The sequence below is a fragment of the Xanthomonas sp. NCPPB 1128 genome, from assembly GCF_001043115.1.
In the GTDB taxonomy this organism is placed as follows: domain Bacteria; phylum Pseudomonadota; class Gammaproteobacteria; order Xanthomonadales; family Xanthomonadaceae; genus Xanthomonas_A.
Window position 1 is genome coordinate 1 of the sequence record NZ_LFME01000029.1, and the last position, 56467, is coordinate 56467.

Consider the following 56467-nt stretch of genomic DNA (forward strand, 5'->3'; position numbering starts at 1 on the left):
GCGCTTCCCCCTCCTCGACCTCTGCTCCCTCCCCCCTGCCGGTGGCGGCGACCGCCGCACGCCAGGCCAAGGGACCGCTGTGGGCGCGCCTGCTCGGCCGTCTGGCCGACCCCTGGCTGGGCCTGAAGATCGAGCCGGCCGAGCCCGGCCAGTACAACGACGGCCGCCCGGTGGTGTACGTGCTGGAGGACTACGGCCTGTCCAACGCGCTGATCCTGGACAAGGCCTGCCGCGAATCCGGCCTGCCCTCGCCGCTGGTGCCGCTGCCCGGCGACCCGCTCGGGCGCAAGCGCGCCTACCTGGCGCTGTCCCGGCGCAGCAGCAACCACGCCCTGCTGCCGGAGCAGCGCGGCGCCAAGACCCACTCCGATTCGCTGGCCAAGCTGCTGCAGGCGCACCGCGAGCGCCCGGACCTGGACATCCACCTGGTGCCGGTGTCGATCTTCGTCGGCCGCGCCCCGGACAAGCAGAGCGGCTGGTTCGCCGTGCTGTTCTCGGAAAACTGGGCGCTGGTGGGCAGCTTCCGGCGCCTGCTCGGCGTGCTGCTCAACGGCCGCAGCACCATCGTGCGCTTCGCCCCGCCGGTGTCGATGCGGCAGACGGTGGAGGAAGGGCTGCCGCCCGAGCGCACCGTGCGCAAGCTGCAGCGCGTGCTGCGCACCCATTTCCGGCGCATCCGCGAGGCGGTGATCGGCCCGGACCTGTCGACCCGGCGCCTGCTGGTGGACCAGGTGCTGGCCGCCGAGCCGGTGCGCGAGGCGATCGCCGCGCAGGCCAAGCGCGACAACAGCAAGCCGGTGGACGCCTGGCGCAAGGCGCATGCCTATGCCTGGGAGATCGCCGCCGACTACTCCAGCCCGGTGGTGCGCTCGGCCAGCTTCCTGCTGACCCACGTCTGGAACCGCATCTACGCCGGCGTGCTGGTCCACCACCTGGACAAGCTCAAGGACGCCGCGCCCGGGCACGAAGTGATCTACGTGCCCAGCCACCGCAGCCACATGGACTATCTGCTGCTGTCCTACCTGCTGTACGAGCGCGGCATCGTGCCGCCGCACATCGTGGCCGGCATCAACCTCAATCTGCCGGTGGTCGGCACCCTGCTGCGCAAGGGCGGCGCGTTCTTCATCCGCCGCTCGATCAAGGGCAACGCGCTGTACTCGGCGGTGCTCAGCGAGTACGTGGCGCAGCTGGTGGCCGGCGGCTACTCGATCGAATACTTCATCGAAGGCGGCCGCTCGCGCACCGGCCGGCTGCTGCAGCCCAAGGGCGGTATGATCGCGATGACGTTGCGCGCGTTCCTGCGCCAGCCGCGCAAGCCGGTGCTGTTCCAGCCGATCTACGTCGGCTACGAAAAGCTGATGGAGGGCAACAGCTACCTCGACGAACTCAGCGGCCGGCCCAAGGAGAAGGAATCGATCTGGGCGCTGCTGTGGGGCATCCCCAAGGTGCTCAAGCAGAACTACGGCCAGGTGGTGGTGAACTTCGGCGAACCGATCCCGCTGAGCCAGGTGCTGGCGCAGCGCGCGCCGGAATGGGACGGCCGGCCGCTGGGCGAGGACGAGAAGCCGGCCTGGTTGAACGGCACCGTCGATGCGCTGGCGCAGCAGATCCAGGTGCACATCAACGCCGCCGCCGACGTCAATCCGGTCAACCTGCTGGCACTGGCGCTGCTGTCCACGCCCAAGCACGCCATGGGCGAGGCCGACCTGATCGCGCAGATCGAACTGTGCAAGAAGCTGCTGGCAGAACTGCCGTACTCGGACCGGGTCACGGTGACCCCGCACTCGCCCGAGCGCATCATCGCCCACGCCGAAGAGATCAATGTGCTCACCCGCACGCCGCACCCGCTGGGCGACGTGCTCAGCGTCAACGGCGACAACGCGGTGCTGCTGAGCTACTTCCGCAACAACGTGCTGCACCTGTTCACCGCCTCCTCGTGGGTGGCCTGCTGCTTCCAGAACAACCGCCGCATGAGCCGCGCCGGCCTGCTGCGGCTGGGCCGCACCGTGTACCCGTTCCTGCAGTCGGAACTGTTCCTGCCGTGGAGCGAGGACCAGTTCGCCGAGCGCATCGAACGCACCATCGAGGTGTTCGTGCGCGAAGGCCTGCTGCTGCAGCTCAACGAGGACGACGGCAGCGTGCTGGCGCGCAACACCGGCCAGACCGACGAAGTGTTCCGCCTGCGCGCCATCGGCCACTCGCTGCAACAGGCGTTCGAGCGCTATTACATCGCCATCTCGGTGCTGGTGAAGAACGGCCCGGGCAAGCTCGGCGCCGGCGAACTGGAGAGCCTGTGCCAGCAGGCCGCGCAACGCCTGAGCCTGCTGTACGCACCGGCCGCGCCGGAATTCTTCGACAAGACCCTGTTCCGGGGCTTCATCCAGAAACTGCGCGAACTGAAGTTGGTGTGGCCGGACGAGAACAGCAAACTGGTGTTCGACGAGCGGCTGGATGCGTGGGCGAAGGACGCCAAGTTCATTCTTGGCCGTGAGCTGCGCCACACCATCGAGCGGGTCAGCCCGGAAGCGGCGAAGGTGGAGGAGCCGCCGGTACCGCAGGATTGAGGCGGAGGTGCTGCACCTGCAGTCGTGACGCGGTGAGATCCTGGCGCGTGGCGACGCGCTGAACACGAGGGCGCCCTTCTATCACGACGGCGCGGCGCGTGGCGACGCGCCAAACATGAAGGCGCCCGCTGTCACTGCGGCGCGGCACAGTGACTTCCGACACGCGACCGCGGGCCGGCGCCGCCGCGAGCATGCCCGGAATTCCCCGATATGGGTTCCGGCGATGCGCACAGCTCCTTTCTTCGCTCTGTTGCTGCTCGCCGCCTCCAGCGGAACCGCGTTGGCCGACCAGGGCGATGACAGCGACGGCAGCAAGCGCGATCATCGGCCGCAGGTGTCCTCGCGCCAGTGCGGCCTGAGCACGCCGTTCAACGTGCTCGCCGACAGCGGCGGCATCTGGCTGACCCGCAGCGATGGCGAGGGGCCGCGCGAGATCTTCTTCCATGCCGGCGAACTGAGCGTGGATCATCGGGTGCAGCAGATCGGCGATGCCGATGCGCAGCGGCTGCTGGAGATGGAACGCGAGACGCGCGCGCTGATGCCGCAGGTGACCGACCTCTCGCACGAGGTGGTCGATCTCAGCTACGACGTGCTCGGCTCGGTCGTGGAGATGCTGACCGGCAGCGCCGGCAATGCGCGCAAGATCGAACGCCTGCGCACGCGCGCCAACACCTATGTCGACGGCACGCTCGGCCAGGGGCGCTGGGACCAGGAGGCGTTCGACGACCGGTTCGAGGACTATGTCGAGACGCAGGTGGAGGGCTTCGTGAGCAGCATCACCCGTCACGTGCTCTGGCAGGTCGTGACCGGCCGCGCGGAGGCCATCGGCGAACGCGCCGACCGCATGGATGCCGCCCTGGAGGCACGACTGGATGCGCGCAGCAAGGGCATCGAGCGCAAGGCCGAGGCGCTGTGCGCGCGCGTGACGCGGCTGGACCAGCTGCAGCAGGCGCTGGAGTACCGCTACCGCGGCCAGCCCCTGCGCCTGCTCGCCGCCACCCAGGACGGAGCGAACGGGCAGAAGACCACTACGCTCGTCAGCACCGACGATACGCCGCGCAGCAACGCGGTCGCGGTGCCGTCGGTCCCGCAGGATTGAGCCTGACGCCGCCGTGCGTGTTGCGCTCCGCGGGGAATCGAAGAACGCGCAGGACACCCTGACGCCCTGCGACCACGGCGACGCGGCTCAGGCGTCGAACAGATCCCCGGTGCGCGGGCCGGCATCGGCGGCCTCGGGCGGATAGATCAACTGCCCCTGCGCATCGCTGCGTGCGGCCGGATTCAACGTGGCCGGCTCCCTACGGGCGACATCGATCAGATGCACCACCGGATGGCCATGGTGCAGCAGGTGGTCGCAGATGATCTGGCGGTGGCACTGGCGCCAGTAGGCCTCGGCGCACATGACCGCGCAGGCGCCGTTGTCGCCGAAGGCCTGCAACTCGGTCAGCGCGTCGGCGAATTCGGCGCCAAGTGCGTAGTCGGCGTAGTTGTGGAAGCTGACGCTGCGCCAGTGGCCATTGCGCTGCGGATCGACGCCCGGCTGCTTGCCGCGGCGCCCGCCCAGGGCGCGAAAATGCCGGTAGGCGATGCCCGCGGCGGCCAGCGCCGGCGCCAGCGCGCTGCCGTCGAACTGTGGGAACCGCCGCGAATACGGAAACGCGCGTACGTCGGCCAGGTGGGTGACGCCCGCGTCCTGCAGGATCTGCAGGAAGGTCTCCAGGCTGCGCGTGGAATGGCCGACGCTGAAGAAGGTCGCCGCGCTCACGCCGGTTCGTCGGGAATCAGCAGATGCTCCAGGCGCAGGATGCAGTCCTTCAGTTGCAGCTTGCGCTTCTTCAGCCGCTTGGCTTCCAGCTCGTCGTCCAGATTGGCCGGGATGCGCTGCAGCTGTTCGTCGAGCGCGCGGTGCTCGCGACGCAGGGCGTCGATGCGCAGGGAGATCTCGGCGGGCGTCAGGGTGTCCACGAGGTTCGAGCATACACAGGCCACCGGTCCGCCGTCACCGTGCAGCGCGCCGCTATGCCCGGCGCAGGCCAGGCGGCACAATGCGCGCGGGGGCCGCGGCGGAGGCGGCCTCCTCCCACCCTCGTGCCACCCGCGGCAGGATCGCCGCGCCGAAAGGAGTCAGCATGCGTTCGTTCCGTTCCCCGTTCGTTCTCGCCCTCGCCCTGGCGGTGGCCCTGCCGCACCTGGCCGCGGCGGCCGATCCCAAGTTCTCCGGCTTCCTGTGCTGCAACATGCGCAGCGACGGCAGCTGGATCAGCGACAGCAACTACGCCGAAGACGGCAAGCGGGTGATCCCGGCCGGCACGCCGGTGCAGGTGACCGGCTACGGCCGCTATCGGGTCAATGTGCTGATCGACGGCAAGAAGCAGTCGATCGGCAACGACTACAGCCGCGACTTGGGCAACGAGGCGTTCGCCCAGCGCTACGTGGTCGCGCAGGATCCCACGCTGAAGCTGGCGGCCTACCCGCCGAAGATCCGCGAGGCGATCGCCGCCAACCGCGTGACCAAGGGCATGACCCGCGAACAGGTGCTGATGGCGCTGGGCTATCCGATCAGCAGCGAGAACCCGAGCCTCGACGCACCGCTGTGGCGCTACTGGCTCGACAGCTTCAACGAGTTCCAGGTGTCCTTCGACGGTACCGGCAAGGTCGAGAAGGTCACCGCCGATCCGAAGACCCAGAACCTGGTCTGGCAGCCGTAATCCCGGCGCGACGCCACGCGCCATAGCGCCGCGCTTCCGCCTCGGCGGAGGTCGCGCGAAGCGCATGCCATGGCCGCGGCCTGCCGGGACCATGGCACAACGCAACGGCAGCGGGCGCTGGGCGCGTCCCGCCGGCCACTGTGCTCAGCGGCTCAGCACCTGCGGCGGATCGCTCCGCGTCGGGCCCTGTTGCGAGGCCTGCAGCGCCTGTTCCTGCTCCTGCGCCTGGCGCTGCGCCAGGCCCTGCTGCGCTCCCAGTTGCTGCAGCTGCTGGTAGGTTTCCTGGGCCGGCCGCGCGATCGCCTCGCTGGTCGGCATGTGCGCGCGGTTGGCGTAGGGATCGGGCGAGACATCGCCGCCGTTGCGGTACACGAACGCCAGTTCGCCGCCCTGGTGAGCGGCGGTGGGCCGGTTGAAGCCCACCGACAGTTGGTCGCGCTCGCTGAAGCCGTTCTGCCTGGCCAACAGGGTCAGGCTGGCGGTCATGCGCTCGCTGTTGTCGTCCCAGCCCTTGCCGATTGCCTGTTCCGCTTGCGACACGCCATCGCGCACCCGGTCGTGCAGGGCACGGTCGGCGGCACCCGGCGCGGCGGCTGGCTCGCCGGCACGCGGCGCAGGCGGCTGCGCCTGCGGCTCGGGCTTCGGTGCCGGCGCGGGCGCCGGTGCGGGACCGTCGCGGAATCCTGCCGGCAGCAGGTCGCGCGGCACCTGCGCGGCATCGATGCCGACCGCCTTCAGGTCGGCATGCACCGCCGGCGGCGTGCGCTCGGGGTGCTGCGCCTGCGCACGGTCCTCGGCGTTGGCGATCTGCGCCAGCGCGCGCTCGCCGTAGTTCTGCGGATAGCCGCGCGCGTCGTAGAACAGCTTGCCCATCGCCTCCACGTTGCGGGGGTTGTCGGCGTCGATCTTCAGATCCTTGCCGAAGCTCAGCCCGTCCCTGGCGGTGTAGGTGGCCTTGCTGCCCACGCCCTGCTTGTCGATGTAGCTCGCCATCTCGCTGCTGGCGTTGTACAGGTCCTTCAGCGTGGCCTTGGGGTTGTTGCGGGTGACGTAGTCGGCCAGCGTGTTGACCCCGGCGATCTCGTCCTTGGCCTCGCGGGTGCGCTGCTCCTGCCCGTAGGCCTGGAGCGTGGCGGTGTAGTCGTGCGGCGAGGGCGACGCGGCGATGCCGTCGACCTTGGCGGCGAACGCGGCGTTGCTGCGGTCGATGGCCGCCTTGTTGATCGCATGGCCGATTTCGTGGCCCAGCACGATGCGGGCGGTGTTGGCCGAGTCGTCGCGCGGCGCGTTCATCTTGGCCGTACCGAGCACGTCCATGGGCAACTCGATCTGCCCGGTGCGCGGGCTGTACGAGCCGGTGCCCGCTTCGGGGCTGGGCGCGAAGCCGGACACCTGGCCCTGCGCGACCGCCTGTTCCACGCGTGAGCGCAATTCCGGCGTGTTGTCCAGCATCTGCCGCAGCGCCTGGCCTTCCTTGGGATGCGCCTGCGCGAAGGTGTCGACCATGCCCTTCAGGCGTTCGTCGTCGTGTGCCATCTCCGCGCTCCTTATGCGTCGACCAGAATCTGCAGCATCTCCACACACGCCTGTGCGTCGTGTTCGCCGGCGTCCTTGCCGACGAAGGCGTACACGGTCACCGCGCCGCGCTCGAAATGCCAGCGGCCCGCACTGCCCTGACGCGGCGGCGCGATCCAGCGCGGCACGAAGCCGGCCGCGACCAGCGCCTGCCGATACCCGGCCAGCGACTGCGTGCATTGCGTGGGCGCCGCGCCCGGGGCGGGCGTGAAGCGCAGGTCCAGCCGCGACGGCGGTACAGCGTCGGCATCGGCGACCGATTCCAGCGTATAGCCGCCACCGCCGGCCAGCGTACCGGAGGCGCTGAACGCATGCCCGCCCTCGTCCTCGACCTGCACGCCGGTCTGCGCGGCGACCTGCGCGCCGGCCAGATCCTGCTTGCCGCCGATCGCCAGGATCAGCCGTACTACGCCTTGTGTCAGTTGCTCTGGCGTCATCTCCGCCATGGCCCGCTCCTTGTCTGCAGGGGTGATCGAGGGGGAAGAGGAATGCGCGCCGGCACAGGCGGCCAGCAACGCGGTGGCCAGCAGCAGGGCCGCACGCGGCGCCAGGCGCGGACCGGTCCAGCGCCGCGCCGCGCGGCGACTGCGGGGAAACATCTGCTCCATCAAGCGCATCTCCATCGAATGCCTGCCGCACACCGCGGTGCGGCGGGCAGGACCCGGATTGTAGCCAGCGGACCCGCGACGCGCAGCCCGCCGCAGCGCCTCGCGTCAGCGAGCATCAATCCCAGTCGAAACGGCGTTGCCAAACGAAGGCCGGCAGATCGAGACGCTTGCGCGGCGTGCCGTCCCAGTCCACGGTGAAGCCGGCCTCACGCAACGCCGCCGCGACCTGCTGGCCGACCGCCAGATCCGCCTCCTCGCGTCCGTCGAGATCGCCGAACGCCAGCATCAGCCCGGCGCCATCGATGGCGCGCTCCATGTCCTGACCGTGATAGAAGCAGTAACCGTGATAGCGCCGGTCCGGCGCGTCGGTCACCGCCTGGTTCACTTCCACATGACCGTCGGACATGGTGTAGCCGGCATTGGCCAGCGCGCAGATGCCTGACTCGTGCAGTTGCTCGAATAGCGCATCGAGCCGGTCGCAATCGGTCTGCGCCGGCCAGGTCTGTTCCGCCTGCTGCTTGGCCTGCCACTGGCTGGCGACCGAGGCCCGCAGCATCGCCTCGTCGCAGTCGTCTTCCAGGATGTCCTCGATCATCTCCTGGATCTCGTCCTGGGAGTAGAACCCGGACCAGACCCATTTGCGGATCTCGTCGTACACGTAGGCATCGGATTCGTTCACGGTCGCTCCTGCGGTCTTCGGCGCATGCCGCGCGCACTGTAGCAGGGCCGTCGATCTGCTCTACGCGTTCATCGTGACGCTGCTGTCGCTGCCGACCCTGGGATTAGACTGATGCGGGATCTTTCCAGGGATCAACGCCTGATGAGGACCGTCTTCGGCTGGCTGTTGCTCGTGTCCGGCGGTTGGGTACTGGGCGCCGTTCTGAACGAACTCGCATCGCGTCACGGCCTGATCGCGCTGGCCCACGATCGCCGTGGCGAATGGTCCGCCGTGACGACACCCATCATCGCGAGTGTTGGCGTGTTGTTGAGTTACTGCGGTGAGCGTTGGCTGATCCTGAAGCACACCTGCAGGCCATGGCACGTCGCCGGCGCTGCCGTTCTGGTGGTGATCTCTCATTCTGTTGGCTGACGTGGCGCTTCCACCACGCCGTCTGATGATAGACGTTCAACCGCCCACAGCGTGGCGCCGGCGGAGCCGTCGCGGACCACGATTCCACGCTGCGAACGTACGCCGTGCCCCCTTCTCCCCGGGGAACCCGGGGAGAAGCGTGGCGAGCGCGCTGCGGTCAGCAGCGCGCGCCGTCTCTGCGTCCTTAGCAGGCGTGTTCGACCAGTAACGGCGCCACTTGACGCGGACCACGCCGGGAGGTCGAGGGACCGGCCGTGCCCAAGGACTTGGCCTGGCGCCGCGCCGCCAGGTCCCCGCTGCCGCCGGACAGGACGAATACCTTCACCGCTTCGCTGAGCTGGATCGCCTGCTCCTCCATCGCCTGCGCCGCCGCCGAGGCTTCTTCCACCAGGGCGGCGTTCTGCTGGGTGGCCTGGTCCATGTGGGTGATGGTCTGGGTGACCTGTTCGATGCCGCTCGACTGCTCCTGCGAAGCGGCCGAGATCTCGGCCATGAAATCGGTCACGCGCTGCACGCTGACGACGATCTCGTGCATGGTGCTGCCGGCGCTGTTGACCAGCAGCGAGCCGGCGTCCACCTTGCTCACCGAGTCGTCGATCAGCTGCTTGATCTCCTTGGCGGCCTCGGCCGAGCGCTGCGCCAGCACCCGCACTTCGCTGGCGACCACGGCAAACCCGCGGCCCTGCTCGCCGGCGCGCGCCGCCTCCACCGCGGCGTTGAGCGCGAGGATGTTGGTCTGGAAGGCGATGCCGTCGATCACGCCGATGATGTCGGCGATCCGCCTGGACGAGGTCTGGATGCCGTTCATCGTGTCGATGACCTGGGCCACCACCGCGCCGCCCTGCGACGCCACCGCGGTCGCGCCGATGGCCAGCTGATTGGCCTGGCTGGCGCGTTCGGCGTTCTGGCGCACGGTGGAGGTGAGCTCCTCCATCGAGGCGGCGGTTTCCTCCAGGCTGGCGGCCTGCTGCTCGGTGCGGCGCGACAGATCGGCGTTGCCGGCGGCGATCTCGCCGGCGGCGCCGGTGATCTGCCCGGACGCATGCTGGATGCGGCCGACGATCCCGGTCAGCTGGGCCACGGTGGCATCGGCATCCTCGCGCATCTGCGCGAACACGCCCTGGAACTGCCCCTCCATGCGCGTGGTCAGGTCGCCGCTCGCGATGTCCTGCAGCAGCCTGGACAGCGCCTGCAGATTGCCGTCGGTGGTCGCCATCAACCGGTTCAACCCCTCGACCATGTCGCGGAAGTCGTACTGGAAGCGCGCGGTGTCGCCGCGCACGGCGAAGTCGCCGGCGGCCGCGGCATCGACCAGTTGCCCGATCTCGGCATTCATCGCCGACAGGTTGCGCTTGACCTGGTCCATGGTCTCGGTGAGCGCGGCCTGCTCGCCGGGCAGGCGATCCATGTCCTGCGACAGGTCGCCGATCGCATAGCGTCCCATGATCTCCAGCAGGCGCTGCTGGAGGCTCACGTGCATGTCCAGCAACGCATTGCTCTCCCGCACCATGCGCGCGTACTCGCCGGGAAACGCGTGCTCGTCCATGCGCTGGCTGACGTCGCCGCGCTCGTGGTGCCTGGCCACCTGCGATTGCGCCGCCATCACCGCCTGCAGCTGCGCCTGCATGCGGTCCATGCTGGTCAACAGGCGGCCGGTCTCGTCCTTGGGCTGCGGCGGGATCCGATGGTCCAGCCGGCCCTGGGCGATGGATTCGGCGATTTCGGTCGCGCGCCCGAGCGGCCCGGCCAGGCTGCGCGTGATCAGCACGCTCAAGGTCGCGCCGCGCACCGCCGCCAGCAGGCCGAACCCGATCAAGGCACGATTGCTGAACACCAGGGCCGCCTGGATCTGCTCGGAACTGAGCGCGTTCTGCCGGATCTGCAGATCGACCGCGTTCTGGATCACCTCCACGCGCCGCGCCAGCAACGGCGCGGCATCGCCGTACAGCAGTTGCCTGGCCGCCTCGATCTCGCCGGAACTGGCCAACGCCAATACCCGGCTGTTGACCGAGCGTGCGGCCGCCTGCGCGGCATGGATCTCCTTGCGCATGGCCAGACCTTCCGGCGTGCCCGGCAGCGCGTCCAGAGCCTTGCGGCGGCGGTCGTTGTCGGCGCGGATCTCCTGGATCTTGGCGGCGATGGCCGGACGCTTGTCGGCCGGCGAAAGCATCATGTCGCGCAGGTACCGCTCCGCGCTCATATTGTTGCGCAGCATGGTGTACAGCAGGCCGGTCTTCTGATTGTTTTCGTGGACGATCTTGTCGACCGCCTGGCGCACAGTGTGGAACTGGTAGAGCGCCAAGGTAGAGGACGCGCCAAGCAGCACGATCAGCAGGCCGAACGACAGCGCAAGGCGCTGACTCACCTTGAAGGAGTGGAAGAAGTGCATCGGGGGACTCGCGAGGGGGGGTACCTCTATCGGTATCGGCGTCGCGAACTTGACCCCAAGCGAGCGACCCAGGTCCCAAATCTGGAAAGTCGCATGCACAGACGTGGCCGGCGCCGCGCCATCGCGCGGCACCGCCGATGCCCACGAAAGAAGATACGCCACCGTATTGCCCGCGGCGCGCGCGGCAGGCTCGAACGACGTTGTTGGCGCACGCTGCAACGCGCGTCCTGCCTGCAACGATGAGGACTGTGCGGCGTCGGCCGCCGCCTGACGGACGTCGGCAGGCGCAGCGGACAGGGTGCGGCGCATGCCGAGCACACGATCGCTCGGCGTGGGGCCGCATGCGGCACGGACTGGTCTGCGACCCACACCAGCGCGGTGCGGCACCACGGCACCATCGCGCCGCCCGGTGCCGCATTGCCGGATCTAAGCATCGCCGCGGGAAGCGGCGGCGCCGCACGCTCTCCTTATCCCGGCGACGGACGCGCGGTCGCACCGGCCAGGCCGGCGCGACCACGCATTGGCGTGCAGCTAACGACGGCCAGCCGAATTACTTGACCTCCACCGCGCCGAGATCGCACACGCTGGTAGTGCGGGGATTGCCGCGCTGATCGATGGCCGTGCAGTTGCTGCCGGCGTTCAGCGCGGGGCTATTGGCCGCAGGCAGTTGGGTGAGGGTCGGTCCGCCGTTGTTCGCGGGGGCCGACAGCAGCGGATCGGCCGCTTTCACGTTGCCCGCGGCCAGACAAGCGTTCGGCCAGACCGCGCCCTTGGCCGAGTACTCGATCAGGTTGTTGCCGGTGTTGTTCTGGTTGTTGCAGAACACACGCTCGGTCTTGGAATACAGAATGCTGTTGCGGAGGTCGAACCTGTCGCCGAACAGCGTCACCCACGGCGTGTTCTCGGCGAAGGTGACGTTGTTGAAGCGCACGCTGGGGCTGCCCTGGTCGCCGTTGGCCGGCTGCCAGCCGACATGCTGGATGGCCGCGCCCACGCCTTTCGCAGAGTTGCCATAGAAGGTGCTGTTGCTGACATCGCAGGCGCCGTAGCAATCCAGGTACAGCGCGCCGGCGTTGCCCTGTTGCGCCTTGTTGGACAGGAAGCTGGTCTCGGCGACGGTGATGGTGCCCGGCGTGGTGATGGCGGTGCCGGCATGCGAGGTGTCGGTGAAGCCCATGCTAATGCGCGCGCCGCCGCCCGGGCCGCCGGTGGCGACGTTGTTGGCGAAGGTCGAGTACTTCACGTCGATGGTGTCCGGCGCGTACGCCCACAGCGTGGCGCCGCCGGAGCCGTTGGCGGCGACATTGTTGCGGACCACGGTGCCGCACATCGCCAGCGTGCCGCCACTGCCGACGCCGCCCTTGAGATAGCCGGCCAGCGACGCGCCATCGGTGTCGATCGCGCCGCCACCACCAAAGTTGCCGGCATCGGGGAAGCCTTGCGGGGCGTTGATCGCCTGGTTGTTGGCGAATTCCGAGCCGACGATGGTCAGCCGGCTGAGCTGGGTATACAGCGCGCCGCCGAGCCAGGAGCTGTTCTTGTAGAAGCCGCTGCGGACGATGGTCACCTCGGCGTCGCTGCCGGCGAAGATGGCGCCGCCGCCAATGCTGCTGCGGTTGGCCAGGAACTGGCTGTTGATGACTTCCAGCTTGCCGCGGTAGCCGACCTTGATCGCGCCGCCGCCCCAGGTGCCCGGATCGTAGGACTGGTTCGATGCCGGCTGCACCGAGCTGCCGTTCTGCAGTTTCAGGTTGCGTACCGACAGTGCGCTGCCGGCGTTGACCAGCAGGATCCGGGCGGACTGACGCCCATCCAGGGTGATCTTGCCCTGGCCGTCGATCACGGTGGGTGTCGCCGCCGCGATGGTGATCGAACGGGCGACCGCGATGCTCGTCGGCTTGGCGCCGCAATTGAAGGTGATGTAGCCGCCTTGCGCGGCGGCGCTGGCCAGCGCGCCGGCGTTGCAACTGGCCTGCGTGCCGTTGCCGACCACGGTGGCCGCGGTCGGAAGCGCCCAGGCCTGCGGCACGCTGCATTGTGGCGCCGCGGGGACGGCGGCGATCGCCATGGCGGCGGTCATCAGGGCGATAACACCAGCAGCATGCGCGCTGGCTTTCAGGGAACGCGTCGTGGTCATGATCATGCTCGATAGGGTTGCGGGGGAAACAACACGACGCGCGACCGTCATGCGACTGTCATCCACGTCGTTGACACCTCGAGTGCAACCGGCAGCCTGCGCCGACCGGCGGCATAGGGTGCTTGAGCGCGCGTCGATCGACCAGAACGCAGGTAACAGATCGCGCGATTGCGTATCCATCGCATGCGACAACGGACCGATGCGCGGCGCGCGGCACGGTTGGGGTGCGTCGCAGGGCACGTTCCTGCATCGCATCTGACCGCTGTAGATGCGCCTGAGGCACCGCGACCGCGTTAGAGCGTGTCCAGGCGTCCGCGCAGGTCTTGCGCATGCGCGCGCAAGGCTTGCAACTGCGCCGCCGGCAGCTTGCCGAGTTGGCGGTAGACCATGTCCAGGCGGCGATTGCGGCCCAGCGTGTCCTGGTGCCGCGCGAAGAAGTCCCAGTACAGCGCGTTGTACGGACAGGCACGCGCGCCGGTCTTCTGCTTGCGGTCGTAGCGGCAGCCCTGGCAATAGTCGCTCATGCGGTCGATGTAGGCCGCGCTGCTGACGTAGGGCTTGGTCGCGAGCAGGCCGCCATCGGCGAACTGGCTCATGCCCACCGTGTTGGGCAGTTCGACCCATTCGAACGCGTCGATGTAGACGCCCAGGTACCAGCGGTGCACCGCCGCCGGGTCCAGGCCGGCGAGCAGGGCGAAGTTGCCGATCACCATGAGCCGCTGGATATGGTGCGCGTACGCATCCTGCAGGGACTGGCCGATGGCGTGCTGCAGGCAGCGCATGTGCGTGTCGCCGGTCCAGAACCAGGCCGGCAGCGGCGTGTCGTGGCCGAGCGCATTGCGCGCGGCGTAGCCGGGCATGTGCGCCCAGTAGATGCCGCGCACGTACTCGCGCCAGCCCAGGATCTGCCGCACGAAGCCCTCCACCGCCGCCAGGGGCGCGGCACCCGCGCCGTAGGCCGCCAGCGCGCGCTGCACCACTTCCTGCGGCCGCAGCATCTTGGTGTTGAGGGCGAAGGAGAGCTGCGAATGGAACAGGCGCGGACTGCGCGTGCTCATCGCGTCTTCGTAACGGCCGAAGTGCGGCAGGGCGTCGGCGATGAAACGATCGAGGCAAGCCAACGCCTCGGCGCGGTTCAGCGGCCAGCGCAGCGCCTCTGCCTGCGGTTGACCGAAGCTGGCGACGCCGGCGGCCTGGATGCTGGCCCATAGCGCGCGGTGATCGTGGGTCGGGCGCGCATCCGGCGGCGGCGGCGGATCGCCGGGCCAGGGCTGGCGATTGTCGTGGTCGTAGTTCCACTGCCCGCCCTCGGGCGTGCCGTCATTCGCCAGCAGGATCCGGTGGCGCTTGCGCATGTGCCGGTAGAAGTGCTCCATCAACCACTGTCCACGCCCGCGGAAGAAATCCGCCAGCTCGCCGCGACGGGTGTAGAAGTGCGCGCTGTCCACCGCCTCGGTGGCGAAGGCCTGTGTTGTGCCCCACTGCCGCAGCTGCTGGTCCAGGCGCCATTCGTCGGGGTCCTGGTACTGCAGGCACTGCGCACCGTAGAGCGCCATCAGCGCAGCGAGATTGGCGGGGATGGACTGGCGGTTGCTGGCGTCGTCGATCGCCACGTAGCGTACGCGGTGGCCCGCCGTCCGCAGCTGGCGGGCGAAATCGCGCATGGCGGCGAAGACGGCGAGGATCTTCTGCGCATGGTGCAGGACGTAGTCGGTCTCCTGCCGCACTTCCATCAGCACGTAGACCACACCGGGATCGCGCACGTCGAACCAGGCATGGTCGGGATCGAGCTGGTCGCCGAGCACCAGGCGCAGGGCGTGGGCAGTGGGCTGCATCGAGCTCATGCAGCGCGGCAGGCGTGCAGCCACGCGAGGTGACGCAACGCGCTTCGGCTCATGGCGGCCCCGGCGCGCGCACGCGCTTGCGTTCGCCACGGCAGCGGTCGGAACAATACTTCACCTCGTCCCAGACCTTCTCCCACTTCTTGCGCCAACGGAACGGCCGGCCGCAGTGCAGGCAGGGCTTTTCCGGCAACTCGTGTTTCTTGCGCATGCCCATCCGCGGCTCGCTCAGGCGCGCCGTCGCTTACGGCTGCGCCGGCCACTCGCGGAACACCACGCAGACCGTAGTGGGGTCCAGCATCGCGAACTCGCGTGCGCCCCACGGCTTGAGCGCCACGGTGCGGGCATTGGGATGCAGCCACTGCGGCGCACGTGCGGACAACTCCGCGTAGATGGCGTCGACGCTGTCGGTTTCGATGCCCAGTTCCGGCCGGTCCTTGGCCGCCCATTCGGCATTTTCCACCAGATAGGCCTTGGCGCCGTCGCGCGCGATCACCGCCATCGTGGCGTCCTGGTACAGCACCTGGAAGCCGAGACCATCGACGAAGAAGGCCAGCCCGTCCTCCATGCGCGCGTAGAAGATCTTGGGAATGAGGTTCTTGAACATGGGGCGACCGCTGCGTCCGTGACCAGCGGCCAGTGTAGCTGCACGCTCCCGGCGCGGCATGACCGCGAAAGACGGCGGCGCCGGATGCGCGCGGAGGCCGGCAGCACCCGCGCGGCAGCTACACTGGTCCGCCTCTTTCCCACCTCTGCCCCCATGCCATTCCGCTTCACCTGCAGTGCCTGCGATCAGGTCCACGAAGGCATGCCCGGCTTCAGCGTGGCAGCGCCGCTGAGTTATGCGCTGATCCCCGAGGAACAGCGCGCCACCCGCTGCGACCTGGGCTCGGACGATTGCGTGATCGACGAGACGCATTTCTTCGTCCGCGGCTGCATCGAGATTCCCGTGCACGGGCACACCGAGCCGTTCTCCTGGGGCGTGTGGGTCTCGCTCAGCGAAGCCAGCTATCTGCAGTGGGTGCAGTGTTTCGATCAGCCGCAGCGCGCGCACGTCGGACCGTTCTTCGGCTGGCTGAACTCGCGCCTGTCGCCGTATCCGGACACCGCCGGCCTCAAGACCCGGGTACATCTGCGCGACGACGGCATCCGCCCGTGGATCGAACTGGAGGCGACCGCGCATCCGCTCGCGGTCGAACAGCGCGACGGCATCTCCGAACAGCGGGTGGCCGAACTGTATGCGCTGATGATGCACACACCCATCTCCGTTGCGGCGGACCCGGACACGACGCCATGACGCTGTCGACGGTGTGGGTATTCTGCGGCCCGCGTGCAGCGTTTCCGTCCGGGGTGTTCCGGACCAAGGCGGACGCGGAGGCGTGGATCCGCGCGCAGCGCCTCAGCGGTACGCTGACTGAGTACCCGGTCGGCGTCGGCGCTTACGAGTGGGCGGTGTCCGAAGGCGCGTTCCGACCGAGCACGCCGAACAGCGTGCGCCAGCCTTCATCCAGTCCTTTTCCAGCGCTGCGCAGCCGCATCAGCACTACGAAAATGGCGTGTAGTCTCCTAGCGCGAGGCTGTGCGGGCGCACCGCATGCGCGAAGCGGTGATGCGGCATACCGCATAGGCACTGCCCCCAGGAATCGGAGCAGCACATGGGCTATGAGTATCGTCTGACGTTTGCCGGCGCCGATCCGGCAAAGGTCCGGCATGCCATCGGCCAGCTGCCGGGCCTGGAAGATGCCGAGTCACGCGATGCCGGCGCCACCACCGCGCCGGCACGACCGATGCCGGACGCGATGATGTGGTGCATCGCCGATGGCCTGCTCTTCTGCGCGAACACCAGCGAGGGGCTGCGCTGCCTAGGTACCGTCATCGCCCGCCTGACCGGCACGTTCGGGACGGTCGAGGTGGCGGAGTTGGAGTGACCTGCAACGCCGCCTGCGCGGTGCCGCGCCAGCCGCGCCGACTACACTACCGCCGATGATCTCTCCCTCGCCCCTGCCGCAACCGCTCGCCGAGCCCGCACTGCCTGCCTCCAGCAACCCCGCAGCGCTAGGCAAGCGCCTGTGCCGGCAGGTCGGCCAGGCGATCGCCGATTTCGGCATGATCGGCGCCGGCGACAAGGTGATGGTGTGCCTGTCCGGCGGCAAGGACAGCTACACCCTGCTGGACATCCTGCTGCAGCTGCAGCGCAAGGCGCCGGTGCCGTTCGAGCTGGTGGCGGTGAACCTGGACCAGAAGCAGCCCGGCTTCCCGGCCGACGTGCTGCCAACCTACCTGCGCCAGCGCGGCGTGCCCTGGCATGTGATCGAGCAGGACACCTATTCGGTGGTCACCCGCGTGGTGCCCGAGGGCAAGACCCTGTGTTCGCTGTGCTCGCGGCTGCGCCGAGGCGCGCTGTACCGTTACGCTGCCGAGCACGGCATCACCAAGATCGCGCTGGGGCACCATCGGGACGACATCGTCGCCACTTTCTTCATGAACCTGTTCTTCCACGCCAAGCTGGCGGCGATGGCGCCGGTACTGCGCAGCGACGATGGCCGCCACGTGGTGATCCGGCCGCTGGCCTATGTGCGCGAGGACGACATCGCCGCCTACGCGCAGGCACAGGCCTTCCCGCTGATCCCGTGCACGCTCTGCGGCAGCCAGGAGACCCTGCAGCGCCGCCAGGTCGGGCAACTGCTGCAGCAGTGGGATCGGGAGCACCCGGGACGGGTGGAGCAGATCGCCCGGGCGCTGGGCAACGTGCATCCGGCGCAGCTGGCCGACCGCACGCTGTTCGATTTCGCCGCACTCGGCGGCGCGGCCACGGCCGCGGCCAGTGCCTGGGCGGACGACGCGCCGGGCTGATCCACCTCGCTGAACCGCCCGATGCGGTACCCGGGCGGGCACGATGCGACAATGGCCGCCGCTCCCCGGCGCACGCCGCCGGACCGTTCCGTTTCCTTCAGCTGGATGCTCGATGTTCTTTCGCAATCTGACCCTGTTCCGCTTCCCCACCACGCTCGATTTCTCCGAGGTCGAAAAGCTCCTGCCGGAGGCCCAGCTCAAATCGGTCGGCCCGCTGGAAATGAGCTCGCGCGGCTTCATCTCCCCGTTCGGTCGCGACGAGCAGGAAGCGCTCTCGCACCGCATCGCCGAGTTCCTGTGGCTGACCGTCGGCGGCGAGGACAAGATCCTGCCCGGCTCGGTGGTCAACGACCTGCTCGCGCGCAAGGTCGCCGAGATCGAGGAGAAGGAAGGCCGGCGCCCCGGCGGCCGCGCGCGCAAGCGGCTGAAGGACGACCTGATCCACGAGCTGCTGCCGCGCGCCTTCGTCAAGTCCTCGCGCACCGATGCCATGCTCGACCTGCAGCACGGCTACGTCGCGGTGGACACTTCCAGCCGCAAGACCGGCGAGAACGTGATGTCGGAGATCCGCGGCCTGCTCGGCAGCTTCCCGGCGCTGCCGCTGAACGCGGAAGTGGCACCGCGCTCGATCCTCACCGGCTGGATCGCCGGCGAACCTTTGCCCGAAGGCCTGAGCCTGGGCGAAGAGTGCGAGATGAAGGATCCGATCGAAGGCGGCGCGGTGGTCAAGTGCCAGCACCAGGAACTGCGCTGCGACGAGATCGACAAGCACCTGGAGGCCGGCAAGCAGGTCACCAAGCTGGCGCTGGTGCTCGACGACCACGTGTCCTTCGTGCTCGGCGACGACCTGGTGATCCGCAAGCTGAAGTTCCTCGACGGCGCGCTGGACCAGCTCGAGCACGCCGACCAGGACGGCGTGCGCGCCGAACTGGACGCGCGCTTCGCGCTGATGAGCGCCGAAGTGCGGCGGCTGTTCCTGTTGCTGGAAGAGGCGCTGAAGCTGAGCAAGGCCGACTGATGCCGCAGCGGAAGCGGCCGCACACGGCTGTCACCGTGTACACGCGCCCGGGCGGTATGCTGTGCGCATGCCCGATCTGCTCCGTCGCCTGATCGCGCCGCCCCCGGCGGCCGTCGAACGCGACCTCGTCCGCTTCCGGCTGGACGAGCGCGAGGTCGAGGTGCTGCGCGTGCGCGACCCGCGCGCGCGGCGCATCAAGCTCAGCGTGGACGAACGCGGCGCACGCCTGACCTTGCCGTTGCGCGCCAGCCTGATCGCCGGCGAGCGCTTCCTGCTGGAAAACCGGCAATGGCTGGCGCAGCAGCTCTCGCGCTATGTCGCCGCCGAGACGCTGACGCCGCTGCGGCCGGGCGAAGCCGGCGAACTGCCGCTGCGTGGGCAGTCGCTGCCGGTGGCCTGGCACGACGCCCGCTACGCGCGCATCGAGGTCGCCGATGGCGTGGCCCATCTGCACCTGCCGCCGCGCGGCGGCGATGCGGCGCTACGCCGCGCGCTGCGCGATTTCTACGAGGCCCAGGCGCGCGCCGACGTCGGCCGCTGGCTGCCGCACTACCTGCCGTCGCTGCCGCGTGCCCCGCGCGCGGTGCGCTACAAGGTGATGTCCTCGCAGTGGGGCTCGCTGGCACCCGACGGCAGCATGGCGCTGCATCTGGCCTTGGTGCTGGGGCGGCCCTCGGCGTTCGAGTACGTGCTGGTGCACGAGCTCTGCCACCTGATCCAGGCCAACCACTCGCCGGCGTTCTGGCACGAAGTGGAAGCGCGCTTCCCCGACTGGCGCGCCGAGCGCACCTGGTTCCACCAGCACGGCCGCCAGCTCAAGGCGCATCTGCGCTGGCTGCTGCGTCCGGATCGCGACTGAAGCGCGCATCCACGAACGGTGGGAAACGCACCGTAGGAGCGGCTTCAGCCGCGACGGGCGTTCTCGGTAAAGCCCGTCGCGGCTGAAGCCGCTCCTACCGGACAAGCTGCACACGCCAGGCTTGGGCGAAGCACGTTCTTCGAAGTGCCCTGAAGACCCTGCGGCCGTTGTAAGCCCGGACCGCGGCTGAACACCGAACATCGCGGTGCGATCGGCGCCGGCGGCAAGGGTGCGGTTGGGTAGCGAATCGGGCAAGCATGCTGCGCTGCGGCACGAGATGGCGCGAGCGGGGAGCGAACAAGGGGGATAAAGACTGCGAGTGGGCAGCGCCGCTGCGGACGCATCGCAATGTGTTGGCCCAGCGCTGCGGAAGCAGAACTCCATGCAGCGCCCGGTAGGCCCCCTCTCCTCCCGCCTACCGCAAATCAGGCGCGTCCTCCGGCGCCAGCGAGGCGGTACGGTCCGAGCGGCGCTACGCCGGCATGTCAGGACGCCGGGATCGAGCCGCGAACACAGGACGTATCGCGTCTACGCCTGTTGACGGCAGGCGTGGGCGCAACTTAAGCGAAAATTTTTCTACACACAAGCTTCACGTTGGGTGTGTAGGGAACACACCTACATGGCTGTCCGCAGGTCCCTGACGCCTGCACCTCTGGCTTGGCGACGGAAGACCTGCGCGGCGCTGCACGCGCGGCGCATGGGGCATCCCATCCTTCCAGAACGCTTCTGCGTCAGGCACTGCGTGCGTAGTCGAAACCGGCCGGCGCAGGCTGGATCGCCAGCACCGGCAATTGGTTCTCCGCGGGCAGGACCGACGATGCCGCGCCGGCTAGGCGGAACACCGCCACCGCCTCGCTCAGGCTGCCGGCCTGCTGCTCCAACGCACGCGACGCGGCGGTGGCCTGCTCCACCAGCGCCAGGTTCTGCTGGGTGCTGCGGTCCATCTGCGCCATCGCCTGGCCGACTTCGTCGATGCCGGCGGCCTGCTCCTGCGAGGCCGCCGCGATCCCCGCCATCAACGCATTGACCTCGCTCACCGAAGTCATTACGCGGCCCATGGTGCGGCCGGCGTCGTGCACCTGCGCCGAGGCCACGGCCACTTGGTCCACCGACGCCTCGATCAGGCGCTTGATTTCCTTGGCCGCGTCGGCCAAGCGCTGCGCCAACGCCCGCACCTCGCTGGCGACCACGGCGAAGCCGCGGCCCTGTTCGCCCGCACGCGCGGCCTCCACCGCGGCATTGAGCGCCAGGATGTTGGTCTGGAAGGCGATGCCGTCGATCACCCCGATGATCTCGCCGATCTTGCGCGACGCCGCTTCCACGCCCTGCATCGCACCGACCGCCGCATCGATCGAGACGCCGCCGTGGCCGGCCACCGTCGCCGCGGCATCGGCCAGCTGGTTGGCATGGTGCGCATGCGTGGCGTTCTGGCGCACGGTCTCGGTCAGGCGCGCCGCCGCCCGGGCGGTGCGCTCCAGCGTGCCGGCCTGTTCGGCGCTGCGTTGCGACAGGTCCTGGTGGCCGCCGGCGATGGCGCCGGCCTCGGCATCGATCGCCGCAGCCGCGTGCTGGATGCCGGCCACGATCGCCGCCAGTTGGTCGGCGCTGGTGTTGGCGTCGTCGCGCATGTCGGCGAACACGCCACGGAAATCGCCATGCATGCGCACGCCGAGGTCGCCGCTGGCGATGGCGCGCAGCAACCCGGACAACTCGCCCAGGTTGCCGTCCACCGTCGCCATCAGCTGGTTGAGGCTCTCGAGCATGATGCGGAAATCGTGCTGGTGCGCGCCCAGGTCGGCGCGTGCGCTGAAGTCGCCGGCCGCGGCGGCCTCGGCGAGATGCCAGATGTCGCGGCTGAGCGTGCCGAGGTTGGCCTTGATCGCATCCATCGCCTCGGAGATCGCGGCCTGCTCGCCGGGCAGGCGCGGCATGTCCTCGCGGAGGTCGCCGATGGCATAGCGCCGCATCAGCGCCACCATCGACTGCGCCGTGCCCACATGCAGGTCGACCAGCGCATTGGCGTCGCGCAGCAGCTGGCCGTAGTCGCCCGGGAACGCCACCGCATCGCCGCGACAGGCGATGGCGCCGTCGGCATGCTGTTGCGCCATTTTCCGCTGCTCGGCCAGCACCGCGCGCAGTTGGCTCTGCATGGTCTGCATGCTGCGCAGCAGGTCGGCGGCCTCGTCGTTGCCCTGTGCAGGCACCACGGCGTCCAGCTGGCCGGCGGCGATCGCCGCAGCAACGCGGGTGCCCTCGCGTAGCGGCCGTACCAGGCTCTGAGTGATGCACCAGCCCAACCAGGCGCTGACCGCCAGCAACAGGCCGCCGCCGAGCAGCAGCAGCCAGCGCGCGCGGGCCATGGTGGTCACCGCCTGCGCGTAGGAGCCGTCGCTGAGCGTGCGCAGGTGCGCGGCATTGCGCTGGATCGCCTGTTGCCACTGCACCAGCAGCGGCTGCAGGGTGTACAGATGCAGGGTCTGCGCATCCAGGTTCTGGTTGTCTGCGGCCAGGGCCAGCACCTGCGACTGGAACGGCTGCACCTGCGTGTAGGCCGTGTCGATCGCCGCGCGCAACTGTGCGCCGGTACGGTCGGCCGGGTCCAGACGCAGCGCGAACAGTTTGCCCCGCGCCTGCGCGTAGTCGCGCTGGGCGTCGCCGATGGCGCGCACCACCGCCTGCTTCTCGTCGGGATTGGTCAGGATGACGTCGTTGAGCAGGCCGATCTCCAGCCGCGCCTGCGCCGCGACCATGGCGTTGGACAGGCGGATCTTCTCCATCTTGTCCAGGGCGATGTCGTCGAGCTGATGCCGCGCCAGCGCCATCGACGCCAGGCTGGCCACGATCAGGGCACCGCAGATCAACAGCAGGGCAGCGAAGGCGAAGGTCAGGCGCGGGCCGACCCGGTAGCGGCGAAGGAGGCGGATCATGGAAGCGCGGCGTCAGGGCGAAAGGTGCGCGCTACGCTGTGCGTCGAAGTTTTCCGAAACGCGACGGCACGGCGACAACATGTCGAACTGTGACGCCGCGAAAGGAACAACCGCGGCCGGCCGCGCAGCGCCGACGGTCACTGCGTCGCAGTATGCGGACGCGATGCCCGGATGAGGTGGCCGCGCCGCCGCAGGCGCACGGCAACGCGGTCACCGCCGCATCTGCGTCAGAGGAAGCCGTGCAGCAATGCGGCCACCGCCGCCGGTTGTTCCATGTGCAGATGGTGGGTGCCGGGCAGCGTGTGCACCCGGCCGTCGCGCAGGCACGCGGCGCGCTGCAGGCGCAACGGTTCGGGCAGCATGTCCTGGGCCGGATCGGCGAACACCACCGCGGTCGGGCATTCGATACCGCGCAGCAACGCCTGCATCTGCGACTCGGTCGCGCGGATCGCCGTCGGCAGGGTCAGCCGGCGGTCGCTGCGCCACACGTAGCCACCGTCCACCGCGCGCACGCCGCGCTCCACCAGCAGTCGCGCCGCCGGCTCGCTGAGCTGGTTGGCCAGCATCCGCGCCCGTACCGGCCCGGCCAGGTCGGGGAACACGCGCAACGGCGTGGCGGTGGCGCGGCGCGTGCTGGCGACGCTGTTGCGCAACCGTTCCACCGCGCCCGCCTCGCTTTCGGCCAGGCCGCCCAGCATCTCGATCGCCACGAACTTGTCGATGCGCTGCGGCGCTGCGGCCGCGAGCAGGCTGGCGATGGCCGCGCCCATCGAGTGACCGATCAGCACGAAGCGCTCCCACCCCAACGCATCGGCCGCGTCCAGCACCGGGTGCAGGGCGCTGGCCAGCAGATACTCGGCGCCATCGGGCAGGTCACTGCTGTGGCCATGGCCAGGCAGGTCCAGCATCACCAGATCCAACTGCGGCAGGTGCCGGCTCAGCGGCACGAAGCTGGCGGCGTTGTCCAGCCAGCCGTGCAAGGCCAGCGCCTTCGGCCCGGCCGGATCGCCGCTGCGCAATCCGGCCAGCGCGCCTACCCGCGACGGGCAGGCGAAGGGACGCACGCTCATGCGGCGCGGGCCGCCAGCTGCGCCAGCGCGCGCGCGTGCGCCGGGGCGTCGTTGAGGCAGGGGATGTAGCGCACCTGCATGCCGCGCTCGGCGCAGGTCTCGACGAAGCCCATCGCCACTTCTTCCAGGGTTTCCAGGCAATCGGTGGCGAAGCCGGGACAGATCACGTCCACCTGCTTGACCCCCTGCGCCGCCAGTTCCCACAGTCGCGGCTCGGCATACGGGCGCAGCCAGCGCTCGGCGCCGAAGCGCGACTGGTAGCCGAGCTCCCATTGCCCGGGCTCCAGGCCCAGCGCGGTGGCGATCGCCTGCGCGCTGGCTTCGCAGCGCTGCGGGTAGGGATCGCCGTTGTTGGCCACGCGCTGCGGCAGACCATGGAAGGAGAAGAACAGCCGCTCGCCGCGGCCGTGCTGCGCCCAGTGCGCGCGCACGCTGTCGGCCACCGCGGCGACCCAGGCCTGATCGGTCGGGTAGTCCTCGATCAGGTGCACCGGCAGCTGCGGATGGCGCGCCTGCCAGGCCTGCACCACGTCCTCGATCGAGGCGGTGGTGGTGGTCGAATACTGCGGGTACAGCGGCAGCACCACGATCCGGCGCACGCCGGCCTCGCGCAGCGCGTCCAGGGCCGGCGCCAGCGCCGGCGTGCCGTAGCGCATCGCCCAGGCCACGCGGTGCCCGGGCAGTTCGCGCTGCATGCCCTCGGCCAGCCGCCGGGTGTACACCGCCAGCGGCGAGCCGTCCGCCAGCCACACCTGCGCGTATTTTTCCGCCGACTTCGGCGAGCGCCGCGGCAGGATCACCCAGTGCAGCAGCGGCCACCAGACCAGCCGCGGGATCGCCACCACGCGCTTGTCGCCGAGGAACTCGGCCAGATAACGGGCGACCGCAGGCGCGGTGGGCGCCTCGGGCGTGCCTAGATTCACCACCAGGATGGCGGTCTCGGGTGCGTCGGACATGCGCGCATTGTGGCAGAGCGCACGTGCCCCGGCGTGTCGATCCGCTCGATCGCGGCGATCGACGGCGCCTGTGCGCCGCGCCGGCACCACTCATTGCCGATTCATTGCCCTGTGACTAAGTTCAAGGACTTGCAGTATCTTGCTGCGGACCTACTTCGGAGCCCGCCATGCCCCTCCTGCCGCGCCTCGCCCTGTTGTTGAGCACCGTGTTGTTCGCTGGCCACGCCGTGGCCGGTCCGGAAGAGGACGAGCGCGCGCGCAACGCGCTGCGCGTGCTGACCGACATCCAGAAGATCCCCGAACAGTCCATCCCCGACAAGCTGCTCGACGAGGGCCGCGCCATCGTGGTGATCCCCGATACGCTCAAGGCCGGCCTGGTGATCGGCGGGCGCCGCGGCCACGGCCTGATGTCGGTCAAGCGCCCCGACGGCACCTGGTCCAACCCGGTGTTCGTCAAGCTCACCGGCGGCAGCATCGGCTTCCAGGTCGGCGTGCAGTCCTCCGACGTGGTGCTGGTGTTCCGCAACGACCGCAGCCTGGACAACATCGTCAACGGCAAGTTTACCCTGGGCGCCGATGCCGGCGTCGCCGCCGGCCCGGTCGGGCGCAACGCCGCCGCCGCCACCGACGGCCAGCTCAAGGCCGAGATCTGGTCGTGGTCGCGCGCCCGCGGCCTGTTCGCTGGCGTCGCCCTGGATGGCGCGGCGCTGCAGATCGACGATGCCGCCGACCTCAATGCCTACGGCAGCAACACCACGCCGCGGATGATCTTCGAGGGCCGCACCACCAACCGGCCGTCCAACGACATCGTCGCCTTCCGCGACAAGCTCGAGGAAGCCACCTACGCCGCGCGGCAGAGCCGCGGCACCGACAGCAGCGGCAATCCGACGGCCGCCCCGGCACCGGCCATGCCGGCACCGCAGGCCGCGCCGGAACCGACCGCCGCACCTGACGCCGCCGCCAGCACCGCGCCCCTGCAGGGCCAGACGCAGCCGGCGCAGCAGGGCTTCCAGCCGGTGTCCGACGGCGAGATCCGCACCGAGAAGCTCGACGGCGATCGCTGAGCGCGGTTCCCAACGCCACCTGTCCATCTCACCGTGCAGGCGTGCCTGCACGGTTCGGAGAGGTAACGCGGCGCGGCGCGGTGCGTTATCCTGCAGGTTCCTTACGACTTTTCTGCGAGCGGATCATGGGCAGTCTTAGCATCTGGCACTGGCTGGTGGTGCTGGTGATCGTGCTGCTGGTGTTCGGCACCAAGCGGCTGACGAGCGGCGCCAAGGATCTGGGCAACGCGGTCAAGGAATTCAAGAAAGGCATGCGCGACGAGGACAAGCCCGCCGGTCAGCTCGGCGACGAGACGCGCAGCAGCAGCGAGCCGTCCCGCCAGACCCAGGCCGAGCGCGACCGCGACGCGCACTGACGGGACACCGCCGGCGTGTTCGATATCGGATTCAGCGAACTGCTGGTGATCGCGGTGGTGGCCCTGGTGGTGCTCGGCCCCGAGCGCCTGCCCAAGGCCGCGCGCTTCGCCGGGTTGTGGGTGCGCCGCGCGCGCGCGCAGTGGGACTCGGTGAAGCAGGAACTGGAACGCGAACTGGAAGCCGAGGAACTCAAGCGCAGCCTGCACGACGTGCACAGTTCGCTGCGCCAGGCCGAGACCCAGTTTCGCGACGGCAGCGAGGAACTGCAGCGGCAGACCGAGGCACTGCGCCGCGAGATCGACCCGAATCCGCCGGTGCCGCCGGCCGACAGCGCTTCGGCGATCGTGCCGCCAGCGGCCGGTGCTGCCACAGACGTCTCGACCGCACACGCTCCCGACACGGCCACGCCGCTGCCGCCGTCGACGGCGGCCGCCGCTTCCGTGCTGCCGGCCGCGGCGCGCGGTGCGGCCGCGCCACATCCGGCGCCCGCTGCTGCGACCGCGCCCACTGGCCAACCGCCCTCCATTGATCCGGAGGCGCCACGATGAACGTCGAAGCCGAGAGCAGCCTGATCGAACACCTGATCGAACTGCGCGCGCGGCTGATGCGCGCGCTGATCGGTTTGGGCGTGGTGGTGGTGGCGCTGCTGCCCTTCTCCAAGCGCCTGTACTCCTGGCTGGCCGAACCGATGCTGGCGCAGTTGCCGGTGGGCCAAAGCGTGATCGCCACGCACCCGGCCGGCGCCGTCATCGCCCCGCTCAAGCTGGCGTTCTTCCTGGCCCTGTTCGTGTCCGCGCCGTGGCTGCTGTACCAGGCCTGGGCCTTCGTCGCGCCCGGCCTGTACCAGCGCGAGAAGCGCCTGGCGCTGCCGCTGCTGGCCTCGGCGGTGCTGCTGTTCTACCTCGGCTGCGGCTTCGCCTACTTCCTGGTGTTGCCGGCGGTGTTCCACTTCCTGACCACGTTCAAGCCGGACGTGATCCAGCTCACCCCCGATGCCGGCGCCTACCTGGACTTCGTCCTGGCGATCTTCTTCGCCTTCGGCGCCAGCTTCGAACTGCCGGTGGCGCTGGTGATCCTGGCCCTGCTCGGCTGGGTGACCCCGCAGCAACTGCGCGAGGGCCGCGGCTACGCGGTGGTCGGCATCTTCGTCCTGGCGGCGATCCTGACCCCGCCCGACGTGGTCTCGCAGCTGATGCTGGCGATCCCGATGTGCCTGCTGTACGAGCTGGGCATCATCGCCGCGGCCGCGGTGACGAAGAAGCCGGGAGTGGAGAGTCGGGAGTAGGGAGTCGCAAGAGCGGTTCGCTGCCTCTTACGCATCCTCGAACCAGATCGCCACCGCACGGCGCTCACCTGCACACAGCAAAACGGCCCCGAGGGGCCGTTTTGCTGTTGCTGTCGCTCTCGCGATTCCCGAATCCCGACTCCCCAATCCCGGCCCTACGCCACAAAGACGTTGGACGGCGGCGGCGGCACCGCCGGCGCGGCATCGCCGGCGTGCACGAACATCTGCTTCCAGGCCGCGTACACGATCCCGGCCAGGACCGGCATCAGCAGCGCCATCAGCAGCAACTGCGCGACCAGCGCCGCCACGGCGGTGCCGACCAGGAACTGCAGCACCAGCATCACCACGGTCAGCGCGAAATAGAACGCGAACATGGCCAGGAAGGCGAGGACGAAGAACACCAGCATCGCCGGCAGGTTGTGCAGGCAGGCGCGCAGGCCGTGCCCGATGGCGGCGATGCCGTTGCGGCCGTCGAACATCACCTGCGGCGCGAACAGGAACAGGGTCAGCGCCACCGCCACGAACCCGACCGCCACCAGCATCAGCCACAGCAGGATGCGCAGCGCCGGCAGGGTCGCGACCAGTTGCTCCACCTGCAGCGGATCCGGCTGCGCGCCGGACTGGCCCAGCTCGTTGAGCTTGTTCATCACCGTGGTCAGCTGCATCCACCCGTCCGGGCCGATCACCACCACCGCCAGCAGGGCCAACGCCAGCCCGACCACTACCTGCGGCAGCAGCGCCACCAGCAGGTTCGGCGTGCGGCCGCCCTGCAGGCCCTGCAGCAGGTGCGCCGGCTCGGCGCTGCGACCCTGATCGACCTCGCGCACGGCCCACACCAGCCCACCGAACAGCAGCGGTCCGGCCAGCCCCATCAGCAGCTGCGCCAGCATGCCCAGGGTCGGGTTGAGCACGCCCAGGAACAGGGCGATCAGCGCCGCCAGGCCCCAGATCAACCCGAGCCGGCCCAACGCCCAGGGCGCGCGCCGCAGCAGGGACATGCCGGCCAACAGCCATTCCGCGCCGGCCGAGGCCGGCAGCTTGCGAATCTCGATCATTGCCAATCCGAAGTGGGGGACGCCGTACAGCGCAGCGACTGCACAGATTATCGCGGTTTTGCCTGGCCGCTGCTGTGCTGCCCGCGTGCGTGCTGAACGAAGCGCCGCAACAGTTTGCGTGCCAGCGGCGCGGCGCTGACCTCGCGGGCGATGGTACGGGCGCAGCGTCCGGCGCTGCGTAGACAGTCGGCACGCGCCTGCACGTAGCCGCGCATGTGGTGGGTGGCGAACTCCGGATGGAACTGCAGGCCCCAGGCCGCCTCGCCCCAGCGGAACGCGTGGCACTGGTCCTGCGCCGAGCGCGCCAGCACCGTGGCACCGGCCGGGGCGCGCAGCACCGTCTGCAGATGCGTGGCATGCGCGGGGAAGCGCTCAGGCAGGCCGGCGAACAGCGGATCCTCGGCCGCGGGCGGGTGCAGTTCGATGTGCACCGTGCCCGATTCGCGCCCGGCCGGGTTGTAGGCCACCTCTCCGCCCAGCGCATGCGCCAGCAGCTGGTGGCCGTAGCAGATGCCCAGCAATGGCGTGCCGTCCTCGGCGGCCTCGCGCAGCCACTCGGCCGAGCGCTCGCTCCAGTCGGCCCGATCGGTGACGAACGCCGCCGAGCCGGTGACGATCACACCGGCGAAGTCGCCCCGCGTCGGCAAGGCCTCGCCGGCGGCGACATTGGCCACCACCGTGTCGCGCTCGGCCAGACCGGCGGCGACGCGGATCCAGTGCGGGAAGCGTCCGTAGCGCCGCATCGTCGCCACCGGTTCGCCGGTTTCGAGGATCAGGAAGGGCGCAGCACGGCGACGGACGGGAGAAGCGAACGGCATGCTGGGATTCTAGACGCCGTCGCCGTGGATTGTTCAAGGCCGCGCGGCGGTGGCGGCATAGTCATATAACTGGCGATCATGAGTACGACCGGACGCCGGTGGCGCACGTCTCGCAGTGCCATGACCTGGCGGGCTACCCCCGCGGGGGAACCAGGGTTTGTCACTGCAGCGTCAGCGGTTGCGCCAGCGACAGCACCAGGTCGATGTCCAGCAGGCGGCCGTCCGCGCCATGCAGAAGCAAGTGCCCCGGTTGCTCGCGCACGCCCAGGGTCAGGCCGGCGGGGGCTTCCAGCGTGGCGATGCACGCGGCATCGGCCAGGCGCACGACGAAGTAGCGGCTGCAGTCGGTCTGGTGGACGCCGACCAGCATGCCCTGCTCGAGCGGGACGAACTGTTCGCCCAGGATCGACGGCGCCTGCACCCGCGGCAGCACGCAGGCGCGCTCGCCGCTGCCATCGCGGTAGACCAGGGCGACCTCCTCGTTCGGACGCGGTTCCAACTGCGGCACCTGCATCGCGCCGCAGCGGTGCGGCATGACCGGCACGCCGTCCTGCAGGACGCTGTCGTCGCGCCCGCGCAGGCGCCGGTGCGGCAGGGTGTAGGTCCAGTCCTGCACCGTGGTGCCGGTGCGTACCAGAAACATCTCGCAATCGGCGAAGAAGCCGGCAGACACGATCGGACCCGGCAGGTCGCCGACATGCCACAGCACCTCGCTCAGCCCCTTGCCGACGTCGAGCACCAGGATGCGATCGTCCACCACCACGGTCCAACCGGTCCCGTTGAGCGTGGAAGCAGCGAACTGCAAGGCCATGACGCCGAGGTCGACGCTGCTGCGGGTCGTCAGGTCCAGCCGCGCGATCCGTGCAACCCGCTCGCGCGGCGCCACCGCCAGCGCCATCTGCCCGCTCGCCGCCAGCACCAGGCGGTAGGCCGGCACCGCGTGGCGCTGGACCACCCGCCCGCGCGCATCCAGTACGGCCGCGCCTGCTTCGCCGAAAGCGACCAGGTAGTGCCGGTCGGGCAGGACCGCCGCATCATGGATCGTCTGCAGGCCGGCAGCGGGCAACGGCAGGTCTAGGGCCGCGTCCCGACGCCAGAACGGCGTCGGATGCGCGGCCTGCGCGACGCGCCAGGGCGGCATGTCGCTCTTGAGGCAAGGATCGGCTGCCACCTTCAGGAGCCGGTCCAGATCGCTGCGTCCCATGCCGTTGCGGCCGGCGCTGCAGTCGGCGGCAAGCGCGGGCAGCACGCAGGCCGCCAGCCGCCGCAGTGCGGCGCTGTCGCCGCCAATGGCAAGCAAGGCGCTCGCCAGCGCCGCCCGTGGAGACGGGTCGGCCGCCGGGTCGGCCAATACCGCGATCCGTTCCGTGTACTGCTGCAACGTGTCCGGCAGCAGATTGGCCCGCTGCACCAGCGCGCGTGCCGACAGTCCCGCGCCGCCGCGTTCGGCGGCAAGCAGCCACTGCAGCGCGAGATCGCGCGATGCATGCAGCGGCCAGACCACGTCGACCGCTTCCAGCCAGTGCCCACCTTCGACCAGGGCGTGCCCCCATTCCAGGCGCAACTGCGCCGCCAACGCGGGATGGGCGGCCTGCAGCTGCGCCACCGCCTCGGCGAAGGCATGGTCGCGCCGCGCTACCTGGATTGCACGGCGCACGTCGCCGGCCAGCATCAGCAGCCGGATGATCAGGCCCGGCGGCATGTCCCAGCCCATGGCCAGTTCGGCGGCCTGTGCGTGGCGCCCATGGTCGACCAAGTAATCCAGGGCTTCCTGCCGCGCGTTGAGCAGTTCGGCCAGGACGAACACGGCTTCGTCGATGCGGCCCTTGCGGTCGAGCGCGGCGAACGCCTGGCGGTACATGCGCCGCAGGTGGGCGGTCAGGTCCTCGCCCAACTGCAGGTTGGCGCCCTGCCCCAGGTGCTGGGACAGCTGCAGGTGCGCGCGCCGGCCCGGCGTACCGAATGCCTGCCCGAGCGACTGCCCGGCCGCATCCAGCGGCAGCGCGTTGCGCAGGGCTTCGTCCAGGTCGCCGCGTTCGAACATCGCCATCATGCGCCGCAGATAGGCGCCATGCCGGTAGCCGATCAGCTTGCCCAGGCGACTGATCGCCGCCAGCCGCGCGAGGCGGTCGCGCCAGGCGCTGGGGCGAACGGGTGCGCGGCCGCGTGCGGAGATGCCGCCAGCCTCCGACGGTGCGGCCTGGTTCGTCGCCGATCGCGGCAGCAGGCGTGCCAGCAGCGCCGCCAGCCCACCCAGCATGCGCTCGCGCACCGCTGCAATGCCGTCGCGCTTAGCCGCTGCCGACCGCGCCTGGGTCATGGCCTGCAGGAACGCCTCGCCCTCCGCGCTGCGCGGGGGGATCGCCTCCCCAAGCACGTCGCGCACGTCCTTGCCCTGCAATTGCGCGACGTCCAGTTGCGGCGGCGCCGCACTGCAATCGTAGGGTTGCAGCACCCGGTACGCGTCCAGGACGATCGCTTCGGACAGATCGAGCAGCGTGCCCTGATCGAAGCGCAGCCCCAGCACGGCGCCGCCTGCGACCACGCCGAGGTCGATGGTCGGCAACACCGCCCGCTCCGCTTCGGTCAATGGCGCCGAGGACAGGATCCCCTGCAGGCGCCGCAGCGGCACCGCGCCCAGCGTGTCGCACTGCAACGGCTGTGGGTGGGCGAAGCACAGGACGTCGCCTTCGGCGAACCGATAGGCGCGGCAGCCCGGGTGCCATGCGGCCAGCATGCGCGCGCAGCGCACCGGCGCCGGCAGCAAGTCGTGCGGCCACCACAGGCCGTCGAGCGGCTGCCAGCCGCGCCAGACCGGATCGCGTATCGCAGCGGCGCTGGACGTGGCGCTCGTCGGTTCAGCCATCGCGGTCATCCCCACGCTGTCCCTGCGCACGCAGCACCACGCGGCGTCCGCCATCGCCCAGCACCCGCAGTTGCCCGGTTAGATCTAGCACCGCGACCTTGCTGCCGTCCGGCGACACCGAGACGGCACTGATGTCGGCAGTGGCCTGGTGCAAGATCTCCTGGCCATGTTCGCCGAGCGCGAGCAAGGTGCGCCGGTTCGGTCGCAGCAGCAACAGCCCGCTGCGTTCCGGGTGGTGCGGATCCTCCACCAATCCCACCACCTTGCCGCCGCCGGGAAGCCGCAGTTCCAGTTCGGAAAACCCGTCCCCGGGTCCTCCCTGGTACAACCGATAGACCCCGCCCTCGTCGCGCTGGTCGCGCAATTCCAGGCAAATGCCGCCGTGCCAATCGCCATCGCGCAGGCGCCCGCGCAGCATCAGCCGGGCCGGTCGCGCCGGCATCGCCAGTTTGGCCAGCAGCCCGATCTTGCCTTCGCGGTAGAGGTAGTTCAGGCGCAATTGGCCGGCCTCATGGCGCACATACAGCAGCCGTTGCGCGTCGAGTGGCTGCATCGCCAGCACCTGCTCGTCCAGCGTCACGTGCGCAGGCATGTCGCGCCCCGGGCGGGTGCTGGCGTTGGTCCACGACAGCAGGCGCCCGGCACTGTCCAGGATCACAATCCGCTGCGTCTGCGGCCTGCGTGCGCCGTCCCGGAGCCAGGCGCACTGCAGCCAGCGCGCGGTGCCGGGCGCGGCAGCGAATGCCCCGGCCGGCGGCCGCGCAACCGGCCAGAAATCCGGCATCTTCCAGAAGGACAATAGCCCGTCCTGGGTGGCCACCACGCCGACGAATTCCTTGTTGGCGATCGTCCCGCACAGCAGCTCGCCATTGGCCTGCCATGCGCTGTAGCGCGGCTTCAGCATCTTGTGACCGCCCTCGTCGGCGATCTTCAGCAGCACCGCCTCGTGCGTGCCGGCCAGCGGCAGCGCCAGATGCCTGCCGTCGATGCTGAACACCGGCGGTTGCCGCAGCGACAGCCGTCCTTTCAGGGTCTGCACGGCAGGCATGTCCATGGGTGCCGGCGCGGCGATGAACTCGCCGCGCAACAGCCGCGCCGCGGCCCGCGCATCGGGCAGGGCCAGCACCAGCGCGCGGCGCGCCTGTGGCGTCCTGATCGACACCGACAAGCACTCGTCGAAGCGCTGGCGGATCTGGACCTGGCGATCGCCGGGGCCGGCGACGACGTCATCGGCGCTCATCCACCAGCATTCGCTGCTGGCATGACCAGCACCGGCCAGATGCGCCCGCCAGGCCGTGCGGTCGGCCTCGCTGGTCAGGTCGTGGGTGCGGGCGTGCAGCAGCGCGCGCACCGCGTCCGGCGTGTCCGCGGTGCGCATCTCGCCTGGCCGCTGCAGCACGCCCCAGGCGAAGCGTGCGCCTGCCGCCTGCGCACGGCGCGCCAGCAGGATCCACATCGCCACGTGCAGCAGGCGCATGGCGCCACGCTGCGCCGGGCCGGCATCGAACAGCGCCAGGACCAGTGCATCGCTGCGTGGCCGGGTGAGCTTCGGCGCCAGGAACAGGTGTTCGTGGTGTGCGGCACGGCGCAGGAATTCGTCGGCCAGCAGCTCGGCCACGGCCCACTCGCTCAAGAGCAGGCGGTCGTAGGCGCCGCGGCGGCGCAGATCGTCGATCCCGTCCATAACGGCGGCGCCATGCTGCAGGCGCGCGGTGCCTCGACCCAGCAGCGGATCCAGCCGCAGCAGCCAGTCGCCGACCATCGTCGCGATCTCCGCATCGAACCATGCCAGCCATGCATGCCATGGCTGCAGCGCCGGCGGCAGCGGCAGCACCGCGCTCATGCCGCCCAGCGCCGACGGACCTGCTCCAGCACCGTCGCACTGGCCGGCAGCAGCCGTTGCAACGGCACCACCACCGCCGGCGTGCGCAACAACAGCCAGGGCGAGCCGGGATGCAGGCGCGCCACGGCCTTGGCCAGCAGATCCAAGGCGATCTGTGGGCGCTGATTGGTCGGCAGCCAGAGCGACGGCGCCTCTGCGCGCGGCGCGATGTACAGCGCTCCGTCCACCCATGGCAGACACGCCTCAGGGCCAGTCAGCACCACCAGGTCGGTGCTGGCCGCGACCATCAGCGCATCGGGCTGTGTGCTGCGCGCGATGCACGCCAGCAGACGCTGCGCGCATTCGCGGCCCGCAGCGACCACGCCCTGCGGCGGTGGCGGCGCCGGATCGTCCTGCCACGCCCAGGTCATGCGCTGGCGCCGATCCGCTCGATCAGGCCCGCACGCGCGACGGCAAGCGTCTCCGGCAAGGAGGCAGGGGTGAAGTTGGCATCGATCTCGCGCAGTACCGCCTCGGCGCTGGGCACAGCGCCCGCGTCGGACCCGGCCAGGCACTGCTGGGCGCTCTCGAGCAGCCGAGCCACCCGCGACAGCGGCTGAAGTGCCGCCTGTTCCGCCGCGGCGCGCAGCATCGGATTGGCGGCCAGCGCCAAGGTGTCGCGCAGCGCGTCCTGTGCGGCGGCCTGCGCCTCGCGCGTGGGCATGACATAGAACAGCGGCCACAGATCCGCCTCGGTCGCGACGTTGCGGCCGGCCAGCACGGCGGCCGCCGCGACCAGCCGCTGGGTCTTGACGATGCGCCGATCCGACAGCGCCAGACCAGCCGCGCGCAAGGTCCGGATCGCCTGCGCCAGCAGCAGGCGGGCATCGTCCATCCGCACCTGCCGCACCTGCGCGGCCAGGCTGTCCAGGTCGGCCAGGTCAGCGGCGGGCGTCACCGCGCTACGCTCGGCCTGCCAGCCGCCGGCCAGCAGGGCTTCCAGTTGATGATCGGGCACCGCATCGACGAACACATGCAGCAGGAAGCGGTCGGCGAACGCCGCCAGCGCCTCGTCCTCGGGCAGTGCATTGGCCGCGCCCACGCAGATGCGCAGCGGGCAGGCCAGATCGGGGTGGCCGCGGCGGAAGCGGCGTTCGTTCAACACGCCCAGCAAGGTATTGAGGATGGCCGTGGAGCCCAGAAACACCTCGTCGAGAAACGCGACGTCGGCCTCCGGCAACATGCCGGCGACATCGGTTTCGACCACGCCCTCGCGCAACTTGCGCAGATCCACCGGACCGAACAGTTCCGACGGCTCGGTGAAGCGGCCCAGCAGATACTCGAAGTAGCGACCGCCGAGCGCGGTGGCGACGCGCCGGACCACCGCGCTCTTGGCGGTGCCGGGCGGACCGACGATCAACAGGTGCTCTTGGGCGATCGCCGCCAGCACCATCAATTCGGCCAGTTGCTCGCGTTCGATCAGACCGGCGGTGGCGGAACGGACAGCCTCGCGGACGCGGGCGGCGGCAGATGCGGTGGTGGTGGACATGCAGGCGATCGGCAGGGTGCGCCATGCGTGGCGGTACACGCCACGGCACACAGGACGGAGGGTTCGAATGCACTCTAGAACAATCCGATGACGGCGAACACCGCGACCGCCGCACTGCGTGCGATGGCGACGCGCGGTCCTGTTCCTGGTACGACGACGACGGGCGGCAATCGCGCGACCGAGGCGGTGCCGCTGATTGCCGTGCGTGGATCGCGCTGACGATCTGGCCGGCACGCGGCCAGGTTCCGGTGCACCGGCAGCTGCTTCCCGTCCGCTTCAGCGCCGATCGCGCAGGCTATCGCGCTTTCCTCCGGGCAGGTCCGTCATGCGCCGTTCCCTGATTCCCTTGATCCTGGCCGCGCTGCTGCTCGCCTCCACGTCCGCATCGGCTGCGACGGCGCCGGGTGCGGACCGTCCCGCCCCGCCCACGACGCTGACGGTCCTCAGCTCCGGCGGCATCATGGGCGCGATCCGCGCCGTCGCGCCCGATTACGAACGCGCCACGGGCGTCACGCTGCACATCGAGGCGGCACCGTCGATGGGCGACACGCCGCAGGCCATTCCCAACCGCCTCGCCCGGCACGAGCCGGCGGACGTGCTGCTGATGGTCGGCGCGGCGCTCGACACGCTCGTTGCCGGCGGCCAGGCGCGCCCGGCCAGCCGCGTGGACCTGGGCGAGTCCTACATCGCCATGGCGGTCAAACAGGGCGCGCCCACACCGGACATCTCGACGATGGAGGCCTTCCGCAAGACCCTGCTGGACAGCAAGTCGGTGGCCTATTCCGATAGCGCCAGCGGCGTCTACCTGTCGCGCACGCTGTTCCCGAAGATGCGGCTCGGCGATGGCTTCGCCGCGAAGGCGCGGATGATTCCCGCCGAGCCGGTGGGTGCGGTGGTCGCGCGTGGCGAGGCGCAACTGGGCTTCCAGCAACTGAGCGAACTCAAGCCGGTGCCGGGCATCGCCATCGTCGGCCTGATCCCCAGGCAGGCGCAGCAGATGACGCTGTACTCCGGCGCCGTCGCCACCGCCAGCACGCAGCCGCAGGCGGCGCAGGCGCTGCTGGATTACCTGGCGTCTCCTGCCGCGGCCAAGGCCATCGCGGCGAGCAGCCTCACGCCGCTGGCCGGGACGAAATAACCGCGGCATGGATCGCGGCGTTGCGTCCGCCATCCTCGTCCGACGCGAGGCGGCGCTCATCGCTCGCTGTTGCCGCGGCTTGGCGAGACACGCCATTGCCTTGTAGGAGCGGCTTCAGCCGCGACGAGGCGTTACCGGGAATGCCCTGTCGCGGCTGAAGCCGCTCCTACGAGAGTACCGGCCTATCCTGATGGGGCGCTCCGACAAGTGCACGGGCGCGGCAGGCCATCGACCAGGAGCCGCATGCCGACGCGCCGCCCCGCCCGCTCACTCCCGCGGCGGCAGCACCGACAGCACTTCCTCGATGGTGGTCAGCCCGGCGGCCACCTTTTCCAGGCCGGCGCGGCGCAGCGTGCGCACGCCCTCGTCCTGGGCGGCGCGGCTGAAGCCGGCCAGGTCCATGTCGGCGCGGATCAGGGTGCGCAGGCGCGGGGTCACCGGCAGCAGTTCGTACAGGCCGACCCGACCCAGATAGCCGGTGCGGCGGCACTCCAGGCAGCCGACCGGCGCATAGGGCTGCAGCGGCTCGGGCAGGGCCTCGCCCGGCTCGCGCAACGCGTCCCACTCGTGTGCGTCGAGGGTGTGCGGGCGCTTGCAGTGGCCGCACAGGGTGCGCACCAGGCGCTGCGCCAACACGCCGTTGAGGGTGGAGGCGACCAGGTAGTGCGGCACGCCCAGGTCGAGTAGGCGGGTGATCGCCGAGGGCGCGTCGTTGGTGTGCAGGGTCGACAGCACCAGGTGGCCGGTCAGCGAGGCCTGCACCGCCATCTGCGCGGTTTCCAGGTCGCGGATTTCGCCGATCATGATGATGTCCGGGTCCTGCCGCAGCAGGGTGCGCACGCCGCTGGCGAAGTCCAGGTCGATGTTGGTCTGCACCTGCATCTGGTTGAACTCGGTGGCGATCATCTCGATCGGGTCCTCCACACTGCACACGTTCACGTCCGGCGTGGCCAGGCGCTTGAGCGTGGAGTACAGCGTGGTGGTCTTGCCCGAGCCGGTGGGGCCGGTGACCAGCACGATGCCGTGCGGGCGTTCCACCAGCGCGTTCCAGCCCGCCGCTTCCTGCGCGCTGAAGCCGAGCTGGTCCACGCTCTTGAACGCCGCGTCCGGGTCGAAGATGCGCATCACGCACTTTTCGCCGAAGGCGGTGGGCATCGTCGACAGGCGCATCTCGGTCTCGCGCCCGCCCGGCGAGCGGGTCTTGATGCGGCCGTCCTGCGGCCGCCGCCGCTCGGCCAGGTCCATGCGCCCGAGCACCTTGATGCGGCTGACGATGGCGGTCATCACCGCCGGCGGCACTTCCAGCACCTTGTGCAGCACCCCGTCGATGCGGAAGCGCATGCGCCCGGCCTCGCGCCGCGGCTCCAGGTGGATGTCGCTGGCCCGCTGCTCGTAGGCGTACTGCAGCAGCCAGTCGACGATGTGCACAATGTGGTGATCGTCGGCGTTGACGTCGCCGCCGCGGCCCAGTTCCACCAGTTGCTCGAAACTGGGCAGGCCGCTGCTCTGTTCGGTGCGCCCGTCCTTGGCGCCACGCACCGAGCGGGTCACGCCGAAGAACTCCATCGTGTAGCGATGCAGGTCCAGCGGGTTGACCACCACCACCTCGATGCGGCGCCGCGCCAGGTGTTGCACGTCGCCCAGCCAGTCCAGCGCCAGCGGTTCGCTGGTGGCCACGAGCAGGCGTTCGGGCTGCAGGGCAAGCGGCAGGATGCGGTGGCGCCGCGCGTAGGCGTGCGAGACCACGCCGGTGACCGCGGCCACGTCGACCCGGGTCGGATCGATGCGCAGGTAGCGCAGGCCGCAGCGCTGCGCCAGCCATTCGGTCAGCCGTTCCAGGCTCAGCTCGCTGCCCGGCGGACGGGTCGCGGCCAGTTTCAGGTTGGACAGCAGCACCAGCGGATGCACGTCGCTGGCAGTACGCGCGGTCTGCGCCGAGAACTGCACGCGGCCGCGTTCGGCCGGCGCAACCAGGCCGTCGGCGAGCAGCGCCGCGGCCACCCGCTCAAAGCTCAGGCGGCCCGGCGGCAACGACGCGGGCGGCGCGGCAGGGCGCGAATCCATGGTCCAGGTCCGGTGCGCGGAAGTCCCCGCGAGTCGGTCGCTATACTAGCGCACCCCTTAACCGGCCCCTGCGAGATGTCCGTTTCCCGGTCCGTACCGATCACGTTCCAGGGTCTGATCCAGACCCTCAACCAGTTCTGGGCGCAGCACGGCTGCGTGCTGATCCAATCGCTGGACCTGGAAGTGGGCGCCGGCACCTTCCATCCGTCCACGTTCCTGCGCGCGCTCGGGCCGGAGCCGTGGAACGCGGCCTACGTGCAGCCGAGTCGGCGCCCCACCGACGGCCGCTACGGCGAGAACCCGAACCGCCTGCAGCGCTACTACCAGTACCAGGTGGCGATGAAGCCGAACCCGGACAACATCCAGCAGCTGTACCTGGATTCGCTCAAGGCGCTGGGCATCGATCCGCTGGTGCACGATCTTCGCTTCGTCGAGGACAACTGGGAATCGCCGACGCTCGGCGCCTGGGGCCTGGGCTGGGAGGTGTGGCTCAACGGCATGGAGGTCACCCAGTTCACCTACTTCCAGCAGGCCGGCGGCCTGGAGTGCAAGCCGGTGCTGGGCGAGATCACCTACGGGCTCGAGCGCCTGTGCATGTACCTGCAGAACTGCGACAACGTCTACGACCTGGTGTGGACCTACGGTCCCGATGGCACGCCGGTCACCTACGGCGACGTCTACCACCAGAACGAGGTGGAGCAGAGCGCGTACAACTTCGAACACGCCAACGTGGCCGAGCTGTTCCACCGCTTCGACGCGTGCGAGCAGGAAGCGCAGGCGCTGGTCGAGGTCGGGCTGCCGCTGCCGGCCTACGAACAGGTGACCAAGGCCAGCCATGCCTTCAACCTGCTCGACGCACGCCGCGCGATCTCGGTGACCGAGCGCCAGCGCTACATCCTGCGCGTGCGCGCGCTGGCGCAGGCGGTGGCCAAGGCCTACTACGCGCAGCGCGAGAAGCTGGGCTTCCCCGGCGTCAAGAAGTGATGCAAGCCCCTCTCCCCCCGGGAGAGGGGTTGGGGTGAGGGTGCGCCGGCACGCACGGCCGGATGCTCCCGACTCCCCAGGCGCCCGCCCCCTCATCCGCCCCTTCGGGGCACCTTCTCCCGCAGGGAGAAGGGAAAAACCGCTAGCAAGGTCCGACACATGAGCCAACACCTTCCCCTGCTGATCGAACTGGGCACCGAGGAACTGCCGGTCAAGGCATTGCCGGGCCTGGCCCAGGCGCTGTTCGACGGCGTGATCGCCGGGCTGGAGAAGCGCGGCATCGCGGTCGAGCGCGGCGACGCCAAGCCGCTGTCCTCGCCGCGCCGGCTGGCGGTGCTGCTGCCGGGCGTGGCAGTCGAGCAACCGGAGCAGCGCGCGGAAGTGCTCGGCCCTTACCTCAACATCGCGCTGGACGCCGACGGCCAGCCGACCAAGGCGCTGCAGGGTTTCGCCGCCAAGGCCGGGATCGACTGGACCGCGCTGGAGCGCACCAGCGACGCCAAGGGCGAGCGCTTCGTGCATCGCGCGGTGAACCCGGGCGCGCGCACCGCCACGCTGCTGCCGGAGATCCTGCGCGAGGCGATCGCGGCGATGCCGATCCCCAAGCCGATGCGCTGGGGCGATCACGACTACGGCTTCGCGCGACCGGTGCAGTGGCTGGTGTTGCTGTTCGGCGGCGAGGTGGTGCCGATGCCGCTGTTCGGCGTGGAGGCCGGCCGCGACAGCCGCGGCCACCGCTTCCTGCACGATGCGCCGGTGCCGCTGGCGCAGCCGGGCGACTACGTGGCCGCACTGCAGGCCGCGCAGGTGCTGGTGGACCCGGACGTGCGCCGCGCGCGCATCGTCGCCGAGGTCGAACAGGCCGCGCGTGAGGCCGGCGGCAGCGCGCGCATCGCCGCCGACAACCTGGAGCAGGTGGTGAACCTGGTCGAGTGGCCGTCGGCGGTGCTGTGCAAGTTCGAGCCGGCGTTCCTGGCGGTGCCGCAGGAAGCGCTGATCGAGACCATGGAGAGCAACCAGAAGTTCTTCCCGGTGCTGGACGACGGCGGCAAGCTCACCGAGCACTTCATCGGCATCGCCAACATCGTCTCGCGCGATGTCGCCGAAGTGGCCAAGGGCTACGAGCGGGTGATCCGCCCGCGCTTCGCCGACGCCAAGTTCTTCTTCGACGAAGACCTCAAGCAGGGCCTGGAGGCGATGGGCGCCGGCCTGGCCAGCGTCACCTACCAGGCCAAGCTCGGCAGCATCGCCGACAAGGTGCAGCGCGTGGCCGCGCTGGCCGAGGCGATCGCCGCGCACGTCGGCGTGGACCCCGCGCAGGCGCGTCGCGCCGCCGAGCTGAGCAAGAACGACCTGCAGTCGCGCATGGTCAACGAGTTCCCGGAACTGCAGGGCATCGCCGGCCGCCACTACGCGGTCGCGGCCGGTGAGCCGAGCGAGATCGCCCTGGCCATCGACGAGGCCTACCAGCCGCGCTTCGCAGGCGACGACATCGCCCTGTCGCCGCTGGGCAAGGTGCTGGCAATTGCCGAACGTTTGGACACGCTGGCTGGTGGGTTCGCGGCCGGGCTGAAGCCCACCGGCAACAAGGATCCGTTCGCGCTGCGGCGCAATGCGCTGGGGTTGGCGCGGACGGTGATTGAGAGTGGGTTTGATGTGGATCTGGAAGAAATGCTCGGCTCTGCCCTGATCCAAGTTCAACACGCACTTGCTGACGTTAGCGCGCGCGAGAAAATTCAAGCGCTTATTACCGCGAAGAAAGCAGGAATAAAGACGTCGTCCGGCGTGACTGTATCTGCGTCGCTGAAGGGTTCTCTTGCAGAAGAAATTTACGACTTCATCCTCGACCGTCTACGCGGCTACTACGCCGACAAGGGTGTGCCGACAACGCAGTTCAATGCGGTGGCGGAACTGCAGCCAGCTTCGCTCTACGACTTCGACCGCCGCATCGACGCGATCGGCACCTTCGCCGCCTTGCCGGAGGCCGAGGCGCTGGCCGCGGCCAACAAGCGTATCCGCAACATCCTGCGCAAGGCCGAGGGCGAGATTCCGGCGCAGGTCGACGTCGGCCTGCTGCGCGAGCCGGCCGAGCGCGCGCTGGCCGAGGCGGTGGAAGCGGCGATCGCCGAAACCGACGGCGCGTTGCGCCAGCACGATTACGTCACCGTGCTGAACTTCCTGGCGCGGCTGCGCCCGCAGGTGGACGCCTTCTTCGACGGGGTGATGGTCAACGCCGACGACCCGGCGCTGCGCCGCAACCGCCTGGCCCTGCTCAAGCGCCTGGGCGACCGCCTCGGCAGCGTCGCTGCGATCGAGCACTTGTCGGCGTAAGCAGCAGAAGCGTCAAACCGGAGACGGGCCGCCTTGCGCGGCCCGTTCTCGTTTTGCGGGTGGAATTCATACGGCAATGCAGGCGCCACCGGCTTCGGCACACTGCACTGCGTCGGGACTGAAGTCCCTCCCACAGTGCAATCTCACTGCTGTCCGCAAGCCCCTGCAGGCACGTTTGCTTGCGTTCTCAACACGCGTGAACGCGTCCGCATCAAGCCCCTCTCCCTCCGGGAGAGGGGTTGGGGTGAGGGTACGGCGCGAAGCGACTCGCGGAGTGTGGGTACACGAGGCTTCGCCCGTACCCTCATCCGCCCCTTCGGGGCACCTTCTCCCGAGGGGAGAAGGGAGCAGCGCGACGCACCCGCCGTTACCAATCCCCAATCCCGATTCCCCAATCCCCGCTTCTAATCAAACAACGCCTGGATCGCCGCCAACCCCGCATTCGCACGCTCCTTCTTGCGCGCCGCGTCGGCCACCGGGTCGGCGCCGTCGCGCTGCATTTCCTCGGCCGGGATCTCGTCGAAGAAGCGACTGGGCTTGAGCCGGATGTGCTCGCCGAACTTGCGGGTGAGCTTGCTGTAGCTCATCCACAGCTGCTCCTTGGCGCGGGTGATGCCCACATAGAGCAGGCGCCGCTCTTCCTGCAGGTTGCCCTCTTCCAGGCTGACCTCGTGCGGCAGCACGCCGTCCTCGCAGCCGACGATGAACACGTAGCGGAACTCCAGGCCCTTGGACGCGTGCATGGTCATCATCCGCACCTGGTTGCCGCCGTCGTCCTTGTCGTTGCGCGACAGCAGCGCCAATTGCGCGGCCAGGTCGCCGACGGTGGCGCCGCGCGGGCCGCCTTCGAACCACTTGGCCAGTTCCTCCAGGTTGCCGCGGCGGCGCTGGAAGCTCGCTTCGTCCTTGCACTGGCTGCGCAGCTCGCGGACCAACCCCGACTGTTCGGCGAGCTGGCGCACCACGTCGGCCGAGGACAACGTGGTCGAGGCCGTGCGCAGTTCGTGCAGGATGTCGACGAAGTCGCTCAGGCCGTTGGCCGCGCGCGGCGGCAACTGCTGCAGCGCGCCCACCGACTCGGCCGCGCGCGACATCGGCAGGTGCTTGGCCGAGGCCAGTTCGGCCAGCTTGGCCAGCGAGGTCGCGCCGACCTCGCGCTTGGGCGCCTGCACCGCGCGCAGGAACGCCGCGTCGTCGTCGGGATTGACCAGCAGGCGCAGCCAGGACAGCACGTCCTTGACCTCCTGCCGCTCCAGGAACGCGGTGCCGCCGGTGATGTGGTACGGCACGCTGGCCATCTGCAGCGCCTTCTCCAGCGGCCGCGACTGGAAGTTGCCACGGAACAGGATGCAGAAGTCGCTCCACGGCACCTGCTTGGCAGTGCCCAGGTAGGCAATCTCGGCGGCCACCTTCTCCGCCTCGTGTTCGCTGTCGCGGCACTCCCACACGCGGATGCGCTCGCCGTCGGCCTGGTCGCTCCACAGCGTCTTCAGGTGCTCGTGCGGGTTGTGCGCGATCAAGGCGTTGGCCGCGCGCAGCACGCGGTTGGAGCAGCGGTAGTTCTGCTCCAGCTTGATGATCTGCAGGGCCGGGTAGTCGCGGCCCATCTGCATCAGGTTTTCCGGGTTGGCGCCGCGCCAGGCGTAGATGCTCTGATCGTCGTCGCCCACGCAGGTGAAGTTGCCGCGCGGGCCGGCCAGCATCTTGAGCAGCCGGTACTGCGCATCGTTGGTGTCCTGGCTTTCGTCCACCAGCAGGTAGCCGATGCGTTCGCGCCAGGCCATCACAATGTCCTCGTTCTCCTCCAGCACCTGCACCGGCAAGCGGATCAGGTCGTCGAAGTCCACCGCGTTGAAGGTACTCAGCCGCGCCTGGTAGCGCTCGTACAGGCTGGCCGCTTCCTGCTCGCGATTGCTGCGCGCCGCCGCCATCGCCTGTTCCGGCGACAGCCCGGCGTTCTTGGCGCGCGAGATCAGGTTCTTGGCGTCCTCGATCGCATCGGGCTTGGCGCCGGGCATCAGGTCCTTGATCTGCGCAGCGGCATCGTCGGCGTCGAAGATCGAGAAACCGCGCTTCAGGCCCACCGCGGCATGTTCGATCTGCAGGAACTTCAGCCCCAGGGCGTGGAAGGTGCAGATGGTCAGGCCGTCGGCGGCTTCGCTGCGGATGCGCTTGGCCACGCGTTCGCGCATTTCCTTGGCCGACTTGTTGGTGAAGGTGATCGCGGCGATACGCTTGGCCGGGTAGCGGCCGCTGGCGATCAGGTGCGCGATCTTTTCCACGATCACGCGGGTCTTGCCGCTGCCGGCGCCGGCCAGCACCAGCAACGGACCCTCGCAATGCAGGACCGCGGCGCGTTGGGGAGGATTGAGACCGTGCATGAAGACTTCCCTTGGCCGCGCATTGTACCGGGCGCCGGCCGGCGGTTCAGCGCCGCCTGTCCGCCGCCCCTGAACCGGTTCGTGGACCGGTCTGGCGGCACCGGCGCGCGCGGCGGCCGCGCTAGAATCGGCGGCATGGCGAAACTGTATTTCTACTATTCGGCGATGAACGCCGGCAAGACCACCACGCTGCTGCAGTCGGCGCACAACTACCGCGAGCGCGGCATGCGCACGGCGATCCTGACGCCGCGGCTGGACCACCGCGCCGGCAGCGGCGTCGTTGCTTCGCGCATCGGCCTGCGCGCCGACGGCATGGGTTTCGGCGCCGAGACCGATCTGCTGGCGACGATCGACGCCGACATCGCCAGCCACGGGCCGCTGCATTGCGTGCTGGTGGACGAAGCCCAGTTCCTCAGCCGCGCGCAGGTCTGGCAGCTCAGCGAAGTGGTCGACCGGCTGCGCATCCCGGTGCTGTGCTACGGCCTGCGCACCGATTTCCGCGGCGAGCTGTTCGAGGGCAGCCAGTACCTGCTGGCCTGGGCCGACGAACTGCAGGAGATCAAGACCATCTGCCACACCGGCAGCAAGGCGACGATGACCGTGCGCGTGGACGAGAACGGCCATGCGGTGCAGGACGGTCCGCAGGTGGAGATCGGCGGCAACGAGCGCTATGTGTCGGTCAGCCGCCCCGAGTTCAAGAAGATCATGCGCGGCGAAGGGCGCATCGATCCGCTGCAGATCGCGCTGCCGCTGTAACCCGAATGCATCAGTCGACGCACCGCGCTGGTGCGTCGCGTCGGAACGCGATGAACCGCGGCTGACGATTTCCGCGCCGGCGTCCGCGCCTATGCCATCAGTCTATGGAGGCCGCTTCGGCGGCAGGCCTAGAATCGCGCCGATCGCACTCATGGGATGAGGAACATGTTTACGTTGAAAGGATTTTTCGCCGGTAGCGGCACTGCATTGGCCTGTGCCCTGCTGCTCGCCCTGCCCGGCCCCGCCGCTGCGGCCCCGGGCGACCACACCTTCCAGGACATTCCGGCGCAGGTGCTCACCGACGGCTTCCTCGACGCGCACCTGGACCTGTTCTATCGCCGCGCCGGCATCCGCGCCGACAAGAAGGGCGAGTACGCCGAGGCCAGGAAGCAGTACCAGCTGGCCGCACGCTATGCCGACAAGCCGTCGCAGGCGCGGTTGGGCGAGATGTACTGGGAAGGCCAGGGCGGCGCCGCCGACCATACGATGGGCTTCCTGTGGATGGCGCTGGCCGCCGAGCGCGGCTACGACCAGTTCGGCGCGCGCAAAATGGAGTACTGGAACCAGCTGACCCCGGACGAGCGCAAGCGCGCGGCCAAGCTCGACAAGTCGATGCTCGCCGACTACGGCGATCAGGTCGCCAAGCCGCGCCAGGAAGCGGTGCTGCGGCGCGAAGCAATGCGCAGCACCGGCGGCCTGCTCGGCCACTCCGGTGCAGCCGGTCCGCTGTCGATCAACGGCCCACGCGGCGGCAGCATCGATCCGGAAGTGTTCTACGCCAAGCAGTTCTGGGAACCGAGCGCGTACTGGAAGCTGCAGGACCAGGTGTGGGACGGCCGCACGCCGGGCCGGGTCGACATCGGCGATGTCGAGGACATCAGCACGCAAGCCACGCCCCCGCCGCCGCAGGAACCGGCCAAGCACTGAGCGCGCGTGTCGCGCGAGGCAAAGCGTGCCGGGGACTGAAGTCCCTCCCACACTGTCTCCAGCTTGGTCAGCTGCCTGCTGTTGAGTCCCTCTCCCGGGTTGGGATGAGGGGACGACGCGCAGCGACACGCGAAATGAGCGCCAGCGCCGTGCAGACAGAGACGGGCCGCATCGCGGCCCGTTCTCGTTGAGAGTGAAACTTCTGCCGCGGATGCGCAGCGCGGCCGGCTTCATCACGCAGCAATGCGTCGGGACTGAAGTCCCTCCTACAAGCGACGTTCGTGTGTCGTCCTGCTTGCTGGCACGGCTGCGCGTTTTCTCGCGACCGATGCTCGCGACCGAGTGCAACCTCCCTTGTGGGAGGGACTTCCGTCCCGACGAGCGAAGCGCGACGACATCGCCTCACCGCGCCTGTGCACGCACGTCCGGATGAGCGCGCCACGCGCCGATGCCAAGCATCGGCACCACGTGCGCATGCGTCCTCAGTACAGCTTGCGTTCGGTCGCCGGCGGCGGCGTCCACTGGTACAGCCAGGTCTCGGTGAGCGGGCGCTCGCCGCTGCGCAGGTACAGGCGGATGTCGATCTGCTCGGTGCCGTCGTCTGGCGGCACCACGTCGAACATGGCGCGGTAGCCGGAAATCTCGTGCAACGGGCGCGCCGAGACGATCTCGGTACGGCCGCGGTTGAGCTGCAGCACCACCTCGACCTTCGCGTCCTTCTCCTTGCCCAGCTTGGCCAGTTCGCCGCCGGCAAAATCCACTGCGAAGCGCCACGAGAAATAATGCCGCTTCTGCCCGACCACGCCGCCCAGGCCGGTACGGGTGGCCACGCAATGCGCCAGCGGCGAGGACGCCGGCGGCTGTGCGCCCCAGTACAGGCGGTAGCCGAACAGCAGCTCCTGGCCGGGCTGCGGCTTGTCCTGCGGATTCCAGAACGCGACGATGTTGTCGAAGGTCTCGTCGACGGTGGGGATCTCCACCAGTTGCACCGAGCCCTTGCCCCAGCCCTGCTTCGGCTCCACCCACAGGCACGGGCGCTTCTCGTAGAACACGCCGTCGTCCTGGTAATGATCGAAGTTGCGGTCGCGCTGCAGCAGGCCGAAGCCGCGCGGGTTCTCGTCGACGAACATGTTGAAGCGCAGGTGCGGCGGATTGCACAGCGGCCGCCAGATCCACTCGCCGCCGCCGGTCCACATCGCCAGGCCGTCGGTGTCGTGGATCTCCGGGCGCCAGTCCCAATCCATGCGGCGGTCGTTCTCGCCGACCTGGTACATGCTGGTACACGGCCCCAGGCCCAGGCGCTCGATGGCCTTGCGCGGATACAGCGCGCTGTCGATGTCCATCAGCAGCACATCGCCGTTGGTGATCGCGAAGCGGTAGGCGCCGGCCACGCTGGGCGAATCCAGCAGCGCGTACACCACCACCGTGTCCGAGCCGGCCTTGGGCTGCTCCAGCCAGTAGGCGATGAAGTCCGGGAATTCTTCCGGCCCGCCGGTGCCGGTATCGATCGCCAGCCCGCGCGCCGACTGGCCGTACTGGCCCTCCTTGCCGACCGCACGGAAATAGCTGGCGCCGAGGAACGCGGCGAAGTCGCGCTCGGTGTCCTGCTTGGTGTTGAGGCGGAAGCCGGCGAAGCCCAGCTCCTTCGGCAACGACTTGCCCTTCAGCCCGCTGCTGCCGTAATCGAACGCCGCGCTGTCGTAGGCCAGTTCCTGCGCCTGTCCGTCGACCAGGTCGAACATGTGCACCGGCGTCTTGAAGTACAGCCCCAGGTGGAAGAACTTGGCCTGGAACTTCGGGCCCTGCTCGGCCGCCCACAGCGCGTGGTCCTGGCGGTAGCGGATCGATTGGTACTGGTCCCAGGTCAAGCCCTCCACCGGCGCCGGCAGCACCCGCTTGTGGCTCTGGTACGGCGCATCGGCCATGGCCCGCGCGTGGCCCTTGAGCCAGGCGTAGTCGAACGGCTGCGGCTTGCCCAGGCGGCGCAGGCCCACCGCGGGGGCCGCCTGGCCGAGCATCGGCATCGCCGGCAAGCCCATGGCGGCGAAGGCGGCGGCGGCGTTCTTGAGGAAATCGCGTCGGTGCATGGCCGGAATCGAAACGGAAAAGGACGCCCATCATAGACAAGCGGCGCCGAAGGTGGCGGTGAGGGTGTCGTGGGAGTGCGTCCCTGGCGCAAAGGTGCAGGAGATGGCGGGCGAGCAGGGGCGCCAAGGTTGTGTGACCCGACCACATCCGCGTCGGCCATGCGCGAGCAGGCAAGACCTCTTCAGGAGCCGCTAACGACGCGATAAGGCCCACTGAAAAGTCCACAGACAGGAGCGCTTGAATCGGCGCGGCACCGGTAGGGCCCATCGCGGCGAAGTCGCTCTTGCAGTGGCGACGGCCTGTCTCGCCGAGCCGCTGCAGGAACGCGGTATTGGCGTTGTCGCGGCGGGCGCCGCGCCGCCTGCGTCAGGTGCACGCAGCGCCGATCGCGTGCGTCGCTCAGCGCTGGCAGTGACTACACCAGACGCTGGCGCGCTGGCCGATGCTGGCATGGCGCAGCGTGCGCCCGCAGCGCTTGCAGGCCTCGCCCTCGCGGCCGTAGACCGACAGCTCCTGCTCGAAGTAGCCCGGCGCCCCGTCCGGGCTGATGAAATCGCGCAGGGTCGTGCCGCCGCGCTGGATCGCATAGCCCAGGATCGCCTTGGCCGCCTCGGCCAAGCGTGCGTAGCGGGCACGCGAGACTTCGCCGGCCTCGCGTAGTGGACTGATGCCGGCCTGGAACAGGCTCTCGGCGGCGTAGATGTTGCCCACCCCGACCACGATGCGCTGGTCCATCAGGAAGGTCTTCACCGGCGCGGTGCGGCCGCGGCTGAGCCGGAACAGATGATCGCCGTCGAACGCCTCCGACAGCGGCTCCGGCCCCAACTCGGCAAGCAGCGGATGGGTCTCGCCCGGTGCCTGCCACAGCAGGCAACCGAACCGGCGCGGATCGTTGAAGCGCAGCACCCGGCCGTCTTCGAGGCTGATGTCGACGTGATCGTGCGCCCGCGGCAGCGTATCGCCGGGCAGCACCCGCAGGCTGCCGGACATGCCCAGATGCAGCAGCGCACTGCCGACCGCGGTATCCAGCAACAGGTACTTCGCGCGCCGACGAATGCCCTCGATGCGCTGCCCCGGCAACCGCTCCGCCACCTCCGGCGGAATCGGCCAGCGCAGATCCGGCCGACGCAGGATCACCCCATGGATGCGCCGCCCCGACAGATGCGGCTCCAGGCCACGCCGGGTGGTTTCGACTTCGGGGAGTTCGGGCATGATGGGACGGTCGCGGCGAGTCGATAGCGGGATTCGGAAACTGTAACACCAGGGGGATGTCGCTCTTGTTTGTGAGCAGGTCCGCACTGGCCGTAGTGCAGGTAGCCGGCAGCTCCATCGGAGACCCCGCGTGCCTGGCAAGGAAACGCAATTTTTCAAGGAGATGGGTCCAATGCCCCAGATGACGTATCGCCTGTTGTCGGCGCTGCTGTTTTTCGCTGCAGCGACGGTTTCTGCGCTCGCCTGTGCTGAAGAGATGGAGGAACGCACCGCAATTTTCGAAGGTGCAAAATCCGCCATGAAGAGTGGCGACATCGCGGCGCTCGAACGGCAAGCGGCGGTCTATCGAACGAAGCAGGCCAGGACCTCCAGTGGCGTCTGGAAATTGAGCCTGTTGCATAGCGGCGTCAATCGCTATTTCCTCACTGGGTCATACAGCGAGGCGGCGTGGGCGGAAAAGGAGAGCGTCACCAAGCGTTGGATCGCGGCATATCCGAGTCTCCCAGCGCACGACTCGCCTATGCGGCATGGCTTTCCAGTCGCGCCTGGAGCCATCGCGGCAATGGCTATGCCAATACGGTCCGTCCACAGGACTGGGCGCCGTTCAAAGCCGGCATCGAAGCGACCCGGCAGTATCTTGAAGACAACAAGCAGATCGCATCGTTGGATCCTGAGTGGTACATCGAGATGGAAGGCGTCGCCAAGGTGCAGCAGTGGGACGATGACAGGTTCCAGGCGCTGATCGACGAGGCGATGGCGCGATACCCTGCTTATTACGAGATCTACTTCCAGGCGATCGAGTTCTATTCGCCCAAATGGGGAGGCAATGCCGCCGCCATCGAACGCTTCGCCACGATGGCGATGGAGCGGACGCGGGCACGTGAGGGCAAGGGACTGTATGCACGCATCTATTGGTACGCCTCGCGATCGATCTACGACGAACGCTTGTTCACCGAATCGCTGGCGCGCTGGTCGACCATGCGTGCGGGCATCGATGACGTGTTGAAGACCTATTCGGACGAATGGAATTTGCAGAACTTTGCCCGCTTCGCCTGCCTGGCGCGCGATCGGGAGAAAGCCTTGGAACTGATCGGACGCGTGCGCGGACCCACCTATACCGAGGTCTGGAATGGGGAAGAGAATTTCCAGCGCTGCAAGGCCTGGGCGCTGGAAGGCGTCACGTGAGTGCGCGAATGCGTTGGACACTCCATCGCGAGGCGACGTCGTGCTTGTGCGGATAAGAGCCATCACCATGCTCCCGTCCAGACACCGGAAGCTTGCGGCGATGTACTGCCTGCTCGCCTGGGTGATGGTCTGCCTTCAGACGCATGCGACCGCCATTGCCTTTCTTTCGGTCGCGCTGCTGCACCTGGTTTCTGCACGCAGACGCGCCTCCGCGCCGGCCACCGCAGCGCCAGCCCCGGAACCGACGAGCACAACGCCCGCCGGATCGGTGTCCCTCACTGCGGCGGCGCCGCCAGTTCCCGGGCGCTGAGGTAGCCGTCGCCGTTGGTGTCCTGCTTGCGGAAGCGGGCGGTCAGGGTGGCGATGTGCTGTGCGCGGGTGATCGGCGGGCCGCGGCCGCCGGGCAGTTCGGCAGGGCTGAGCACGCCGTCGTGGTCGCGGTCGCGCGCGTCGAAGGCGTAGCTCATCCAGGCCAGGTATTCGTCCAGGCTGACGCGGCCATCGCCGTCGCGGTCCATGCGCTGCAGGTAGCTGGCGGTGCTGTCGACTGCCTGCGCTTGGGCGCTGACAATGCCGCAGACGAAGAGAACGCAGGTGATGCCCTGCGTCAGCCCGACCAGTAACGACGAACGCCGCGCAGGGCGGCGTTCGTGCGATTGGGTGCGCAGTCCGCCGCGGCTCATGCCAGGGCGTAGCCCTTCAGGCGTGCCGCGTAGGCCTGCAGCGCGGCGATGCCACTGGCTTCGGCATCGTGGCACCAGGCCTGCAGGTGCTTGAGGCGTTCGCTGGCGTCATGGGTGCGCGCTTCGAGCAGGGCCGCCAGGCGGGCGCGGTGCTCGACCAGCGTGCGCATGCGCGGGCGCTGCGCCACCCAGTGCTGCAGCTGTTCGCGCGCGTCGGGCTTGAGCCAGCGGCCATCGTCGACCAGGCCCTTGCGCAGGCGCCGCGGCAGCAGCTTGCGCAGCTTGGCGCCGGCCTGCGCGGCTTCTTCCTTCAGCGCGGGCTTGAACACGTTGCGCTGGTAGTCGGTCATCGCCTGGAAGCGATGCGACAGCAGTGCGCGCAAGGTGTCGGCGTCGGGCACGGCGATGTTCGGGCGCACGTCCAGGGTCGGCGCCACGCGCAGGATCTTGGCCAGGCGCAGGGCGGCCAGCGCACGGATCGCGATCCAGCCGATGTCCAGTTCCCAGCGGCGCAGCGAGAAGCGCGCCGAACTCGGGAAGGCATGGTGGTTGTTGTGCAACTCTTCGCCGCCGATCCACAGCGCCCACGGCGTCAGATTGGTCGAGGTATCGGCGGACTCGAAGTTGCGGTAGCCCCACCAGTGGCCCAGGCCGTTGATCACGCCGGCCGCCCAGAACGGAATCCACGCCATCTGCAGCGCCCACAGCGCGACGCCGGGCAGGCCGAACAGCGCGAAGTTGACCACGAACAGCGCCACCGGGCCCAGGTTCGCGTACGGCGTGTAGAGGTGCCGCTCGATCCAGTCGTCCGGCGCGCCCTTGCCGTATTGCTCGATGTCGCCGCGCTGGGTGCGCGCTTCGCGGTACAGCTCCACGCCGCGCCAGAACACGCGGCTGATGCCCTTGGTCTGCGGGCTGTGCGGGTCTTCCTCGGTCTCCACCTTGGCGTGGTGCTTGCGATGGATCGCCACCCACTCCTTGGTGATCATCGAGGTGGTGAACCAGGTCCAGAAGCGGAAGAAGTGCGACAGCAGCGGATGGAAATCGACGCCGCGGTGCGCCTGGCTGCGGTGCAGGTACAGCGTCACCGCGAAGATGGTGAGCTGGGTGAACAGCAGCAGCACGGCCAGCATGCCCCACCAGCCGACGCCGAGCAGGCCGTTGCCGAGGAAGTCGAGGATCGCGTCGAACATTGCCAGAAGCTCCAGAGCGTAGGACGGCGTGAGGGGATGACGACATGATGGGGGTTGCGCAGGCAAACTTCACCCGGCGTTCGCGTATGGTATTCAGCCGCCAAGCGCTTCCGATCACAGAACGGTTTCGGTTCCATGTCAGCCGCCTCTCCCCAAGCAACCCCCGTGCCAGCGGCCGCGCCGTTGATCGAACTCGACCGCGCCAGCGTGGTCCGCGGCCAGGTCCGCGTGCTGCATGCGCTGAGCCTGCGCATCGCGCTCGGCCAGCACACTGCCATCCTCGGCCCGAACGGCTGCGGCAAATCCTCGTTCATCAAGCTCATCACCCGCGAGCTGTATCCGCTGGCGCGCGCCGGCGAGGAACCGGCGGTACGGGTGCTCGGCCAGAGCCGTTGGCAGGTGGACCGGTTGCGCAGCCAGTTGGGCATCGTCACCGGCGACCTCAGCGTGAACCTCGCCGACATGCCCGGGCTGGACGTGGAAAGCGCGGTGCTGTCCGGGTTCTTCGCCAGCTATGTCGTGCCGCCGCACCGCGAGGTGACCGACACGATGCGCGACCGCGCGCGCGAGGCCCTACAGGCCGCGCATGCGCTGCCGCTGTTGCGACGCGCCTACGCCGAACTGTCGGCCGGCGAGACCCGCCGCGTGCTGATCGCGCGCGCCCTGGTCAACCGGCCGCAGGCGTTGCTGCTGGACGAACCCAGCACCGGCCTGGACCTCGTCGCGCGCGAGCACCTGCTGGCGACGATGCGCGACCTCGCCCGCCAAGGCATCACCCTGGTGCTGGTCACTCACCACATCGAGGAAATCGTGCCGGAAATCGCGCGGGTGATCCTGCTGCGCGAGGGCCAGGTATACGCCGACGGCACGCGCGAGGACCTGCTGGCCGATGCGCCGCTGTCGGCGGTATTCGGCGGACCGGTGCGGGTGCAGCGCGACGGCGACAGCTATAGCGCGCGGGTCGTTGCGGAGGGTTGATCCGTAGTTGCGGGGTTGCGAAATGTCGCGGGTGATGCGGAACGTTCTGTAGGAGCGGCTTCAGCCGCGACAGGCGTTACCGGGAATGCCTGTCGCGGCTGAAGCCGCTCCTACAGATGTACAGATGGCCTTTCGTCGTTGTCAGAATCGCCTTGAAGCCGCTTCCACACTCGGAACGTCCACCGTCATCGGGAGGCCCGGTCACCGTGCCCCGAGGTGCTCAGGCAGACGCGGCGCTCGCCCCCCGCGCCGGTGCGTCGGCTTCGAACGCAGCACGCGCATTGCGGATCTGCGCGTGGTGATCGGCAGCCCAGCGCACCAGCGGCGCCAGCACCACGCTCAGCGATTGGCCCAGCGCGGTCAGCCGATACTCCACACCTGGCGGCACGGTCGGCAGCACGTCGCGGGCGACCAGCCCCTCGCGCTGCAGGTCGCGCAGGGTCTGAGTCAGCATGCGCTGTGAGATGTCCGGTACCGCGCGGCGCAGTTGGCCGAAACGGTGCGGACGCTCGGCCAGCAGCATCACGAACAGGGTGCTCCACTTGTCGCCGATCTGCGCCAGCACGTCGCGCACCGGGCACTGATCGATGGCCATGCCGGCGCGCTGGTAGTCCTGCAGCTGCTGGCTCAGCAGCGTGCCGCAAGCGGCGGACGACGGGGCGACGCGATCCATGGTGGTTACCTCAAGGTAATCAGGGGCGGAAAAAGTGCCGTCTTTACAGCCCGGCCAAGGTCTCTAGGATAGACCAGGTTCCTTTTCCAGACCATGGCGTCTTGCGACGCCTCCCTCTCTCAGGAGACCTGTCATGTCCGCATCTTCCGATTCCCTGCTCGTCACCGGCGCCGGCGGCCAGTTCGGCCAGCGCGTGCTCGCGCACCTGCTCGACACCTTGCAGGTGGCACCGTCGCGGGTGGTGGCGATGACCCGCCAGCCCGAACGCCTGGCCGCCTGGGCCGAACGCGGCGTGGACGTACGCCACGGCGATTTCGACGACGCCACGTCGCTCGACACCGCCTTCCGTGGCGCCGGCCGCGTGCTGCTGATCAGCACCGACGCGCTGGACCGCCCCGGCCACCGCCTGCAGCAGCACCAGGCCGCGATCGCCGCGGCCGAGCGTGCCGGCGTCGGCCACCTGGTCTACACCTCCTGCCCGGAACCGCACGACTCGCCGCTGCTGCTGGCCACGGATCACGCCGGCACCGAGGACAGCCTGGCCGCCAGCGCCCTGCCCGCCTGGACCGTGCTGCGCAACCACTGGTACTTCGAAAACCTGTTCATGAGCCTGCCGTCGGTGCTGGCCTCGGGCCACTGGTACAGCGCGGCCGGCGACGGCGGCATCGCCCATATCGCGCGCGACGACCTGGCCCGCGCCGCCGCGGTCGCCTTGGCCGGCGGCGACGGCAAGCGCACGCTCACCCTCAGCGGCGCGCGCGCCTACACCACCGCCGAGATCGCCGCGCTGGTCGCACAGGTGCTGGACGTGCAGATCCAGGTGGTGCCGGTGCCGGTCGAAGGCCTGGTGCAGGGCATGGTCGGCGCCGGGCTGCCCGAACCGGTCGCGCGCATCTATGCCTCGTTCGACACCAACACCGCGGCTGGCCGCGTCGCCACCGTCACCGGCGACTACCAGGCGCTGACCGGGCAGGCGCCGCTGCCGTTCGAGCAGTGGCTGCAGGACCAGCGTGCGCAGCTGGCGGCGCTGAAGCCGTAGGCAGCCGCGGCGGCGCGGGAGTGCGCGCTACTTGCCGATGCAGAAACTGGAGAAGATCCGCCCAAGCAGGTCGTCGGCGCTGAGCGTGCCGACGATCTCGCCGAGCGCGGCGTGGGCCAGGCGCAGTTCCTCGGCGGCCAGTTCCAGGCGTTCGTGCTGCAGTTCGGCCGCTGCCGCGTCGGCGTGGCTGGCGGCGCGCTGCAGCGCGTCGACGTGACGCGCGCGCGCGGAGAACTCGCCGTCGCTGCCCTCGCCGGCCGCAGCGCCGGCGATCGCGCGCAACTGCGCGTGCAACTGCTCCAGCCCGCTGCCGGTGGCGGCGGAGACGTAGACGCACTCGGCGCTGGCCGCGGGCACGGCGGCGAGCAGATCGCTCTTGTTGTGGATCCACAGCCGCTGCGGCACCTCGGCGATGGCGTCGGCGATCGCCGCACGGCCGGCCTCGGCCTCGCGCGCGTCGAGCACGATCAGCGCCAGGTCGGCGCGCTGCAGTTCCTGGCGCGCGCGGCGCATGCCCTCGCGCTCGATCGCGTCACCGCCCTCGCGCAGGCCAGCGGTGTCGACCAGGGTCAGTTCCACGCCGTCCAGGCGCACGGTCTCGTGCAAGGTGTCGCGGGTGGTGCCGGCGATGTCGGTGACGATGGCGCGGTCGCTGCCGGCCAGCGCGTTGAGCAGCGAACTCTTTCCGGCGTTCGGCGGGCCGACCAGCACCGCGTGCAGGCCATCGCGCAGGCGCCGACCGCGTTCGGCGTCGGCGCGTAGCTGCGCCAGGTCGGCACGCGCCTGCTCCAGGCCGGCGCGGACCTGCGCACCGCCCAGCGTGTCCAGCGCCTCGTCGGCGAAATCGATCGCCGCTTCGATGTGGATGCGCAGGCGGATCAGTTGTTCGGCCAGGTCGTCGACGCGACGCGAGAACACCCCGTCCAGCGAGCGCCGTGCCGCGCGTGCCGCACGCAGGTCGCCGGCGGCGATCAGGTCGGCGATCGCCTCGGCCTGGGCCAGGTCGAGCTTGCGGTTGAGGAAGGCGCGCTCGCTGAACTCGCCCGGCCGCGCCGGGCGCGCGCCGAGTTCGCAGCAGCGCGCCACCAGGTGCCGCAGCAACACCGGGCTGCCGTGCGCCTGCAGTTCCAGCACGTCTTCGCCGGTGAAACTGCGCGGCGCCGGAAACCACAGCGCGATGCCGTCGTCCACGATCGCGCCCTGCGCGTCGCGAAAGCGCGCGTAGCGGGCGCTGCGCGGCACCAAGGTGCCCAGGCCCAGTCCGTCGGCGATGGTCGCCGCCGCCGGGCCCGACACGCGGACCACGCCGACACCACCTGCGCCGGGGGCGGTGGCGATGGCGGCAATGGTGTCGGTGGCGGAAGACGGCATGGCGAAGGCAGCGGGTCGGTGGCGTGGTGGATTACAGCGTCTGCAACTGGCCG

Annotated in this window: 50 protein-coding genes (1 of these 50 cut by a window edge); 22 read left to right on the forward strand and 28 right to left on the reverse strand. The window is 69.4% G+C overall.

The window, feature by feature from the left end:
- Together plsB and ACP93_RS16150 are read left to right on the forward strand one after the other, a co-directional pair.
- A partial coding sequence (gene plsB, locus ACP93_RS16145) for a glycerol-3-phosphate 1-O-acyltransferase PlsB (protein WP_048491738.1) occupies positions 1-2564 on the forward strand: 2564 nt, incomplete at its 5' end.
- Positions 2565-2814: 250 nt separating this feature from the next.
- Positions 2815-3663, forward strand: coding sequence for a DUF2884 family protein (locus ACP93_RS16150; RefSeq protein WP_048491693.1), 849 nt, complete (start codon positions 2815-2817; stop codon positions 3661-3663).
- A gap of 87 nt (positions 3664-3750) precedes the next feature.
- Here ACP93_RS16150 and ACP93_RS16155 read toward each other — a convergent pair whose 3' ends face one another.
- Both ACP93_RS16155 and ACP93_RS16160 read right to left on the reverse strand, forming a co-directional pair.
- On the reverse strand, positions 3751-4329 hold the full coding sequence (locus tag ACP93_RS16155) for a DUF488 domain-containing protein (RefSeq protein WP_048491694.1): 579 nt from the start codon (positions 4327-4329) through the stop codon (positions 3751-3753).
- Complete coding sequence (locus ACP93_RS16160; protein WP_017908896.1) at positions 4326-4529, reverse strand: YdcH family protein; 204 nt, start codon at positions 4527-4529, stop codon at positions 4326-4328. Before ACP93_RS16160 ends, ACP93_RS16155 begins: the two co-directional genes overlap by 4 nt.
- A gap of 164 nt (positions 4530-4693) precedes the next feature.
- Here ACP93_RS16160 and bamE point away from each other — a divergent pair, with 164 nt between their 5' ends.
- Entirely contained in the window at positions 4694-5272 is a 579-nt protein-coding gene (gene bamE / locus ACP93_RS16165; RefSeq protein ID WP_048491695.1) for an outer membrane protein assembly factor BamE domain-containing protein, read from the forward strand.
- A 144-nt stretch (positions 5273-5416) separates the two neighbouring features.
- Here bamE and ACP93_RS16170 read toward each other — a convergent pair whose 3' ends face one another.
- From ACP93_RS16170 to ACP93_RS16180, 3 genes are all read right to left on the reverse strand, one after another.
- The gene (locus ACP93_RS16170; RefSeq protein WP_048491696.1) at positions 5417-6808 is read right to left on the reverse strand and encodes an XVIPCD domain-containing protein; all 1392 of its coding nucleotides are present in this window, start codon (positions 6806-6808) and stop codon (positions 5417-5419) included.
- A gap of 11 nt (positions 6809-6819) precedes the next feature.
- The gene (locus tag ACP93_RS16175; RefSeq protein WP_228136073.1) at positions 6820-7446 is read right to left on the reverse strand and encodes a hypothetical protein; all 627 of its coding nucleotides are present in this window, start codon (positions 7444-7446) and stop codon (positions 6820-6822) included.
- Between the two features lie 124 nt (positions 7447-7570).
- Entirely contained in the window at positions 7571-8134 is a 564-nt protein-coding gene (locus tag ACP93_RS16180; protein WP_048491697.1) for a DUF6891 domain-containing protein, read from the reverse strand.
- Positions 8135-8275: 141 nt separating this feature from the next.
- On the opposite strand from ACP93_RS16180, the gene ACP93_RS16185 reads away from it, so the two are divergent.
- Positions 8276-8545 (forward strand): hypothetical protein, encoded by a 270-nt coding sequence (locus tag ACP93_RS16185; protein ID WP_048491698.1) that lies wholly within the window; start codon positions 8276-8278, stop codon positions 8543-8545.
- A 184-nt stretch (positions 8546-8729) separates the two neighbouring features.
- Here the strand turns inward: ACP93_RS16185 and ACP93_RS16190 are convergent, their stop codons facing one another.
- The 5 genes from ACP93_RS16190 to ACP93_RS16205 form a co-directional block, all read right to left on the reverse strand.
- The gene (locus ACP93_RS16190) at positions 8730-10934 is read right to left on the reverse strand and encodes a methyl-accepting chemotaxis protein (protein WP_053069781.1); all 2205 of its coding nucleotides are present in this window, start codon (positions 10932-10934) and stop codon (positions 8730-8732) included.
- 550 nt (positions 10935-11484) lie between these two features.
- Positions 11485-13077, reverse strand: coding sequence for a choice-of-anchor Q domain-containing protein (locus ACP93_RS16195; protein ID WP_082143508.1), 1593 nt, complete (start codon positions 13075-13077; stop codon positions 11485-11487).
- A 287-nt stretch (positions 13078-13364) separates the two neighbouring features.
- The gene (locus ACP93_RS16200; RefSeq protein ID WP_048491699.1) at positions 13365-14915 is read right to left on the reverse strand and encodes a cryptochrome/photolyase family protein; all 1551 of its coding nucleotides are present in this window, start codon (positions 14913-14915) and stop codon (positions 13365-13367) included.
- Between the two features lie 49 nt (positions 14916-14964).
- Positions 14965-15129 carry a DUF2256 domain-containing protein gene (locus ACP93_RS21315; protein WP_082143509.1) on the reverse strand — a complete coding sequence of 55 codons (165 nt, stop codon included), beginning with the start codon at positions 15127-15129 and terminating at the stop codon, positions 14965-14967.
- A 27-nt stretch (positions 15130-15156) separates the two neighbouring features.
- Positions 15157-15519, reverse strand: coding sequence for a VOC family protein (locus ACP93_RS16205; RefSeq protein ID WP_048491700.1), 363 nt, complete (start codon positions 15517-15519; stop codon positions 15157-15159).
- Positions 15520-15672: 153 nt separating this feature from the next.
- Here ACP93_RS16205 and ACP93_RS16210 point away from each other — a divergent pair, with 153 nt between their 5' ends.
- From ACP93_RS16210 to ACP93_RS16230, 5 genes are all read left to right on the forward strand, one after another.
- Positions 15673-16209 carry a DUF2199 domain-containing protein gene (locus ACP93_RS16210; RefSeq protein WP_048491701.1) on the forward strand — a complete coding sequence of 179 codons (537 nt, stop codon included), beginning with the start codon at positions 15673-15675 and terminating at the stop codon, positions 16207-16209.
- Between the two features lie 358 nt (positions 16210-16567).
- A complete protein-coding gene (locus ACP93_RS16215) occupies positions 16568-16840 on the forward strand; it encodes a hypothetical protein (protein WP_228136074.1) in 273 nt (90 codons plus the stop codon).
- Between the two features lie 55 nt (positions 16841-16895).
- Complete coding sequence (ttcA, locus tag ACP93_RS16220) at positions 16896-17765, forward strand: tRNA 2-thiocytidine(32) synthetase TtcA (protein ID WP_048491702.1); 870 nt, start codon at positions 16896-16898, stop codon at positions 17763-17765.
- A 112-nt stretch (positions 17766-17877) separates the two neighbouring features.
- Complete coding sequence (locus tag ACP93_RS16225; RefSeq protein ID WP_048491703.1) at positions 17878-18783, forward strand: recombination-associated protein RdgC; 906 nt, start codon at positions 17878-17880, stop codon at positions 18781-18783.
- Between the two features lie 67 nt (positions 18784-18850).
- On the forward strand, positions 18851-19642 hold the full coding sequence (locus ACP93_RS16230; RefSeq protein ID WP_048491704.1) for a M48 family metallopeptidase: 792 nt from the start codon (positions 18851-18853) through the stop codon (positions 19640-19642).
- A 731-nt stretch (positions 19643-20373) separates the two neighbouring features.
- Here the strand turns inward: ACP93_RS16230 and ACP93_RS16235 are convergent.
- The 3 genes from ACP93_RS16235 to hemH form a co-directional block, all read right to left on the reverse strand.
- Positions 20374-22569 (reverse strand): methyl-accepting chemotaxis protein, encoded by a 2196-nt coding sequence (locus ACP93_RS16235; RefSeq protein WP_048491705.1) that lies wholly within the window; start codon positions 22567-22569, stop codon positions 20374-20376.
- A gap of 227 nt (positions 22570-22796) precedes the next feature.
- Positions 22797-23639, reverse strand: coding sequence for an alpha/beta fold hydrolase (locus tag ACP93_RS16240; protein ID WP_048491706.1), 843 nt, complete (start codon positions 23637-23639; stop codon positions 22797-22799).
- The gene (gene hemH, locus ACP93_RS16245; RefSeq protein WP_048491707.1) at positions 23636-24595 is read right to left on the reverse strand and encodes a ferrochelatase; all 960 of its coding nucleotides are present in this window, start codon (positions 24593-24595) and stop codon (positions 23636-23638) included. The genes ACP93_RS16240 and hemH overlap by 4 nt, the downstream gene beginning before the upstream one ends.
- Before the next feature lie 167 nt (positions 24596-24762).
- On the opposite strand from hemH, the gene ACP93_RS16250 reads away from it, so the two are divergent.
- The 4 genes from ACP93_RS16250 to tatC all read left to right on the forward strand — a co-directional run bounded on the left by ACP93_RS16250 (position 24763) and on the right by tatC (position 27301).
- A complete protein-coding gene (locus tag ACP93_RS16250) occupies positions 24763-25659 on the forward strand; it encodes a lipid-binding SYLF domain-containing protein (RefSeq protein WP_048491708.1) in 897 nt (298 codons plus the stop codon).
- 125 nt (positions 25660-25784) lie between these two features.
- Positions 25785-26015, forward strand: coding sequence for a Sec-independent protein translocase subunit TatA (gene tatA, locus ACP93_RS16255; protein ID WP_019798768.1), 231 nt, complete (start codon positions 25785-25787; stop codon positions 26013-26015).
- A 15-nt stretch (positions 26016-26030) separates the two neighbouring features.
- Positions 26031-26564: a Sec-independent protein translocase protein TatB gene (tatB, locus tag ACP93_RS16260; protein ID WP_048491709.1), complete on the forward strand. Its 534-nt coding sequence runs from the start codon at positions 26031-26033 to the stop codon at positions 26562-26564.
- Positions 26561-27301, forward strand: coding sequence for a twin-arginine translocase subunit TatC (gene tatC, locus ACP93_RS16265; RefSeq protein ID WP_048491710.1), 741 nt, complete (start codon positions 26561-26563; stop codon positions 27299-27301). Before tatB ends, tatC begins: the two co-directional genes overlap by 4 nt.
- 155 nt (positions 27302-27456) lie before the next feature.
- Here the strand turns inward: tatC and ACP93_RS16270 are convergent, their stop codons facing one another.
- From ACP93_RS16270 to ACP93_RS16295, 6 genes are all read right to left on the reverse strand, one after another.
- Positions 27457-28356, reverse strand: coding sequence for a BPSS1780 family membrane protein (locus ACP93_RS16270; protein WP_048491711.1), 900 nt, complete (start codon positions 28354-28356; stop codon positions 27457-27459).
- A gap of 47 nt (positions 28357-28403) precedes the next feature.
- Complete coding sequence (locus tag ACP93_RS16275; protein ID WP_082143510.1) at positions 28404-29174, reverse strand: glutamine amidotransferase; 771 nt, start codon at positions 29172-29174, stop codon at positions 28404-28406.
- A gap of 160 nt (positions 29175-29334) precedes the next feature.
- On the reverse strand, positions 29335-32040 hold the full coding sequence (locus ACP93_RS16280; protein WP_048491744.1) for a bpX6 domain-containing protein: 2706 nt from the start codon (positions 32038-32040) through the stop codon (positions 29335-29337).
- Entirely contained in the window at positions 32033-33883 is a 1851-nt protein-coding gene (locus ACP93_RS16285; RefSeq protein WP_048491712.1) for a hypothetical protein, read from the reverse strand. The genes ACP93_RS16280 and ACP93_RS16285 overlap by 8 nt, the downstream gene beginning before the upstream one ends.
- Positions 33880-34293 carry a bpX5 domain-containing protein gene (locus ACP93_RS16290; RefSeq protein ID WP_048491713.1) on the reverse strand — a complete coding sequence of 138 codons (414 nt, stop codon included), beginning with the start codon at positions 34291-34293 and terminating at the stop codon, positions 33880-33882. Before ACP93_RS16290 ends, ACP93_RS16285 begins: the two co-directional genes overlap by 4 nt.
- Positions 34290-35411, reverse strand: coding sequence for an AAA family ATPase (locus ACP93_RS16295; RefSeq protein ID WP_048491745.1), 1122 nt, complete (start codon positions 35409-35411; stop codon positions 34290-34292). Before ACP93_RS16295 ends, ACP93_RS16290 begins: the two co-directional genes overlap by 4 nt.
- An 87-nt stretch (positions 35412-35498) precedes the next feature.
- On the opposite strand from ACP93_RS16295, the gene ACP93_RS22470 reads away from it, so the two are divergent.
- Entirely contained in the window at positions 35499-35630 is a 132-nt protein-coding gene (locus ACP93_RS22470; protein WP_255347941.1) for a hypothetical protein, read from the forward strand.
- 106 nt (positions 35631-35736) lie between these two features.
- The gene (locus tag ACP93_RS16300) at positions 35737-36549 is read left to right on the forward strand and encodes a substrate-binding domain-containing protein (RefSeq protein ID WP_048491714.1); all 813 of its coding nucleotides are present in this window, start codon (positions 35737-35739) and stop codon (positions 36547-36549) included.
- Between the two features lie 267 nt (positions 36550-36816).
- On the opposite strand, the gene ACP93_RS16305 is transcribed toward ACP93_RS16300, so the two are convergent.
- On the reverse strand, positions 36817-38613 hold the full coding sequence (locus ACP93_RS16305; RefSeq protein WP_048491715.1) for a GspE/PulE family protein: 1797 nt from the start codon (positions 38611-38613) through the stop codon (positions 36817-36819).
- Between the two features lie 75 nt (positions 38614-38688).
- Here ACP93_RS16305 and glyQ point away from each other — a divergent pair, with 75 nt between their 5' ends.
- Positions 38689-39597, forward strand: coding sequence for a glycine--tRNA ligase subunit alpha (glyQ, locus tag ACP93_RS16310; RefSeq protein ID WP_048491716.1), 909 nt, complete (start codon positions 38689-38691; stop codon positions 39595-39597).
- A gap of 159 nt (positions 39598-39756) precedes the next feature.
- On the forward strand, positions 39757-41928 hold the full coding sequence (glyS, locus tag ACP93_RS16315; RefSeq protein ID WP_048491717.1) for a glycine--tRNA ligase subunit beta: 2172 nt from the start codon (positions 39757-39759) through the stop codon (positions 41926-41928).
- 404 nt (positions 41929-42332) lie between these two features.
- Here glyS and rep read toward each other — a convergent pair whose 3' ends face one another.
- On the reverse strand, positions 42333-44309 hold the full coding sequence (gene rep / locus ACP93_RS16320; RefSeq protein ID WP_048491718.1) for a DNA helicase Rep: 1977 nt from the start codon (positions 44307-44309) through the stop codon (positions 42333-42335).
- Between the two features lie 135 nt (positions 44310-44444).
- On the opposite strand from rep, the gene ACP93_RS16325 reads away from it, so the two are divergent.
- A complete protein-coding gene (locus ACP93_RS16325; RefSeq protein ID WP_048491719.1) occupies positions 44445-45065 on the forward strand; it encodes a thymidine kinase in 621 nt (206 codons plus the stop codon).
- 165 nt (positions 45066-45230) lie between these two features.
- Positions 45231-45992: a Sel1 repeat protein gene (locus tag ACP93_RS16330; protein ID WP_048491720.1), complete on the forward strand. Its 762-nt coding sequence runs from the start codon at positions 45231-45233 to the stop codon at positions 45990-45992.
- A gap of 482 nt (positions 45993-46474) precedes the next feature.
- Here the strand turns inward: ACP93_RS16330 and ACP93_RS16335 are convergent, their stop codons facing one another.
- Positions 46475-48079 carry an OpgD/OpgG family glucan biosynthesis protein gene (locus ACP93_RS16335; protein ID WP_048491721.1) on the reverse strand — a complete coding sequence of 535 codons (1605 nt, stop codon included), beginning with the start codon at positions 48077-48079 and terminating at the stop codon, positions 46475-46477.
- Positions 48080-48479: 400 nt separating this feature from the next.
- Positions 48480-49292 carry a bifunctional DNA-formamidopyrimidine glycosylase/DNA-(apurinic or apyrimidinic site) lyase gene (gene mutM / locus ACP93_RS16340; protein ID WP_048491722.1) on the reverse strand — a complete coding sequence of 271 codons (813 nt, stop codon included), beginning with the start codon at positions 49290-49292 and terminating at the stop codon, positions 48480-48482.
- Between the two features lie 447 nt (positions 49293-49739).
- On the opposite strand from mutM, the gene ACP93_RS20860 reads away from it, so the two are divergent.
- On the forward strand, positions 49740-50477 hold the full coding sequence (locus tag ACP93_RS20860; RefSeq protein ID WP_204243711.1) for a hypothetical protein: 738 nt from the start codon (positions 49740-49742) through the stop codon (positions 50475-50477).
- Positions 50478-50752: 275 nt separating this feature from the next.
- Here ACP93_RS20860 and ACP93_RS16350 read toward each other — a convergent pair whose 3' ends face one another.
- Both ACP93_RS16350 and ACP93_RS16355 read right to left on the reverse strand, forming a co-directional pair.
- Positions 50753-51097 (reverse strand): EF-hand domain-containing protein, encoded by a 345-nt coding sequence (locus ACP93_RS16350; protein WP_048491746.1) that lies wholly within the window; start codon positions 51095-51097, stop codon positions 50753-50755.
- Positions 51098-51156: 59 nt separating this feature from the next.
- Entirely contained in the window at positions 51157-52353 is a 1197-nt protein-coding gene (locus ACP93_RS16355) for a DesA family fatty acid desaturase (RefSeq protein WP_048491723.1), read from the reverse strand.
- A gap of 135 nt (positions 52354-52488) precedes the next feature.
- Here ACP93_RS16355 and ACP93_RS16360 point away from each other — a divergent pair, with 135 nt between their 5' ends.
- A complete protein-coding gene (locus ACP93_RS16360) occupies positions 52489-53331 on the forward strand; it encodes an ABC transporter ATP-binding protein (protein WP_048491724.1) in 843 nt (280 codons plus the stop codon).
- 220 nt (positions 53332-53551) lie between these two features.
- Here the strand turns inward: ACP93_RS16360 and ACP93_RS16365 are convergent, their stop codons facing one another.
- Positions 53552-54004 (reverse strand): winged helix-turn-helix transcriptional regulator, encoded by a 453-nt coding sequence (locus ACP93_RS16365; RefSeq protein WP_048491725.1) that lies wholly within the window; start codon positions 54002-54004, stop codon positions 53552-53554.
- A gap of 133 nt (positions 54005-54137) precedes the next feature.
- On the opposite strand from ACP93_RS16365, the gene ACP93_RS16370 reads away from it, so the two are divergent.
- Positions 54138-55043, forward strand: coding sequence for an NmrA family NAD(P)-binding protein (locus tag ACP93_RS16370; RefSeq protein WP_048491726.1), 906 nt, complete (start codon positions 54138-54140; stop codon positions 55041-55043).
- Between the two features lie 27 nt (positions 55044-55070).
- Here the strand turns inward: ACP93_RS16370 and mnmE are convergent, their stop codons facing one another.
- The gene (mnmE, locus tag ACP93_RS16375) at positions 55071-56414 is read right to left on the reverse strand and encodes a tRNA uridine-5-carboxymethylaminomethyl(34) synthesis GTPase MnmE (RefSeq protein WP_048491727.1); all 1344 of its coding nucleotides are present in this window, start codon (positions 56412-56414) and stop codon (positions 55071-55073) included.
- Positions 56415-56445: 31 nt separating this feature from the next.
- On the reverse strand, positions 56446-56467 hold the end of the coding sequence (locus ACP93_RS16380) for a polysaccharide deacetylase family protein (protein ID WP_053069783.1). The gene runs 2720 nt beyond the window's last position; only the last 22 of its 2742 coding nucleotides appear in the window; the start codon falls outside the window, past its right edge; it ends in the stop codon at positions 56446-56448.

Excerpts from the sequence above, each read along its gene's own strand:
- ACP93_RS16240 (WP_048491706.1), bottom strand. The coding sequence starts at position 23,639 with ATGAGCGTGCGTCCCTTCGCCTGCCCGTCGCGGGTAGGCGCGCTGGCC.
- ACP93_RS21315 (WP_082143509.1), bottom strand. The coding sequence starts at position 15,129 with ATGGGCATGCGCAAGAAACACGAGTTGCCGGAAAAGCCCTGCCTGCAC.
- ACP93_RS16290 (WP_048491713.1), bottom strand. The coding sequence starts at position 34,293 with ATGACCTGGGCGTGGCAGGACGATCCGGCGCCGCCACCGCCGCAGGGC.
- ACP93_RS16275 (WP_082143510.1), bottom strand. The coding sequence starts at position 29,174 with ATGCCGTTCGCTTCTCCCGTCCGTCGCCGTGCTGCGCCCTTCCTGATC.
- ACP93_RS16190 (WP_053069781.1), bottom strand. The coding sequence starts at position 10,934 with ATGCACTTCTTCCACTCCTTCAAGGTGAGTCAGCGCCTTGCGCTGTCG.
- ACP93_RS16280 (WP_048491744.1), bottom strand. The coding sequence starts at position 32,040 with ATGGCTGAACCGACGAGCGCCACGTCCAGCGCCGCTGCGATACGCGAT.
- ACP93_RS16200 (WP_048491699.1), bottom strand. The coding sequence starts at position 14,915 with ATGAGCTCGATGCAGCCCACTGCCCACGCCCTGCGCCTGGTGCTCGGC.
- ACP93_RS16195 (WP_082143508.1), bottom strand. The coding sequence starts at position 13,077 with ATGATCATGACCACGACGCGTTCCCTGAAAGCCAGCGCGCATGCTGCT.
- tatC (WP_048491710.1), top strand. The coding sequence starts at position 26,561 with ATGAACGTCGAAGCCGAGAGCAGCCTGATCGAACACCTGATCGAACTG.
- ACP93_RS16230 (WP_048491704.1), top strand. The coding sequence starts at position 18,851 with ATGCCCGATCTGCTCCGTCGCCTGATCGCGCCGCCCCCGGCGGCCGTC.
- ACP93_RS16285 (WP_048491712.1), bottom strand. The coding sequence starts at position 33,883 with ATGAGCGCGGTGCTGCCGCTGCCGCCGGCGCTGCAGCCATGGCATGCA.
- mnmE (WP_048491727.1), bottom strand. The coding sequence starts at position 56,414 with ATGCCGTCTTCCGCCACCGACACCATTGCCGCCATCGCCACCGCCCCC.
- ttcA (WP_048491702.1), top strand. The coding sequence starts at position 16,896 with ATGATCTCTCCCTCGCCCCTGCCGCAACCGCTCGCCGAGCCCGCACTG.
- ACP93_RS16250 (WP_048491708.1), top strand. The coding sequence starts at position 24,763 with ATGCCCCTCCTGCCGCGCCTCGCCCTGTTGTTGAGCACCGTGTTGTTC.
- ACP93_RS16270 (WP_048491711.1), bottom strand. The coding sequence starts at position 28,356 with ATGATCGAGATTCGCAAGCTGCCGGCCTCGGCCGGCGCGGAATGGCTG.
- ACP93_RS16335 (WP_048491721.1), bottom strand. The coding sequence starts at position 48,079 with ATGCACCGACGCGATTTCCTCAAGAACGCCGCCGCCGCCTTCGCCGCC.
- ACP93_RS16205 (WP_048491700.1), bottom strand. The coding sequence starts at position 15,519 with ATGTTCAAGAACCTCATTCCCAAGATCTTCTACGCGCGCATGGAGGAC.
- ACP93_RS16225 (WP_048491703.1), top strand. The coding sequence starts at position 17,878 with ATGTTCTTTCGCAATCTGACCCTGTTCCGCTTCCCCACCACGCTCGAT.
- ACP93_RS16215 (WP_228136074.1), top strand. The coding sequence starts at position 16,568 with ATGGGCTATGAGTATCGTCTGACGTTTGCCGGCGCCGATCCGGCAAAG.
- tatA (WP_019798768.1), top strand. The coding sequence starts at position 25,785 with ATGGGCAGTCTTAGCATCTGGCACTGGCTGGTGGTGCTGGTGATCGTG.
- ACP93_RS16365 (WP_048491725.1), bottom strand. The coding sequence starts at position 54,004 with ATGGATCGCGTCGCCCCGTCGTCCGCCGCTTGCGGCACGCTGCTGAGC.
- mutM (WP_048491722.1), bottom strand. The coding sequence starts at position 49,292 with ATGCCCGAACTCCCCGAAGTCGAAACCACCCGGCGTGGCCTGGAGCCG.
- ACP93_RS16210 (WP_048491701.1), top strand. The coding sequence starts at position 15,673 with ATGCCATTCCGCTTCACCTGCAGTGCCTGCGATCAGGTCCACGAAGGC.
- glyQ (WP_048491716.1), top strand. The coding sequence starts at position 38,689 with ATGTCCGTTTCCCGGTCCGTACCGATCACGTTCCAGGGTCTGATCCAG.
- ACP93_RS16170 (WP_048491696.1), bottom strand. The coding sequence starts at position 6,808 with ATGGCACACGACGACGAACGCCTGAAGGGCATGGTCGACACCTTCGCG.
- ACP93_RS16175 (WP_228136073.1), bottom strand. The coding sequence starts at position 7,446 with ATGTTTCCCCGCAGTCGCCGCGCGGCGCGGCGCTGGACCGGTCCGCGC.
- glyS (WP_048491717.1), top strand. The coding sequence starts at position 39,757 with ATGAGCCAACACCTTCCCCTGCTGATCGAACTGGGCACCGAGGAACTG.
- rep (WP_048491718.1), bottom strand. The coding sequence starts at position 44,309 with ATGCACGGTCTCAATCCTCCCCAACGCGCCGCGGTCCTGCATTGCGAG.
- hemH (WP_048491707.1), bottom strand. The coding sequence starts at position 24,595 with ATGTCCGACGCACCCGAGACCGCCATCCTGGTGGTGAATCTAGGCACG.
- bamE (WP_048491695.1), top strand. The coding sequence starts at position 4,694 with ATGCGTTCGTTCCGTTCCCCGTTCGTTCTCGCCCTCGCCCTGGCGGTG.
- ACP93_RS16300 (WP_048491714.1), top strand. The coding sequence starts at position 35,737 with ATGCGCCGTTCCCTGATTCCCTTGATCCTGGCCGCGCTGCTGCTCGCC.
- ACP93_RS22470 (WP_255347941.1), top strand. The coding sequence starts at position 35,499 with ATGACGGCGAACACCGCGACCGCCGCACTGCGTGCGATGGCGACGCGC.
- ACP93_RS16305 (WP_048491715.1), bottom strand. The coding sequence starts at position 38,613 with ATGGATTCGCGCCCTGCCGCGCCGCCCGCGTCGTTGCCGCCGGGCCGC.
- ACP93_RS16360 (WP_048491724.1), top strand. The coding sequence starts at position 52,489 with ATGTCAGCCGCCTCTCCCCAAGCAACCCCCGTGCCAGCGGCCGCGCCG.
- ACP93_RS16185 (WP_048491698.1), top strand. The coding sequence starts at position 8,276 with ATGAGGACCGTCTTCGGCTGGCTGTTGCTCGTGTCCGGCGGTTGGGTA.
- ACP93_RS16235 (WP_048491705.1), bottom strand. The coding sequence starts at position 22,569 with ATGATCCGCCTCCTTCGCCGCTACCGGGTCGGCCCGCGCCTGACCTTC.
- ACP93_RS16325 (WP_048491719.1), top strand. The coding sequence starts at position 44,445 with ATGGCGAAACTGTATTTCTACTATTCGGCGATGAACGCCGGCAAGACC.
- ACP93_RS16330 (WP_048491720.1), top strand. The coding sequence starts at position 45,231 with ATGTTTACGTTGAAAGGATTTTTCGCCGGTAGCGGCACTGCATTGGCC.
- ACP93_RS16295 (WP_048491745.1), bottom strand. The coding sequence starts at position 35,411 with ATGTCCACCACCACCGCATCTGCCGCCGCCCGCGTCCGCGAGGCTGTC.
- ACP93_RS16370 (WP_048491726.1), top strand. The coding sequence starts at position 54,138 with ATGTCCGCATCTTCCGATTCCCTGCTCGTCACCGGCGCCGGCGGCCAG.
- ACP93_RS16355 (WP_048491723.1), bottom strand. The coding sequence starts at position 52,353 with ATGTTCGACGCGATCCTCGACTTCCTCGGCAACGGCCTGCTCGGCGTC.